The sequence below is a fragment of the Rhizobium sp. BK376 genome (assembly GCF_004341625.1).
Lineage (GTDB): Bacteria > Pseudomonadota > Alphaproteobacteria > Rhizobiales > Rhizobiaceae > Rhizobium.
The window spans coordinates 1-57181 of record NZ_SLZG01000011.1 but is presented as its reverse complement, the minus strand read 5'-3'; the positions used below and the strand labels follow the sequence as shown (position 1 = coordinate 57181).

57 protein-coding genes and 1 pseudogene (1 of these 58 cut by a window edge) are annotated in these 57181 nt (G+C 59.4%); 28 read left to right on the top strand and 30 right to left on the bottom strand.

Annotation, left to right across the window (positions count from 1 at the left end):
* The 9 genes from EV561_RS22855 to EV561_RS22815 all read right to left on the bottom strand — a co-directional run.
* Nucleotides 1-320, bottom strand: partial view of a LysE family transporter gene (locus EV561_RS22855; protein WP_132524739.1) — the 5' portion only. 301 nt of this gene lie to the left of the window's left edge; the window shows 320 of its 621 coding nt (coding positions 1-320); its start codon is at nucleotides 318-320; its stop codon lies beyond the left edge, outside the window.
* 214 nt (nucleotides 321-534) lie between these two features.
* Nucleotides 535-930: a Fe-S cluster assembly scaffold SufA gene (gene sufA, locus EV561_RS22850; protein ID WP_132524737.1), complete on the bottom strand. Its 396-nt coding sequence runs from the start codon at nucleotides 928-930 to the stop codon at nucleotides 535-537.
* Between the two features lie 77 nt (nucleotides 931-1007).
* Nucleotides 1008-1388, bottom strand: a complete 381-nt coding sequence (locus EV561_RS22845; protein ID WP_132524735.1) for an SUF system Fe-S cluster assembly protein — start codon at nucleotides 1386-1388, stop codon at nucleotides 1008-1010.
* 10 nt (nucleotides 1389-1398) lie between these two features.
* The gene (locus tag EV561_RS22840; protein ID WP_132524733.1) at nucleotides 1399-2640 is read right to left on the bottom strand and encodes a cysteine desulfurase; all 1242 of its coding nucleotides are present in this window, start codon (nucleotides 2638-2640) and stop codon (nucleotides 1399-1401) included.
* Nucleotides 2641-2653: 13 nt separating this feature from the next.
* Nucleotides 2654-3922, bottom strand: a complete 1269-nt coding sequence (gene sufD / locus EV561_RS22835; RefSeq protein WP_132524731.1) for a Fe-S cluster assembly protein SufD — start codon at nucleotides 3920-3922, stop codon at nucleotides 2654-2656.
* 23 nt (nucleotides 3923-3945) lie between these two features.
* Complete coding sequence (gene sufC, locus EV561_RS22830; protein WP_132524729.1) at nucleotides 3946-4701, bottom strand: Fe-S cluster assembly ATPase SufC; 756 nt, start codon at nucleotides 4699-4701, stop codon at nucleotides 3946-3948.
* A gap of 67 nt (nucleotides 4702-4768) precedes the next feature.
* Nucleotides 4769-5071, bottom strand: coding sequence for a hypothetical protein (locus EV561_RS22825; RefSeq protein WP_348633750.1), 303 nt, complete (start codon nucleotides 5069-5071; stop codon nucleotides 4769-4771).
* A gap of 59 nt (nucleotides 5072-5130) precedes the next feature.
* Nucleotides 5131-6600, bottom strand: coding sequence for a Fe-S cluster assembly protein SufB (gene sufB, locus EV561_RS22820; protein ID WP_132524725.1), 1470 nt, complete (start codon nucleotides 6598-6600; stop codon nucleotides 5131-5133).
* Nucleotides 6601-6746: 146 nt separating this feature from the next.
* Nucleotides 6747-7916 carry a cysteine desulfurase family protein gene (locus EV561_RS22815; RefSeq protein ID WP_132524723.1) on the bottom strand — a complete coding sequence of 390 codons (1170 nt, stop codon included), beginning with the start codon at nucleotides 7914-7916 and terminating at the stop codon, nucleotides 6747-6749.
* A gap of 212 nt (nucleotides 7917-8128) precedes the next feature.
* Between EV561_RS22815 and EV561_RS22810 the strand changes: the two genes are divergently transcribed.
* Nucleotides 8129-8806 carry an alpha/beta hydrolase gene (locus EV561_RS22810; RefSeq protein ID WP_132524721.1) on the top strand — a complete coding sequence of 226 codons (678 nt, stop codon included), beginning with the start codon at nucleotides 8129-8131 and terminating at the stop codon, nucleotides 8804-8806.
* Between the two features lie 4 nt (nucleotides 8807-8810).
* Here EV561_RS22810 and EV561_RS22805 read toward each other — a convergent pair whose 3' ends face one another.
* Nucleotides 8811-9332, bottom strand: a complete 522-nt coding sequence (locus EV561_RS22805) for a GNAT family N-acetyltransferase (RefSeq protein WP_207910573.1) — start codon at nucleotides 9330-9332, stop codon at nucleotides 8811-8813.
* A 177-nt stretch (nucleotides 9333-9509) separates the two neighbouring features.
* Between EV561_RS22805 and tyrS the strand changes: the two genes are divergently transcribed.
* Nucleotides 9510-10766 (top strand): tyrosine--tRNA ligase, encoded by a 1257-nt coding sequence (tyrS, locus tag EV561_RS22800; RefSeq protein ID WP_132524719.1) that lies wholly within the window; start codon nucleotides 9510-9512, stop codon nucleotides 10764-10766.
* Nucleotides 10767-10818: 52 nt separating this feature from the next.
* On the opposite strand, the gene EV561_RS22795 is transcribed toward tyrS, so the two are convergent.
* A complete protein-coding gene (locus tag EV561_RS22795) occupies nucleotides 10819-14232 on the bottom strand; it encodes an AsmA-like C-terminal domain-containing protein (RefSeq protein ID WP_132524717.1) in 3414 nt (1137 codons plus the stop codon).
* 127 nt (nucleotides 14233-14359) lie between these two features.
* Between EV561_RS22795 and EV561_RS22790 the strand changes: the two genes are divergently transcribed.
* The 5 genes from EV561_RS22790 (at nucleotide 14360) to EV561_RS22770 (ending at nucleotide 19296) form a co-directional block, all read left to right on the top strand.
* Entirely contained in the window at nucleotides 14360-14827 is a 468-nt protein-coding gene (locus EV561_RS22790) for a peroxiredoxin (RefSeq protein ID WP_132524715.1), read from the top strand.
* Nucleotides 14824-15678, top strand: a complete 855-nt coding sequence (locus tag EV561_RS22785; RefSeq protein ID WP_245512848.1) for a ferritin-like domain-containing protein — start codon at nucleotides 14824-14826, stop codon at nucleotides 15676-15678. Before EV561_RS22790 ends, EV561_RS22785 begins: the two co-directional genes overlap by 4 nt.
* Nucleotides 15679-15788: 110 nt before the next feature.
* Nucleotides 15789-17096, top strand: a complete 1308-nt coding sequence (locus tag EV561_RS22780; protein ID WP_132524713.1) for a M23 family metallopeptidase — start codon at nucleotides 15789-15791, stop codon at nucleotides 17094-17096.
* A gap of 246 nt (nucleotides 17097-17342) precedes the next feature.
* The gene (locus EV561_RS22775; RefSeq protein ID WP_132524711.1) at nucleotides 17343-18860 is read left to right on the top strand and encodes a DEAD/DEAH box helicase; all 1518 of its coding nucleotides are present in this window, start codon (nucleotides 17343-17345) and stop codon (nucleotides 18858-18860) included.
* Nucleotides 18861-18870: 10 nt separating this feature from the next.
* Nucleotides 18871-19296: an NUDIX domain-containing protein gene (locus EV561_RS22770; RefSeq protein ID WP_132524709.1), complete on the top strand. Its 426-nt coding sequence runs from the start codon at nucleotides 18871-18873 to the stop codon at nucleotides 19294-19296.
* A 3-nt stretch (nucleotides 19297-19299) separates the two neighbouring features.
* Here EV561_RS22770 and EV561_RS22765 read toward each other — a convergent pair whose 3' ends face one another.
* Complete coding sequence (locus EV561_RS22765) at nucleotides 19300-19617, bottom strand: TfoX/Sxy family protein (protein ID WP_132524707.1); 318 nt, start codon at nucleotides 19615-19617, stop codon at nucleotides 19300-19302.
* Between the two features lie 25 nt (nucleotides 19618-19642).
* Entirely contained in the window at nucleotides 19643-20137 is a 495-nt protein-coding gene (locus EV561_RS22760) for a flavin reductase (protein WP_132524705.1), read from the bottom strand.
* A 167-nt stretch (nucleotides 20138-20304) separates the two neighbouring features.
* On the opposite strand from EV561_RS22760, the gene EV561_RS22755 reads away from it, so the two are divergent.
* The 4 genes from EV561_RS22755 (at nucleotide 20305) to purB (ending at nucleotide 24039) form a co-directional block, all read left to right on the top strand.
* Nucleotides 20305-21387 carry a branched-chain amino acid ABC transporter substrate-binding protein gene (locus tag EV561_RS22755; RefSeq protein WP_132524703.1) on the top strand — a complete coding sequence of 361 codons (1083 nt, stop codon included), beginning with the start codon at nucleotides 20305-20307 and terminating at the stop codon, nucleotides 21385-21387.
* Between the two features lie 88 nt (nucleotides 21388-21475).
* A complete protein-coding gene (gene rpe, locus EV561_RS22750) occupies nucleotides 21476-22162 on the top strand; it encodes a ribulose-phosphate 3-epimerase (RefSeq protein ID WP_132524701.1) in 687 nt (228 codons plus the stop codon).
* The gene (locus EV561_RS22745) at nucleotides 22116-22667 is read left to right on the top strand and encodes a hypothetical protein (RefSeq protein WP_245512846.1); all 552 of its coding nucleotides are present in this window, start codon (nucleotides 22116-22118) and stop codon (nucleotides 22665-22667) included. The genes rpe and EV561_RS22745 overlap by 47 nt, the downstream gene beginning before the upstream one ends.
* Before the next feature lie 70 nt (nucleotides 22668-22737).
* On the top strand, nucleotides 22738-24039 hold the full coding sequence (gene purB / locus EV561_RS22740) for an adenylosuccinate lyase (RefSeq protein ID WP_132524697.1): 1302 nt from the start codon (nucleotides 22738-22740) through the stop codon (nucleotides 24037-24039).
* A gap of 76 nt (nucleotides 24040-24115) precedes the next feature.
* Here purB and EV561_RS22735 read toward each other — a convergent pair whose 3' ends face one another.
* Nucleotides 24116-24916 (bottom strand): DUF2189 domain-containing protein, encoded by an 801-nt coding sequence (locus EV561_RS22735; protein ID WP_132524695.1) that lies wholly within the window; start codon nucleotides 24914-24916, stop codon nucleotides 24116-24118.
* A gap of 252 nt (nucleotides 24917-25168) precedes the next feature.
* Here EV561_RS22735 and EV561_RS22730 point away from each other — a divergent pair, with 252 nt between their 5' ends.
* The 7 genes from EV561_RS22730 (at nucleotide 25169) to EV561_RS22700 (ending at nucleotide 31152) form a co-directional block, all read left to right on the top strand.
* On the top strand, nucleotides 25169-25744 hold the full coding sequence (locus EV561_RS22730) for an alpha/beta hydrolase (RefSeq protein WP_132524693.1): 576 nt from the start codon (nucleotides 25169-25171) through the stop codon (nucleotides 25742-25744).
* 456 nt (nucleotides 25745-26200) lie between these two features.
* Nucleotides 26201-28435, top strand: coding sequence for an EAL domain-containing protein (locus EV561_RS22725; RefSeq protein WP_245512860.1), 2235 nt, complete (start codon nucleotides 26201-26203; stop codon nucleotides 28433-28435).
* A 292-nt stretch (nucleotides 28436-28727) separates the two neighbouring features.
* A complete protein-coding gene (gene purC / locus EV561_RS22720) occupies nucleotides 28728-29492 on the top strand; it encodes a phosphoribosylaminoimidazolesuccinocarboxamide synthase (RefSeq protein WP_132524689.1) in 765 nt (254 codons plus the stop codon).
* Between the two features lie 21 nt (nucleotides 29493-29513).
* A complete protein-coding gene (purS, locus tag EV561_RS22715; RefSeq protein WP_132524687.1) occupies nucleotides 29514-29756 on the top strand; it encodes a phosphoribosylformylglycinamidine synthase subunit PurS in 243 nt (80 codons plus the stop codon).
* A gap of 16 nt (nucleotides 29757-29772) precedes the next feature.
* Nucleotides 29773-30027 carry a hypothetical protein gene (locus tag EV561_RS22710; RefSeq protein ID WP_132524686.1) on the top strand — a complete coding sequence of 85 codons (255 nt, stop codon included), beginning with the start codon at nucleotides 29773-29775 and terminating at the stop codon, nucleotides 30025-30027.
* A complete protein-coding gene (purQ, locus tag EV561_RS22705) occupies nucleotides 30024-30695 on the top strand; it encodes a phosphoribosylformylglycinamidine synthase subunit PurQ (RefSeq protein ID WP_132524684.1) in 672 nt (223 codons plus the stop codon). The genes EV561_RS22710 and purQ overlap by 4 nt, the downstream gene beginning before the upstream one ends.
* A 58-nt stretch (nucleotides 30696-30753) precedes the next feature.
* The gene (locus tag EV561_RS22700) at nucleotides 30754-31152 is read left to right on the top strand and encodes a hypothetical protein (RefSeq protein ID WP_132524682.1); all 399 of its coding nucleotides are present in this window, start codon (nucleotides 30754-30756) and stop codon (nucleotides 31150-31152) included.
* Nucleotides 31153-31181: 29 nt separating this feature from the next.
* Here EV561_RS22700 and EV561_RS22695 read toward each other — a convergent pair whose 3' ends face one another.
* Complete coding sequence (locus EV561_RS22695; protein ID WP_245512844.1) at nucleotides 31182-31418, bottom strand: DUF1127 domain-containing protein; 237 nt, start codon at nucleotides 31416-31418, stop codon at nucleotides 31182-31184.
* Between the two features lie 88 nt (nucleotides 31419-31506).
* On the opposite strand from EV561_RS22695, the gene EV561_RS22690 reads away from it, so the two are divergent.
* The 4 genes from EV561_RS22690 to EV561_RS22675 all read left to right on the top strand — a co-directional run bounded on the left by EV561_RS22690 (nucleotide 31507) and on the right by EV561_RS22675 (nucleotide 36327).
* Complete coding sequence (locus EV561_RS22690; protein WP_132524680.1) at nucleotides 31507-32925, top strand: PLP-dependent aminotransferase family protein; 1419 nt, start codon at nucleotides 31507-31509, stop codon at nucleotides 32923-32925.
* A gap of 148 nt (nucleotides 32926-33073) precedes the next feature.
* Nucleotides 33074-33712, top strand: a complete 639-nt coding sequence (locus tag EV561_RS22685; protein WP_132524678.1) for an acyloxyacyl hydrolase — start codon at nucleotides 33074-33076, stop codon at nucleotides 33710-33712.
* A gap of 130 nt (nucleotides 33713-33842) precedes the next feature.
* Complete coding sequence (gene purL, locus EV561_RS22680; RefSeq protein WP_132524676.1) at nucleotides 33843-36074, top strand: phosphoribosylformylglycinamidine synthase subunit PurL; 2232 nt, start codon at nucleotides 33843-33845, stop codon at nucleotides 36072-36074.
* Between the two features lie 19 nt (nucleotides 36075-36093).
* Nucleotides 36094-36327: a BolA family transcriptional regulator gene (locus tag EV561_RS22675; protein ID WP_132524674.1), complete on the top strand. Its 234-nt coding sequence runs from the start codon at nucleotides 36094-36096 to the stop codon at nucleotides 36325-36327.
* Here EV561_RS22675 and EV561_RS22670 read toward each other — a convergent pair.
* The gene (locus EV561_RS22670) at nucleotides 36313-37512 is read right to left on the bottom strand and encodes a hypothetical protein (RefSeq protein WP_132524672.1); all 1200 of its coding nucleotides are present in this window, start codon (nucleotides 37510-37512) and stop codon (nucleotides 36313-36315) included. The genes EV561_RS22675 and EV561_RS22670 overlap by 15 nt on opposite strands.
* 325 nt (nucleotides 37513-37837) lie before the next feature.
* On the opposite strand from EV561_RS22670, the gene grxD reads away from it, so the two are divergent.
* The 3 genes from grxD (at nucleotide 37838) to EV561_RS22655 (ending at nucleotide 40839) form a co-directional block, all read left to right on the top strand.
* The gene (gene grxD, locus EV561_RS22665) at nucleotides 37838-38173 is read left to right on the top strand and encodes a Grx4 family monothiol glutaredoxin (RefSeq protein WP_132524670.1); all 336 of its coding nucleotides are present in this window, start codon (nucleotides 37838-37840) and stop codon (nucleotides 38171-38173) included.
* A 140-nt stretch (nucleotides 38174-38313) separates the two neighbouring features.
* Nucleotides 38314-39546, top strand: a complete 1233-nt coding sequence (locus tag EV561_RS22660; protein ID WP_132524984.1) for a multidrug effflux MFS transporter — start codon at nucleotides 38314-38316, stop codon at nucleotides 39544-39546.
* A gap of 12 nt (nucleotides 39547-39558) precedes the next feature.
* On the top strand, nucleotides 39559-40839 hold the full coding sequence (locus EV561_RS22655; protein ID WP_132524668.1) for a multidrug effflux MFS transporter: 1281 nt from the start codon (nucleotides 39559-39561) through the stop codon (nucleotides 40837-40839).
* 58 nt (nucleotides 40840-40897) lie between these two features.
* On the opposite strand, the gene EV561_RS22650 is transcribed toward EV561_RS22655, so the two are convergent.
* From EV561_RS22650 to EV561_RS22590, 13 genes are all read right to left on the bottom strand, one after another.
* The gene (locus EV561_RS22650; RefSeq protein ID WP_132524666.1) at nucleotides 40898-41722 is read right to left on the bottom strand and encodes an inositol monophosphatase family protein; all 825 of its coding nucleotides are present in this window, start codon (nucleotides 41720-41722) and stop codon (nucleotides 40898-40900) included.
* A 27-nt stretch (nucleotides 41723-41749) separates the two neighbouring features.
* Complete coding sequence (locus tag EV561_RS22645; RefSeq protein ID WP_132524664.1) at nucleotides 41750-42577, bottom strand: inositol monophosphatase; 828 nt, start codon at nucleotides 42575-42577, stop codon at nucleotides 41750-41752.
* A gap of 48 nt (nucleotides 42578-42625) precedes the next feature.
* Nucleotides 42626-43498 carry a tRNA 2-thiocytidine(32) synthetase TtcA gene (ttcA, locus tag EV561_RS22640; RefSeq protein WP_132524662.1) on the bottom strand — a complete coding sequence of 291 codons (873 nt, stop codon included), beginning with the start codon at nucleotides 43496-43498 and terminating at the stop codon, nucleotides 42626-42628.
* Between the two features lie 71 nt (nucleotides 43499-43569).
* Nucleotides 43570-44496, bottom strand: a complete 927-nt coding sequence (locus EV561_RS22635) for a glutaminase (protein ID WP_132524660.1) — start codon at nucleotides 44494-44496, stop codon at nucleotides 43570-43572.
* Between the two features lie 71 nt (nucleotides 44497-44567).
* A complete protein-coding gene (gene rpsD, locus EV561_RS22630; protein WP_132524658.1) occupies nucleotides 44568-45185 on the bottom strand; it encodes a 30S ribosomal protein S4 in 618 nt (205 codons plus the stop codon).
* Nucleotides 45186-45438: 253 nt separating this feature from the next.
* Nucleotides 45439-46860: an alkaline phosphatase gene (gene phoA / locus EV561_RS22625; RefSeq protein WP_207910575.1), complete on the bottom strand. Its 1422-nt coding sequence runs from the start codon at nucleotides 46858-46860 to the stop codon at nucleotides 45439-45441.
* Between the two features lie 167 nt (nucleotides 46861-47027).
* Nucleotides 47028-48545 (bottom strand): ATP-binding protein, encoded by a 1518-nt coding sequence (locus EV561_RS22620; protein WP_132524654.1) that lies wholly within the window; start codon nucleotides 48543-48545, stop codon nucleotides 47028-47030.
* Between the two features lie 121 nt (nucleotides 48546-48666).
* Complete coding sequence (locus tag EV561_RS38550; protein ID WP_348633749.1) at nucleotides 48667-49662, bottom strand: GNAT family N-acetyltransferase; 996 nt, start codon at nucleotides 49660-49662, stop codon at nucleotides 48667-48669.
* On the bottom strand, nucleotides 49659-50105 hold the full coding sequence (locus tag EV561_RS22610; RefSeq protein ID WP_245512842.1) for a GNAT family N-acetyltransferase: 447 nt from the start codon (nucleotides 50103-50105) through the stop codon (nucleotides 49659-49661). The genes EV561_RS38550 and EV561_RS22610 overlap by 4 nt, the downstream gene beginning before the upstream one ends.
* Before the next feature lie 27 nt (nucleotides 50106-50132).
* Nucleotides 50133-50933 (bottom strand): glutamate racemase, encoded by an 801-nt coding sequence (murI, locus tag EV561_RS22605; RefSeq protein WP_132524650.1) that lies wholly within the window; start codon nucleotides 50931-50933, stop codon nucleotides 50133-50135.
* Complete coding sequence (locus EV561_RS22600) at nucleotides 50914-51744, bottom strand: RNA methyltransferase (RefSeq protein ID WP_132524648.1); 831 nt, start codon at nucleotides 51742-51744, stop codon at nucleotides 50914-50916. Before EV561_RS22600 ends, murI begins: the two co-directional genes overlap by 20 nt.
* Before the next feature lie 87 nt (nucleotides 51745-51831).
* A complete protein-coding gene (locus EV561_RS22595; protein ID WP_132524646.1) occupies nucleotides 51832-53817 on the bottom strand; it encodes an FUSC family protein in 1986 nt (661 codons plus the stop codon).
* Nucleotides 53818-53847: 30 nt separating this feature from the next.
* Entirely contained in the window at nucleotides 53848-54387 is a 540-nt protein-coding gene (locus EV561_RS22590) for a hypothetical protein (protein ID WP_132524644.1), read from the bottom strand.
* Between the two features lie 233 nt (nucleotides 54388-54620).
* Here EV561_RS22590 and EV561_RS22585 point away from each other — a divergent pair, with 233 nt between their 5' ends.
* Nucleotides 54621-55832: an NADP-dependent isocitrate dehydrogenase gene (locus EV561_RS22585; protein WP_132524642.1), complete on the top strand. Its 1212-nt coding sequence runs from the start codon at nucleotides 54621-54623 to the stop codon at nucleotides 55830-55832.
* Nucleotides 55833-55927: 95 nt separating this feature from the next.
* On the top strand, nucleotides 55928-56374 hold the full coding sequence (locus EV561_RS22580) for a GNAT family N-acetyltransferase (protein WP_132524640.1): 447 nt from the start codon (nucleotides 55928-55930) through the stop codon (nucleotides 56372-56374).
* On the opposite strand, the pseudogene EV561_RS22575 reads toward EV561_RS22580, so the two are convergent.
* Nucleotides 56349-56537: pseudogene (locus tag EV561_RS22575) on the bottom strand (transposase); the annotation flags it as partial. The gene EV561_RS22580 and the pseudogene EV561_RS22575 overlap by 26 nt on opposite strands.
* Before the next feature lie 135 nt (nucleotides 56538-56672).
* On the opposite strand from EV561_RS22575, the gene EV561_RS22570 reads away from it, so the two are divergent.
* The gene (locus tag EV561_RS22570; protein ID WP_132524638.1) at nucleotides 56673-57074 is read left to right on the top strand and encodes a hypothetical protein; all 402 of its coding nucleotides are present in this window, start codon (nucleotides 56673-56675) and stop codon (nucleotides 57072-57074) included.
* Nucleotides 57075-57181 lie beyond the last annotated feature (107 nt).

Below are 57181 nucleotides of genomic sequence, written 5' to 3'. Positions count from 1 at the left end.
CGCAGGAAATCCCTTGCCCTGATATCGGCAGCCTGGACCGGCTGCGCGGAGAGACGTTGCCAGCCCAGCCAAAGAAGGAGCAGACCGCCGCTGATCGCCAGGGGAATCGTTACCGTGGCAAGTGCCTTTGCGAACATCGCGAGCCCCGCGACCGCAACGAGAGCGTAGGTTGAGTCTCCCAACGCAGTTCCGAGCCCGACAGAAAAGCCGGCCCAGAATCCTCGGTCAAGCGCTCGGTTGATGCAGAGTGTACCGATCGGACCCGGCGGCGCAGTAATGATTGCGCCGAGCAAAGCCCCCTTCAAAAGCAACAGAATCATTGCCCAGCCAATTCCCTTCCCCAGGGTTCCCCATGGGTTTTGAACAGGCCTTGTAACGTTGTCATGAAAACAGAACCGGCCGACCGAATTTTGCTCATTGATGTCGAATGAGCAACTTGTGCAGTTATTTAGCGGAGCAATAATTTCCGGTCCAGCGACAAGATTGACGCAACTGGAATAAATCCGTCCGCGACGCCGCCACAGCCAATGCTGACTAGTGGCTTGCCGCGGTTTCAGCTTGGCGCTGCGCAGCCAGCGCTGCGAGATCGGCAGGTTTCAGTTCAACCGATTCACCGCAGCCGCAAGCAGACGTCTGATTCGGATTGGTGAAGGTAAAGCCCGACCGCAGCGTAGTCGTCTCGAAACCCATCTGGGTGCCAAGCAGGTAAAGAACAGCGGATGGTTCGACCCAGACCTTTGCGCCGTCGAGCTCGATCAGGTCGTCCTTGGCATTGGGCTCCGTCACCAGGTCGATGGTATATTCCATCCCGGCGCAGCCACCCTTCTTGATGCCGACGCGAACCCCCTTGGCATCAGGCCCGGAATTCTCGACGATCGCCTTTACGCGGGTGGCAGCCGTGTCGGTCATTGTCATTACTGCAAAGCCCATGGGCTTGGTCTCCTTCGGCAACCGGGGTCAAGATCCGGTGCTTCATGAATCAAATTTAGTGCCAGCCGGTAAACGGATCAATACCAGCCGACAGCCACCTGCGCCTCTTCCGACATGCGGTCGGGCGTCCACGGCGGATCGAAGGTCATTTCGACCTCGACACCGGAGACACCTTCAACGGCGCCGACGGCGTTCTCTACCCAACCCGGCATTTCGCCGGCAACGGGGCAACCGGGCGCCGTCAGGGTCATCATGATCTTCACCATGCGGTCGTCTTCGATGTCGATCTTGTAGACCAGACCGAGTTCGAAAATGTCAGCCGGAATTTCCGGATCATAGACTGTCTTCAGCGCCGAAATGACGTCGTCGCTCAAGCGCGCCAGTTCCTCTGCCGGGATGCTGGAATGCACGATCCCTTCGCGCACGTCGATTTTCTGTTCGCTTTCATCAAGACTCATTGCGAATTCCTCAAGCAAAGAACTTGCGCGCATGTTCCAGCGCATCAGCCAAGGCGTCGACTTCGGCACGCGTATTATACATCCCGAACGATGCACGGCATGTGGAGGTGACACCGAAGCGTTTCAAGAGCGGCTGCGCGCAATGCGTACCCGCGCGAACCGCAACACCCTGACGATCGATGACCATCGACACGTCATGAGCGTGGATACCGGCCAGTTCGAACGAAAAGATGCCGCCCTTGCCGGGCGCATCCCCGAAGACGCGCAGCGAGTTGACAGCACGCAGACGCTCGCGGGCATAGTTGGTCAGATCGGCCTCGTGGGCAGCGATCCGTTCCCGTCCGACCGCATCCATGTAGTCGAGCGCGAAACCGAGCCCGATCGCCTGGACGATCGGCGGCGTGCCGGCCTCGAAGCGATGCGGCGGATCATTGTAAGTGACGATGTCTTCCGTTACGTCGAAGATCATCTCACCGCCACCCTGGAAGGGCCGCATCGCCTTCAGGCGATCCTTCTTGCCGTAAAGGACGCCGATGCCCGACGGACCGTAGAGCTTGTGGCCGGTCATGACGTACCAATCGCAGTCGATATCCTGCACGTCGACCGGCAGATGCACGGCACCTTGCGAACCGTCGATCAGGACGGGAATGCCGCGCTCATGGGCTATGCGGCAGACTTCCTTGACCGGAACGATAGTGCCGAGCGCATTCGACATGTGGGTGATGGCGACGAGCTTGGTGCGTTCCGTCAGGCTCTTCTCGAAATCCTCGATGTGGAACGCACCTTCGTCATCCACCGGCACCCAGACCAGCTTGGCGCCCTGCCGCTCGCGGATGAAGTGCCACGGCACGATATTGGAGTGATGCTCCATGATCGAGACGACGATCTCGTCGCCCTCGCCGATATTGGGCATGCCCCAGCCATAAGCGACGGTGTTGATCGCTTCCGTGGAGTTCTTGGTGAAGATGATATCGTCGACGGAAGGCGCATTCAGGAAGCGGCGAACCTTTTCGCGCGCCGCTTCATAGGCCTCGGTAGCGGTGTTCGAGAGATAGTGAAGGCCGCGATGGACGTTGGCATATTCATGTGAATAAGCGTTCGAGATCGCGTCGATCACCACCTGCGGCTTCTGGGCCGATGCGCCGTTGTCGAGATAGACCAGCGGCTTGCCATGGACCTTGGTCGCAAGGATCGGAAAATCCTTGCGAATGGCTTCGACGTCGTAGGCCGTCGCTGAAACTATCTTGTCCATCAGATCAATCCTATCAGGCGTGCTTTTCGAGCCAGGTCGAGATGATGCCTTCCAGCGCCTCGACCAGGGACTCGTCATCGAGTTCTTCGACGATCTCGGCAACGAAGGCGTTGACCAGCATCGCTCGCGCCTTGTTCTTGGGGATACCGCGCGCCATCAGATAGTAGAGATGGTTTTCGTCGATATCGGCAACTGTCGCGCCATGGCCACACTGAACGTCGTCGGCGAAGATCTCGAGCTCCGGCTTGGCCGAGAACTCGGCGTCGTCGGACATCAGCAGCGTATTGCATGACATCTTGGCATCGGTCTTCTGCGCGTCCGGGGCAACCCGGATCATGCCCTGGAAAACACCGCGGGCGCGATCGAAGACAACATTGCGGAACACTTCCGTCGAGGTCGTATTCGGCACATTGTGGCCAAGAACCATCGTGACATCGGTGTGCGTATCGCCGCCGAGCAGATTGACGCCGCGGATGACAAGCTCCGAGCCCTCGCCGCTTGCCTTTATATGCAGTTCCTGACGCACCAGCTTGCCGCCGGCGTTGATCACGAACAGCTTCAGCTTCACGTCCGCACCGAGATCGAGCCGGATCTGGCCGAGATGCGTATCGTCGCTGCCCTGCTGCTGCAGGATAATCCATGTCACCTCGGCGCCATCGCCGATCGTAACGTCGCTCACCGCAGACACGAGCGCAGCGTCGCCCGTCACCGCCTGGTGACGCTCAACGATGGTCGCTTTGACGCTGCCACCGATCATGACCGGCAGGCGCGTATGGAGCTGCCCGCCCGCATGGGCGAACTGGATTTCGAGAGGAGACTCGAGTTCCGCGCCTTCCGGAATCTCGATAATGTAACCGTCGCGCACGAAGCTGCCGTTGATGCGGCCGATGGCATCGTCGTTGCCAAGCGCTTCGAGAGCCCCTGCAGCAGCGCCGTCCACGAGATCCTCTGCATATTGACGAACAGTCAGACCCTTCACGGAAGCCCGCGACGTCTGCCCCTGAATAACTGCCAGGAGATCGGAACCTTCGACCACAGGCGGAAGCTCCTTGCTGCCGTCGCGCTTTTCAGGCGGTACGCTGCGCAGAAGGTTTTTCAGGTCGGTATAGTGCCAAGCCTCGACGCGACGCGTCGGCAGGCCCGAAGTCTTGAGATCGTCGAGAAGACGGTCGCGCACGGCGACCACGTCGCCATTGCCCGGCAGTTCGCCGAACTGGTTATTGAAAGCTTCAATCAGCGCCGTCTCAGCAGCGGTCAAACGGCTCGTCGTTTGCATATTCATGAGCCCATTCCTTTCCGCCTCGATCAGGCTGCCGCACCGATGATGTCGGCATAGCCGTTGGCTTCCAGCTCATGCGCCAGCGTCTTGTCGCCTGACTTGATGATCTGGCCCTTGTAGAGGACGTGAACGGTATCAGGGACGATGTAGTCGAGAAGGCGCTGGTAGTGGGTGATGACGACGACGGCGCGGTCGGGCGAACGCAGCGCGTTGACGCCATCGGCCACGATCTTCAGTGCATCGATGTCGAGGCCGGAATCGGTTTCGTCGAGCACGCAAAGCTGCGGCTCCAGCAGCGCCATCTGCAGGATTTCGGCACGCTTCTTTTCACCGCCGGAAAAGCCGACATTCAGCGGACGCTTCAACATCTCGGTATTGATGTGCAGCTTGCCCGCTGCATCCTTCACGCGACGCATGAAATCAGGCGTGGTCAACTCGGCCTCGCCGCGCGCCTTGCGCTGCTCGTTCATGGCAACTTTCAGGAACTGCATGGTGGCAACGCCGGGAATTTCGACCGGATACTGGAAGGCAAGGAAGATGCCCTTGGCGGCACGCTGTGCAGCGTCGAGTTCAAGAATGCTCTCGCCATTGTAAAGGATATCGCCGTCCGTCACTTCGTAGTCTTCGCGGCCGGAGAGGATGTAGGAGAGCGTCGACTTGCCGGAGCCGTTCGGACCCATGATCGCAGCCACTTCGCCGGCCTTCACGGTGAGGTTCAGACCACGGATGATCTCGGTGCCATCTTCGGCGATGCGGGCATGCAGGTTCTTGATTTCAAGCATCTTGTTACTTCCTAGCGTATTGGCTCGCGTGTCGCGTAAGCCATTAAAGCGTGCCTACCGGCTTCGTTCAGTCTACTGGCAGGAATTTTTGGGTAACCTCTATCGATCCAACGATATGGCGATTGAACTCATCGAGTTCTTCCGCCGGCACCCAAAGTTCCTCATGTTCCCGTCCGCCAACGATCTTCCGATCAAAACGGGCGGCATAGTCCGCATCCACTTCAAAGCGCGTTACATAGCCGTGCCGCGATCCGGTCTTCGTATTCCAATCCCGGGCGATTTGAGCGGCATAGCCCTCATTCGTCACGGGGTAAAAGATCGGCTGATCCGGCAAGCGGGGCGGAAAGGCCTTCCAGCCACTTGCCTTCACGAGCTCCAATTCCTCCAGGCCCACAGGCCGAAAGAGGATTATCGTTCGGGCCGGCGTCATTACCCCACTGAGCCTTCCAGCGAGATGCTGATCAGCTTCTGCGCCTCGACGGCAAACTCCATCGGCAGTTCCTGAAGGACTTCCTTGACGAAGCCGTTGACGATCAGCGCGATCGCCGCTTCCGTCGGGATGCCGCGCTGCAGGCAGTAGAACAGCTGGTCTTCCGAGATCTTCGACGTTGTCGCCTCGTGCTCGAATTGTGCGGTCGAGTTCTTCGCCTCGATGTAGGGCACGGTATGCGCGCCGCACTTGTCACCGATCAGCAGCGAGTCGCACTGGGTGAAATTGCGGGCGTTCGTTGCCTTGCGGTGGGTCGAGACCTGGCCGCGATAGGTGTTCTGCGAAACGCCGGCAGCGATGCCCTTGGAGACGATACGGCTCGACGTATTCTTGCCGAGATGGATCATCTTGGTGCCGCTATCGATCTGCTGATGGCCGTTGGAAACGGCGATCGAGTAGAACTCGCCCCTGGAGTCGTCACCGCGCAGGATGCAGGACGGATACTTCCAGGTGATCGCCGAACCGGTTTCGACCTGCGTCCAGGAAATCTTCGAACGGTCGCCGCGGCAATCGCCGCGCTTGGTCACGAAGTTGTAGATGCCGCCCTTGCCCTGTGCATCGCCCGGATACCAGTTCTGAACGGTCGAATACTTGATTTCGGCGTCATCAAGGGCAACGAGTTCGACGACCGCAGCGTGAAGCTGGTTCTCGTCGCGCTGCGGTGCTGTGCAGCCTTCGAGGTAGGAGACATAGGCGCCCTCTTCCGCGATGATCAGCGTACGCTCGAACTGGCCGGTGTTCTTCTCGTTGATGCGAAAATAGGTCGACAATTCCATCGGGCAGCGAACGCCCTTCGGCACAAAGACGAAGGAGCCGTCGGTGAAGACAGCGGAATTCAGCGTTGCATAGTAGTTGTCGGTCGTCGGAACGACGGAACCGAGATACTTCCGGACCAGCTCAGGATGCTCGCGGATGGCTTCCGAAATCGACATGAAGATCACGCCGGCCTTCTTCAACTCTTCCTTGAAGGTCGTGACGACGGATACGCTGTCGAACACGGCATCGACCGCAATCTTCGGCTTATCGACGCCGGCGAGAATTTCCTGCTCCTTGAGCGGGATACCGAGCTTCTCGTAAACCTTGAGGATTTCCGGATCGACTTCGTCGAGCGACTTGGGGCCTGGCGTACTCTTCGGCGCGGCATAGTAATATATGTCGTTGAAGTCGATCTTGGGATAGTCGACGCGCGCCCAGGTCGGCTCGTCCATGGTCAGCCAGCGGCGATAGGCGCCCAGACGCCATTCCAGCATCCAGTCCGGCTCCTGCTTCTTGGCGGAAATGAAGCGGATGATATCTTCGGACAGGCCCTTGGGTGCCTTGTCCATTTCGATGACGGTTTCAAAACCATACTTGTATTGGTCCACGTCGATCTGCTTGACGCGATCGACCGTTTCCTGGACGGCAGGCATGTCGTTCTCCAATCTCGCCGGATACAAGGTCCGGCAGCTTGTCAACGTTTAGGCAAACTTGTGTTTGCCCTTATGTAGTGGGCCAAAGGGGACTTTTCAGCCCGCTTGGCAAGCGGAAAGTTGCCTTTCCGCAAATTTCCAAAGCATTACGCCGCCTGCCCCGCCGCTTTGCGGCGGCCGGCAATCCTGGCGAAAGCCGATATGGCGCGGTCGATGTCCTCTTCCGTCGTCGCAAAACCGAGCGAAATGCGCAGCGCTCCCAGCTTGGGATCGCAGCCCATGGCCACAAGCACGTGGCTTTCACCGACCTTGCCGGACGAACAGGCGGAGCCCGCCGACAGAGCGACGCCCTCAAGATCGAAAGCGATCTGCCCGGTCTCCGCCTTCAGCCCCGGCAATGTGAAAAAGCAGGTGTTCGGCACGCGTGAGCCGTCGGCACCATGGATGATGACATCGGGCGCTACTTGGTGCATCCCGGCTTCGAGACGCTCCCTGAGACCGGTAATGGTCGTATTGCGCGACTCGAATTCCGCAACGGCAGCCGCAGCGGCAGCGCCGAATCCGATGACGGCCAGCGAATTTTCCGTCCCCGACCGGTGACCTTTTTCCTGGCCACCGCCATGGATGAGCGGCTTCGGCATCAGGATCTCGCCGCGCGACACAAGCGCGCCCGCCCCCTTGGGGCCGCCGATCTTATGCGACGAGACGATCATGAAATCCGCACCGATCTCATTGATATCAAGCGGAACACGTCCGGCAGCCTGCACGGCGTCGACAACGAAAAGTCCGCCATGCGCCTGAGTAACCTTCGCAGCCGCTGAAACCGGCTGGATGATGCCCGTCTCGTTATTGGCAAGCATGACGGCGACCATCGGCAGACCGTTTGCCTTGTCATGGGCCGACAGCAGCCTTTCCAGGGCGCCGAGATCGACGATTCCTTCCGAGGTAACCGGGATTTCGCTGACGCGGTCCTTGGCGAAGCGACCGCCTTCCCGTAGTGCAGGATGCTCGATCGCGGAAATATAGAGATGGCCGACAGCAAGCGGCGTGCGACCCATCCGGAATTCCGGCGTCAGCACCATATTGGCCGCCTCAGTAGCGCCGCTGGTAAAGGTCACATGGGCAGGCTCTGCGCCCGTCAGGGCGGCGACTTGCCGGCGCGCTGCTTCGATCGCGGCACGCACTGCCCGGCCTTCGCCATGCACCGAGTTGGGATTCCCGAAAAGATCCATGGCGCGCAACATCGCCTCCCGCGCCGCCGGATGGAGCGGTGCGGTCGCATTCCAGTCAAGATAAAGGCGATTTGAGCCCGTCATCTTCTTCCTGTTGCGATGCCTTCTTCAGCCTCGGCTCATTTTTCTTGAAATTTCAGCCGGGCTTGCCTTATGACACGTTCCACGACGCGTGAAAGACTATGCCAAGTTTCGAATTGTTCTAAACTGCGTTCTAGAAAAGATGAGCGCATTCGTCAAGTCAACTTGCTGCGTTGTGCGTGGTAAGAACGCAAAAAATAAGAGCCGGAGTACCGATGCCCGAAGTCATTTTCAACGGCCCCGCTGGTCGTCTTGAAGGCCGCTATCAGCCATCCAAGGAAAAAAGCGCACCGATCGCCATCATCCTGCACCCGCACCCTCAGTTCGGCGGCACGATGAACAACCAGGTCGTCTACCAGCTCTTCTATATGTTCCAGAAGCGCGGCTTTACCACCCTGCGCTTTAATTTCCGCGGCATCGGCCGCAGCCAGGGTGAATTCGACCACGGCGCCGGCGAATTGTCGGATGCGGCTTCGGCGCTCGACTGGGTGCAGAGCCTGCATCCCGATTCCAAGAGCTGCTGGGTCGCCGGCTATTCCTTCGGCGCCTGGATCGGCATGCAGCTGCTGATGCGCCGTCCGGAGATCGAAGGCTTCATGTCGATCGCGCCGCAGCCTAATACCTACGACTTCTCGTTCCTGGCACCCTGCCCGTCCTCCGGACTGATCATCAACGGCGAAGCCGATAAGGTCGCACCGGAAAAGGACGTCAACGGCCTCGTCGAGAAGCTGAAGACCCAGAAGGGCATCCTGATTACCCACAGGACCGTTCCCGGCGCCAACCACTTCTTCAACGGCCAAGTCGAAACGCTGATGGGCGAATGCGAGGATTATCTCGACCGCCGTCTCAACGGCGAACTGGTGCCGGAGCCGGCTGCCAAGCGCATCCGCTAACCGCTCACCGCATACCGGCGGTGAACTCGAAAGTCGCACAGGTAATTCCATCAATCGTAATCGGCATGCGGTCCCGCATGCCGATTTTCGTCAGCACACGTTGCGAGGCAAGGTTTTCCGGGTGCGTGAAGGCGATGAAGTGGTTGGCAATACCCTTGCGGAAGAACCAATCGCGCAAGCCTTCGGCGATTTCGCTCGCATAGCCCTTGCCCCAAGCATCTCGCCTGATCGCATAACCCAGCTCGAATTCCACAGGTTCGCCGAAGGGCGAAAAGCCGGCACGGCCGAGGAAGCGGCCGTCGTGGCGGTCGAGCAACTTGTATTTCGCCACACCGAAACGAGCCTCCTCGTCGAACCAGGAATTAATCCGCTCCGCCGCCTTTTCGCGGGTCCATGGCGTCGGGTCGGAATAGTAGCGCACCATCTCGGTGGCAGCGTGCAGCTCGTGGACGAGCGACACGTCCTCCGCATTCCACCGGACCAGCGCCAGACGGGGCGTTTCCAGAATGATGTTCTCTGCTGACATATTCCCTCCCGCAAAAATCATTCGCTTGGCCGCCTTGCCGTGCAAGGCAGCGTCAAAAGCATCGCAACCAACTGGTGACTGATTTTCAAAACAGTGCTAAACGCGCCGCGACGGTTCAACAAGCGGTAAATAAACCGCCCAGTCCTCCGACCGAGACGAAGCTCAAGAGAAAAAGCTATGGCCGAATTCAAATCCGATTTCCTTCGCACCCTCCAGGAGCGCGGCTTCATCCATCAGATTTCCGATGAAGCCGGGCTGGACGACCTCTTCGCCAAGGAAACCGTGACAGCCTATATCGGCTTTGATCCGACCGCGCCGAGCCTGCATGCCGGCTCGCTGATCCAGATCATGATGCTGCACTGGATGCAGGCGACCGGCCACCGTGCGGTCTCCCTGATGGGCGGCGGCACCGGCATGGTCGGCGACCCCTCCTTCAAGGAGGAATCCCGCCAGCTGATGACGGTCGATACGATCGAAAGCAACATCGCCTCGATCAAGCGCGTCTTCTCCAATTACCTGACCTATGGCGAAGGCCCCAAGGACGCGTTGATGATCAACAACGCCGAATGGCTGCGCTCGCTGAACTACCTCGAATTCCTGCGCGATGTCGGCCGTCATTTCTCGGTCAACCGCATGCTGTCCTTCGATAGCGTCAAGACGCGCCTGGATCGCGAGCAGTCGCTCTCCTTCCTGGAATTCAACTACATGATCCTGCAGGCCTACGACTTCGTCGAACTGGCCAAGCGCTACGACTGCCGCCTTCAGATGGGTGGTTCGGACCAGTGGGGCAACATCGTCAACGGCATCGACCTCGGTCACCGTATGGGGACGAAGCAGCTTTTCGCGCTGACCTCACCGCTGCTGACGACGTCGTCGGGGGCCAAGATGGGCAAGTCGGCGTCAGGCGCGGTCTGGCTGAACGCCGACATGCTCTCTGCCTATGACTTCTGGCAGTACTGGCGCAACACCGAGGATGCCGATGTTTCGCGCTTCCTCAAACTCTACACGACGCTTCCGATGGATGAGGTCGCGCGCCTTTCTGCGCTTGGCGGTTCGGAAATCAACGAGGTCAAGAAGATCCTGGCGACGGAAGTCACCGCGATCCTGCATGGCCGCGAGGCAGCCGAACAGGCCGCCGAGACCGCACGCAAGACCTTCGAGGAAGGCGGTCTTTCCGACAACCTTCCCTCGGTCGACGTGCCCGCCTCGGAGCTCAACTCCGGCATCGGCCTGCTGTCCCTGATCGTCCGCGCCGGCCTTGCCGGTTCGAACGGCGAGGCCCGCCGTCATGTTCAGGGTGGTGCCGTCCGCATCAACGATCAGGCCGTCAGCGACGAACGCAGGCTGATCGGCAATGACGAACTGACCGCCGATGGCGTCATCAAGCTTTCGCTAGGCAAGAAGAAGCACATTCTGATCCGCCCTGAGGCATGAGAACGAAACAACGCTGAACCTTTGCAAAAGCCGGCTATCTCAGCCGGCTTTTTTATTGGAACTGGAATATCTGGCGGAATACGCCCGGCGCGATGATCGACAGAGGGTTGATCTGCAGGTTTGGCGAATCGAAATTGCCGGTCAGCTTGAAGGTGATGCCGATCAGACCGCGATCGTTGCCGTTGCCAAGCAGGAAACCGACGATCGGAACCTCGGCAAAGAGCCGGTTGAGACCGTAGGCCGGCATGAAGGTGCCGGTCATGTCGATATTGCCCTTCTGGTCCTTGATCGTTCCCTGGAATGCCGCGCCAAGCTGGTCTCCGCGAACGATACCGTCCTCGACAGATACGATCCCATCGCGAATGATCAGCCGGGCAGAGCTGCGCTGGAAGCTCTGCGAGCTGGTATCGATGTTCTGCTTGACGGCGGTATTGAGGCTTCGGCCGTCTTTGCCGGTTGGTGTCGAGACGATCGACTGCAGTTTCTTTTCATTGACGATCGAGAAATGGCGAATGTCGATCGTGCCGTCCCAGTCATTCCTTCCGGCCGCCTGAAGTTTCAGGTTCAGGAGGCCACCTCTCATATGCTGGTAGAGATCGACAAACCTTGCGACGGCGCCGGCATCGCCGCTGGTGACATGGATGACCCCGCCGTTCGCGCCGCCTTTGCTCATTTCGCTGACCACGGCTTCGCCGCTGCGTGTCACGCCCGAAATATCGGCGGCCGTCGTCTTGCCGCCCGACGTCGAATAGGTCGCCGTAAAATTGCCGATCGATTCATCGTTGAAGCCGACGATCTTGTCGAGCTTGGCATGAACGGTCGCGTCAACGGATCCGCCGTCTTCATCGCGTTTACCATTTGCGGACGCCTTCAGCTTGGCGAGAATCGGACGCGCATCCGCGGAATCGCCAGCGACTGTGATGTCGTAATTCCCCCTGCTGCGCCGGATCGAAAGGGCAAAATCGTCGATGGCGGACAATTTCACGCTGGAGAAATCGGCCGAGGAAAGGCCGCTCTTTCCGACGACTAAGTCGCCTTTGACGCCAAAGCCGTCACCATGCAGGTCGAAACCTTTGAGCGATGTCTGATCGCCCGGTCCGGAAGCCTCGAACGCTGCTGTCGCGCCAATGCCGCTGCCCTTCGACCAGCCGATCCACGGCACGGTAAGCGCAGCCTTGGTCAGGTCGATCTTCACACCTTGCCTGTTGTCGTCGATCCGCGTCAGTTCGACCGAAATCGGACCGTCCACGATATCGGAGAGGCCGGGAATCAGCTTCTCGCGCTGCTGGTTGTCCAGCGAGGCGGTGATGACGCGCGCTTTTTTGACGGTGGACGATTTATCCGTCGGCTCGACCATATCGATCTGTGCCGGTACGCCGTCGATCTGTGCCTTCGCATTCAGATGAACCTGTTGCGGGTCGGCGTTGATCGTGCCGTCGAGATCAAGGATCTTGCGCCCGTCCACCGGTTTAAGCACGTCGACCTTCTGAAGCTGCAGCGTTGCCTTCCAGACCGGCGGCGGTGGATTCTGGTCCTTGATGATCCCGATCGTCGCGTCCACATGCGCATCGATCTTGCCGTTGAAGTCCTCGGGCTTGAATTCCGTTCGCTGAAGGACGCGCAGTGGCTCGTAGGTCAGCAATTCCCCGATCGCATCGCCAGCGCCAGATATGGCGAGCTTGAGCTGCGCCATCAGAGGTTTGTCGTAGGTCGCGGGAATGGAAAACGTGCTGGGCCCCAGGGTAACGGAGCGTCCTGACGCAAAATAGGATGTGCCGCTGGCAATATCGACCTGCATGGCAGGTCCCGTCAGGTCGAAATGCGCCTTCGTATCGCGGATGGGCGGTATTTCCCCGGGCACATCCATGCGCGTTTCGGCGATATCGAAAGCGATATGCAGTTCATTCGCGCCGAGTTGCAGCTTGCCGGTCGCCGCAGCAGCGGCCAATCGTCCCTCGGGGATAAAGACCGAAATCACGGCGTTGGATACCATTCCGCCGAAGAGATTGGTCTCGACCCAGTCACGCGGCTTGGAGGCCATCCAGAACGGCCAGAGCTGCTTGATCATGGCCGTCTGCATGGTCGTCGACTGGGCGGCGAAGCTGATCTCCGGCGATCCCGGCCTGATGCGCATGTGCAGGGTCCCGAACAGGGAGCCGAGCTGACTGCTGATGCCGATCTTGTCGAGCACAAGTTCCTTGCTGTCAGACAGGAAACGCCCGTTCGCCTGTCCGTTGAAGGAAAGCGGCGCTTCGCCCGATTTCGCTGCAGCGGCCGTCGCGTCGCTGATGAGGAAATCGATGCCATACCCCTTCGGAGCGTTCGGGTCGATCCGGTCAAGATCGATCAGCGCGCCCGAGAACGGGATCGTGGTTGCCTCGAAACGGGCCTCAGACCGATTGATCTCCAGCGTATGGTGATCCGAATTATAGGCAAGGTTGATGTTGGCGCCGCTTATGTTCTGCTGGTCGCGGTCCATATAGAGCAGACCGGGCTGAACGCTGACAGATGCTGTCAAGATCGGCGCTACGTCCCTTGTCCCGCGTACGGCAGAAAGCGTGACGTCGGCAAAGCTGTTGATCCCCTGTCGAGGCTGGTTGAGGGAATCGCGCGCCAAGGTCAGTGGCGTCAGGTCGAGATGACGGAGAGTGGCCGTCAGCGAGGACGGCTTATCTCCCTCTTGCTGCGCCATGACATGGAGCGTTGCGACGGCGCCATCGACGGAAACCTTGCCATCAAGTTGAAGCGCATCGGGTGACGGACGGGAAAATGTAAGGCTGTTGATCACGAGCGAAAGTGGCGGACTTCCATCCTCCCGCGCAAGCTGAAGCGCCATGTCCGAGATCTGTACCCCCTCGGTGCCGCCCCGCTCGACGAAATGGCGTAGGAAATCGAGATCAGCAAAGGCCGTCTCGACCGCCTCGGGAATGGAGTCTACCCGCAGTTTCGTTAGATCGACCGGGTCGCTGGACGGCAAAAGCGCCGTGTCGAGCGCAATACCCTTTGCTTCGACATCGGCGATCACAACGCGCCCCTGAACGAGGGCAAGCGGATCGAGCACGAGGCGGAGATCGCCCATCGTCGAAAGATGCTTGCCGCTCTCCTGATCGATCATGTTGACGTCGCTTGCTACAAGCGCAAGCCGAAGCCCCGACGTAAACCGAACCACGGTGGAGCCGACTTCGGCCTTGTATCGCGGGCCGATCGCCGCATCGAGCGCCGCCTGCGCCTTCTGCGACAGAGGTTCGTCAAAGGCGCCGCTTTCGATAGTGCCGATGATCGCGGCAAGGATAATGCCGATGAAAATGATGAAGACGCAGGTGATCCTGGTGGCGTGACCCGCATGCGAACGGCGACGACGGCGAGGCGCATGGACAATAAGGGGGTCATCGACCTGCGAAGAAGGAAGCTGGTCGAGAGAGACGAGATCCTTCTTTCGGAAAATTACCTTTTCGCCCCGGATCACTCCCTGCGCCCCTTTGTCTTTTCGAATTTTGCGGGTGACGCTACGTCTCGATGGACAACGCACAGGCACACTATATATCGACGGCCCATATAGTCACCTACAAACCTGGCAAAAGAAAGGTTTTCCCATGGCCGAACTTGGAGTTGGCGCCCACGCACCGGATTTCGATCTTCCCCGCGACGGTGGCGGACGCGTCAGCCTCTCTCAATTCGAGGGAAAGGCCGTAGTCCTCTTTTTCTACCCCAAGGATGACACGACGGGCTGCACGGCAGAATCGATTGCCTTCACGCAATTGGAGCCGGAGTTTGCAGCCGCGGACACTGTCGTCATCGGCATGTCGCCGGATTCCGTCAAGAGCCACGACAAGTTCGTCAAGAAGCACAATCTCTCGGTGCTGCTCGTCTCCGATGAGGAAAAGACCACGCTGGAGGCCTATGGCGTCTGGAAGGAAAAGAGCATGTACGGCAGGAAGTACATGGGCGTCGAGCGCACGACGTTCCTGCTCGACAAGGATGGTCGAATTGAGAAGATCTGGCCGAAGGTAAAGGTCGACGGCCATGCGGAAGACGTGCTGAACGCGGTCAGGGCGCTGTGAAGACTAACGAGCAGAGCATATCGACCGCAGCCGAACGCATCATCATCTCCCTGCGCGGTGGCGCCATAGAGGCGATCGGTTCTGCGGATCTCGATCGCAAGACCACAATCGCGCAGGAATCGGCAACGCGCTGGTTCGAGAGGAGGCTTTCGCTTCGCTCGCCACTCGACCCAGCGCTGCCGGATCGGCCCGGAAGGCCGGAGAGGCCCGACCTCATTCCGCCGAAGCTGGTGGAGAAGCGTTCACTGCATACGCTCAAGGGCCGCATCGCGCTGCTGCATGCGATTGCCCATATCGAACTCAACGCCGTCGATCTTGCGCTCGACATCGTCGCGCGATTCGCAACGGAACCCGTGCCGCATTCCTTCTTCGACGGCTGGATGCAGGTTGCCTTCGAGGAGGCCAAGCATTTTCGGATGGTGCGCAACAGATTGCGGGATCTCGGCGCCGACTATGGCGATATGCCCGCGCATGACGGGCTCTGGCAGGCTGCCCACGCCACCCGCAACGACCTGACCGCCCGCCTCGCCGTTGTACCGCTGATCCTCGAGGCTCGCGGGCTCGACGTCACGCCGGCGCTGCAAGCCAAGATGCGCGAAACCGGAGACATGGAAAGTGCCGCGGTGCTCGACGTCATCTATAACGACGAGAAGGGTCATGTGGCGGTTGGTGCGAAATGGTTTCGCTTCCTCTGCGCCCGGGAGAAGCGTGATCCCGTAAGGGCGTTCCAGGAACTCGTAAGGGCGAATTTCAGAGGACCGCTCAAGGCGCCTTTCAACGATATTGCACGTGCCGAAGCCGGACTGACACCCTCCTTCTACCGCGCCCTGACGGCAACCAGCAGTGCTTGACGTCGTCGTAGCAGACGGCGGCCTCACGTTACGTCACGGAAAGCAATTGTTAACCTTAATAATGTGTAATTCTCCAAACGAGCTGAGACGCATCGATTGGGAGATTCTCCGTGAGCGGCGGACATCAAAGCCGGATATTCGGCAAGCGGGCACAGCATCACGTTCTCATTCTTGCGAGTGGCGACAAGGTGCGCCACATGACCATCCGCCCCTGGATGGCAGCGCTTGGCGTTTCCGTCATCGGTCTCTTTTCTATCGGTTATCTGCTGGCCACATCCTACCTCGTTTTGCGTGATGACCTGATCGGCGCCACGATGGCGCGCCAGGCGCGCATGCAATACGACTATGAGGATCGCATAGCTGCGCTCCGTGCGCAGGTGGATCGCGTGACGTCCCGTCAATTGCTGGACCAACAAGTCGTCGAAGACAAGGTCGACAAGCTGATGGAGCAGCAGCAGGCCCTGTCGCAGCGGCACGGCAAACTCGACGCCCTCCTCGACCGCGCTGAAAGCTCCGGCTTGATGGGCAAGGATCAGCCGAGCGATCCGACTGCACCTTCCGTAAAGGACCAGCATGCCGAACTCGGCGGTAGCCCGCAGACGATCGAAGCTGCCCTTTCCAAGGGCGATCCGGCCGATGCGACGCCCGACAACTCCACCCTCGCCTACGTTCCCGCCCCGGAGACCGTGGCCGACCGGGCGGATCGCGTATTCTCGAAGGTCACGCTGTCGCTGAAACGCATCGAGCAGGATCAGTTGAGCCGCGTTCAGAAGCTGACGGCAGACGCTTCGCAGACAGCGGATGCGATCCAAACCATCGTCAAGCACGTTGGCGTCAGTCTTCCGGTAGAAACGGCAAGCGCCGAGGTCGCGAGCGATGCCGATGAAGGCATCGGCGGTCCCTATGTCCCGCCGCAGAGCGAAGATGCCTTCGACCATTCGCTGGATAATCTCGATACGGCCCTGACGCGCCTCGACACTATGCGAACCACGGTCGAGGACCTACCCTTTCGCAATCCGGCGCCCGGCAAGCTGATCACCAGCCCCTTCGGCAATCGCAAGGACCCCTTCTTCGGCAAGCTGGCGCTGCACACCGGAACCGATTTCCATTTCAGCCCCGGCGAAAAGGTCAAGGCGACGGCTCCTGGCAAGGTCGTGTCCGCCGGCTGGGCCAACGGCTACGGCAATATGGTGGAGATCGACCACGGGGACGGAATATCCACTCGCTACGGCCATATGGAGCAACTTCTCGTGCAAGCTGGCGATACAGTGAAAGCCGGCGACCCCATCGGCCTTGCCGGCAGCACCGGCCGATCGACGGGAACCCATCTCCATTACGAAGTGCGCGAAAACGGTCGCCCAATCGATCCGATGTATTTCGTCAACGCCGGCGCAAGACTGGCCAGCTACATCAATTAGGATCGCTGCCGGCTAAACATTGCCTCAATTTCATGAAAGCATTTACCCTCGTTCCAGTATGTTGCAAACGAGCAACAGCCGCAAAATGAGCTAAAAAATTGCAGTGTCCTTAACCCAGGAAGACCGCTGGGCGCCCGCTTTCCTTGACTCACCGGGTGTTTGGGACTATGTCGCGCTGCATCGCGGCATGCATTGCGTGTCGACTCATCAGTGTTCGACCGAACCGGAACGGAAACAGTTCTCCCTTTGACCACATTTGCTGACCTTGGCTTGAGCCAAAAAGTCTTATCCGCGGTGACAGACGCGGGCTATACTATTCCAACGCCTATTCAGGCTGGGGCCATCCCGTTTGCCCTGCAGCGCCGCGATATTTGCGGTATCGCGCAGACGGGAACCGGCAAGACGGCATCTTTCGTCCTGCCGATGTTGACGCTACTGGAAAAGGGACGCGCCCGTGCGCGGATGCCGCGCACGCTAATTCTCGAGCCGACGCGCGAACTCGCGGCCCAGGTCGCGGAAAACTTTGAGAAATACGGCAAGAACCACCGCCTGAACATCGCTCTTCTGATCGGCGGCGTTTCCTTCGAAGACCAGGACCGCAAGCTGGAGCGCGGCGCCGACGTCCTGATCTGCACGCCCGGCCGCCTGCTCGACCATTTTGAGCGCGGCAAGCTTTTGATGAGCGGCGTCGAAATCTTGGTCATCGATGAAGCCGACCGTATGCTCGACATGGGCTTCATCCCAGATATCGAGCGCATCGCCAAGCTTATTCCATTTACGCGCCAGACACTGTTCTTCTCCGCCACGATGCCTGGTGAAATCCAGAAGCTGGCCGACCGCTTCCTGCAGAATCCGGAACGCATCGAGGTCGCCAAGCCTTCTTCGACCGCAAAGACGGTGACGCAGCGTTTCGTTGCCTCGCATGGCAAGGACTACGAAAAGCGCGCAACGCTTCGTGACCTGATTCGTGCTCAGACAGACCTCAAGAACGCGATCATCTTCTGCAATCGCAAGAAGGACGTCGCCGACCTGTTCCGCTCGCTCGAGCGCCACGGTTTCTCGGTCGGCGCACTTCATGGCGACATGGATCAGCGCTCGCGTACGACGATGTTGCAGAATTTCCGCGACGGCAACATTCAGTTGCTGGTCGCCTCCGACGTTGCTGCCCGCGGCCTCGACCTGCCGGATGTGGGCCACGTCTTCAACTTCGACGTTCCGATCCATTCGGAAGATTATGTCCACCGCATTGGCCGTACCGGCCGTGCAGGTCGTTCCGGTGCGGCTTTCACGCTCGTCACCAAGCGCGACACCAAGCATGTGGATGCGATCGAAAAGCTGATCGGCGAGAAGGTCGAGTGGCTGAACGGCGATCTCAGCGCCCTGCCTCCACCCGAAGAGAGCCAGGAAACCGACCGTCCGCGCCGTAATGGTCGCGAGAGGGATCGAGACCGGGGCCGCGGCAAGGGTCGCGCCTCCACGGGTCATAAATCTGATATCGATGCCGAGGATACTCGGGTTGAAACGATCGAAGCAGCACCAGCAAGGGCCGAAAGCTTGAAGAACGAACGCAAGTCAGAGAACAATAAGTCGGACAATAACAAGTCCCACAACGGCTCTCGCGGCAATCGGCCCTATCCCGCAAACGACGACAATCGCGATCGTCGCAGCCGTTACCACCGTGATCAGGACGACGGCCCGACCCCGGTCGGCTTCGGCGACGACATTCCTGCCTTCATGCTGATCGTTGCCAGCGCAAAGGCCTGATGGGCCGCGCGTGACGGGTAATCCCGGAATAGACTTTCCCGGTGTCGGAACAGGACTTGCCATTCTTCGCAATGGCAAGCTGCTTCTCTATAAGCGCATTAAGGCGCCCGAAGCCGGCTTCTGGAGCATTCCGGGCGGCAAGGTCGATCACATGGAAACGGCTGCAGCCGCGGCATCACGCGAAGCAACCGAAGAGACCGGCTTGCTCATCGGCGCGACCGAATTTCTGTGCACCACCGAACTAATCTCCACCGAAGACCACCATCACTGGATATCGCTGCTCTACGTGACGCAGGATATATCCGGCGAGCCGCAGTTGGTGGAGCCGGATAAGCTTTCCGATTTCGGCTGGTTTGGTCGCGATGACTTGCCGAGCAAGCTCTCCGCTTTCGCGCAGGCAGCAATCGCCAATCTTAACGAAGACGAGTTTCGCTGACGTCTATTCGGCCCGCAGCGCCGCCTGATAGGCGAGCCGCACCCAATGGGCCATGATATCGGGATCGTCGAAAGCATCTTCAGGGATGGACCAATAGGGCATGTTCACCGGCTTGCCCTTCTTGCCTTCATAAAACCACCGTCTGGCGCCTGCGGCCTCGAATTCGGGGGCGCTGACGTCATCGGCCTTCAGAAGCATCTCGTCGCGGACTTCGACCGCAATGATGCGGCCCATGTGATAAACGCCCTTGCCGCCAAACATGCGCTTGATCGTCACCGGCCCGAGCGACTGAAACATTTCCTCGATATCGGTATTGTCCATCTGTGCCTCGGCATCCGCTCGTTGCTTAAAGCGTGTGATAGCCGCGGTTCATGTAGAGGAGAGCAGGCTTGCTCTCGCTGAACCTGACGGCAACGACCTCGCCGAAGATGATGTTGTGCGTTGCGCCACGCATGACCTCGGTCACACGGCAATCGAAGGTCGCGAGCGCATCCGCGAGTGCCGGCGCGCCTGTGACCAGCGTATCGAAGGTTCCCGAAGCAAAGCGCTCATCGGCCGTCATTTGAGTCTTGCCGGAAAAAGCGTCGGCAAGGACCTGATTGTGCGCGCCGAGCGCATTGAGCGCGAAGATGCCGCTGTGAATAAATATATCGTTCTTCGCGTTACTGTTGTTCAGGCATATCAGCACGGACGCAGGATTGTCGGAAACCGAACAGGCGGCCGTGATCGTCACCCCTCGCCGCTCCTTGCCCAGGATGGTCGTTACCAGCTGTACATGTCCTGCATAGCGGCTCATGGCATCGCGATAGTGCACGGGATCCATATGCTGCTTGTCCAACAATGCCGTTCTCCAGTCTGTTTCGTTATTATCGTTTTCCCTAGATATGAGCCCCATCCGTTAGCTTTTCTACAATACCATCCGGAAAACTGACGGATTTTGCCGCTTTTTCTTTGACGCCCGCCTCTGGACGGATAAAAGAACAGGGAATTTTCCGGGATATCCATTCGATGAACCGCCTGTGCCGCATTTTGTCGTCCTTTCCGCTGCTGTTGACCGCTGGAAGTGCCTATGCCGCCGGTGTCAACATCGGAGTGGTCGCGCCTCAGGGCGGCAATTACACAGTTTTAGGCGCGCAGATTGCTGCCGGTGCCGGCTTTGAAGCCAAGGCATCAAAGAATACCGTCACATCTGTCAACGAGCCCTGCACGGACGGAACCGGTGCGGCAGTCGCAGATGCATTGATCAATGCCAAGGTCCAGGTCGCCGTTGGTTTTCTCTGCAGCGAAACCCTGGAAGGCGCGCTTCCGAAACTGAAAGACGCCGGCATCCCCGTGATTACGGTGTCCGTCCGCGCCCGGATCCTCATGGAGGATGCGCTGAAGAACGGATGGCCGCTCTTCCGATTGGCCCCCGTCGATGGTGCCGAGGCCGCAAAAGTGGTCGACATTATCCTGAGGGACTGGACGGCGGACCCGATCGCGCTGATCGACGACGGCACGATCCATGGGCGGGAACTCGTCGATGCGGTGCGCAGCGCTCTCGACGAGCGAGGCTTGAAGCCTGTCTTCAACGACACCTATCGCCCCGGTCAGGAGCAGCAGATTGCTCTCGTGCGCAGGCTGAAGAAAACCGGTGCGACCCATGTCTTCGTCGGCGGCGACCGCAGCGACGTCGCAATCATCGCCCGCGATGCTCAGTCTGAAAAAATTCCGCTCGTCGTCATGGGCGGGGACAGCATGCGGGCGGCCGACCAGCCCGTGCCACTGGCGTCAGGCTCGCTGGCGGTGGCGATTCCCGATTATGAAAGCCTTCCGCCGGCAATGGCGACGGTTCAGGCCATGCGAGCCGCCGGTATCGAACCGGAGGGCTATGTCTTGCCCTCGGCCGCCGCGGCAGCCATTGCCAGCCAGGCAGTCGAGGCGGCAATCTCCGAGAACAAGCCGCTGGCCGCCAAACTCATCGGCACGACCTTCCAGACCGTGCTTGGGCCGGTAACCTTCGGCCAGAACCACGAACTCGCTGACAATCCTTATCGGCTTCAGGAATGGCGAGGCAAGGCCTTTGCTCCGCCGCAATCTCCCACGAACTGAGATTGTGCGACATGACCTTGGCCGGTTGTTTAGCTGACGATCGAATGCTAAGCCATCTCGCAAAAGCCCTCGACGGAGTCTTGACGCCATGACCTTACCTATCCGCATCGCTCCTTCCATTCTTGCGGCTGATTTCGCCAAGCTCGGCCAGGAAGTCCGCGACGTCACCGCGGCTGGCGCCGACTGGATCCATCTCGACGTCATGGATGGTCATTTCGTACCGAACATCTCGTTCGGTCCTGATGTCATCAAGTCGCTCCGCTCCTATACGGACGCGACCTTCGACTGCCATCTGATGATCTCTCCGGCCGATCCATACCTCGAGGCCTTCGCCAAGGCCGGCTGCGATCGCATCACCGTGCATGCCGAAGCCGGCGTCCATCTGCATCGCTCCCTGCAGGCGATCCGTCACCTCGGCAAGAAGGTCGGCGTGACGCTCAATCCGGCGACGCCGCTCAGCATTCTCGAAAACGTGCTCGACGATGTCGACATGATCCTCATCATGTCGGTCAACCCCGGATTTGGCGGCCAGAAATTCATCCCCGCCATGGCCGAGAAGATCAGGATGGCCAAGTCACTCATCGGCGACAGGCCGATCGAGCTGGAAGTCGATGGCGGCGTCACCGCCGAGACCGCGGGAACGATCGCCGCGGCAGGTGGCAACGTGTTCGTGGCCGGCTCGGCAATCTTCAAGGGCGGCTCCCTTGAAGCCTACCGCCAGGCCATCGATGCCCTGCGTTCCGCTGCCGAACAGGGTCGCAGTGGAGCAAACTAAGCCGGCGAAAGATCGACGCCGTCAACGTCTGGGGGCGGCAATTCCGCCCTTCAGAGAATTCATCTTCGGCGCCGTGGGGTGGGGCGCCATGATGGCGCTGTCTGCGCTTCTCGCCATCGCCCTCCGCAACGGCCTCCTGACAGACCGTCTCATGGAACTGCTGGTCGTCTATTTTTTTGGCGGCGCCTTTGCCTGGCCGTTCATGATCCCGCTTGCCCGCGTCCTTGCCTTCCGCAAGTCGGTGGAAACGCGGTTCGCTGCTTTCTTCCTGACGCTTTCGGTCGGCACGATGGCAATGACTGCGTTTCTGTTCGCGATGGACTACCGCTTGTTCTATTCGCGCTGGCATGCGCCTTTCGGTTCCATCGTCTGGATGTTCCAGTTCGTTTTTACCAGCGCCAGCGCCGTCTACCAGTTCGCAGTCCTCGGCAGCCGTCTCTTTCTGCCGCTCGGCCTGCTGTTCCTTGTTGCCACAAGCCTGTATCTTGCAAAACGCATGCGTTGAGATTGTGCCGCGTCTTTGCTACAGGGGCGCCAAGTACTTATTATCTGCCGTTCACGAAAGTTGAGAGCCCATGATCCCGCGCTACTCCCGACCGGAAATGGTCGCCATCTGGTCGCCCGAAACCAAATTCCGCATCTGGTTCGAGATCGAGGCCTATGCATGTGACGCGCTGGCCGAGCTTGGCGTCATACCGAAGTCGGCGGCTGCGACGATCTGGGAAAAAGGCGGCAAGGCAACCTTCGACGTCGCACGCATCGACGAAATCGAAGCTGTGACCAAGCACGATGTCATCGCCTTCCTGACGCACCTCGCCGAATTCGTCGGTCCCGACAGTCGTTTCGTGCATCAGGGCATGACGTCTTCCGACGTGCTCGACACCACGCTGAACATCCAGCTCGTGCGTGCTTCCGACATCCTGCTTGCCGATCTCGACCGCGTTCTTGCAGCTCTCAAAACTCGCGCCTTCGAGCACAAAGACACCGTCCGGATCGGCAGAAGCCACGGCATTCACGCCGAACCGACGACGATGGGCCTGACACTTGCCCGCTTTTATGCCGAAATGGACCGTAATCGTGCCCGTCTCGTCGCCGCCCGCGCCGAAATCGCTACCGGTGCGATCTCGGGCGCCGTCGGCACCTTCGCCAATATCGATCCACGCGTCGAAGAGCACGTCTGCGCCAAGCTCGGGCTGACCCCGGAGCCGGTATCGACACAGGTCATCCCGCGTGACCGCCACGCCATGTTCTTCGCAACACTCGGCGTCATTGCCTCTTCCATCGAGAATGTCGCCATCGAAATACGACACATGCAGCGCACGGAAGTGCTGGAAGCCGAAGAATTCTTCTCGCCCGGCCAGAAGGGCTCGTCTGCCATGCCGCACAAGCGCAATCCGGTTTTGACCGAAAACCTGACTGGCCTCGCACGTCTTGTGCGCATGTCGGTCGTCCCGGCCATGGAAAACGTCGCACTCTGGCACGAGCGCGATATCAGCCATTCGAGCGTGGAGCGCGCAATTGGCCCGGACACCACGATCACCCTCGACTTCGCGCTGAACCGCCTCGCCGGTGTCATTGAGAAGCTGGTAATCTATCCCGGTAACATGGAGAAGAATCTCAACAAGTTCCGCGGACTTGTTCACTCACAGCGTGTTTTGCTTGCCCTTACGCAAGCTGGTGTCTCCCGTGAAGATGCCTATCGCCTCGTGCAGCGCAATGCCATGAAGGTCTGGGAAGAAGGCAAGGACTTCCTCGAAGAGCTGCTGGCCGACACCGAAGTCCGGGCGGCGCTGTCGGAAGCGGACATTCGCGAGAAGTTCGATCTTGGCTATCACACCAAGCATGTTGACACGATCTTCAAGCGCGTCTTCGGCTAAACGCATTCTTCCAGATCAAAACGTCCCAAGCCGCCGGATGAACCGGCGGCTTTTCTGTACCAGCTTGCAATATCCCTTATGCCGCAGGGGCGATGAGTTTGCGATAGAGGTGCCAGGTCGAATGACCGAGGATCGGCATGACGACGGCGAGACCGGCAAAGATCGGTATCGTTCCGATCAGCAACAGTGCTGCGACGATCAGGCCCCATAGGGCTACCGGACCGGGATTGGCCAATGTCGCGCGCATGCTGGCATCGATCGCTGCAACTGCTCCGACATCCCGGTCGAGCAACAGCGGGAAAGTCACGACCGTCGTTGCAAGCACGATAACCGCAAACACGAAGCCGGCGAGATTACCCCAGAAAATCAATCCCATCCCTGCCCGCGTTGTCAGCACTTCCGAGATAAAAGATGAGATTGAAGCCGGCATGGCGTCGCCAAAGTAGGCCGTGTAGATCATCTGCGCGACTATCAGCCATCCGATGAAAAGCGCCAGCAGCAGAATGCCGACGGCTATGATCGACGGCAGCGCCGGCGAATAGCGGACATCGAAGGCATGCGACCAGGAGCTGTCGAGACCCATTTCCCGGCGACGGCTGATCTCATAAAGGCCTATGGCGGCAATCGGCCCCAGCAGCGCGAAGCCCGACATCAACGGAAAAAGCAACGGCAGGAGATTTGCACCGGAACTCCAGACGATCAGAACGATGCCGGCGATCGGGTACATGAGACAGAGGAAGACGTAGTGGGATGGCTTCTCGCTGAAATCTGTCAGTCCCGACTTCAGTGCGTCGCCGATATCGCTAAAGCCTATCTTGCGAACGACCGGGCGCACGAAGTTGTTGTCTGCACCGGCCATAACATGGAATGCCGTCATGGGTTTCCTCCTCCGCAGCCTGCTAGACAGCACGTTCTCCCAACGTAAAGTCGTAGCGGCAGTTTCAACGCACCATCCCCTTAGACCCCTTGGGTCAGAAAGGGCGCAAGCTTGCAGGTGGCTTAAAACTTTCGGCAAATGAGAAGGCCGACACGTTCATCGCAACCGGCATTTCACAACTCTAGCAAATTTTGCCGCATTTGTCGCCTTTTCACTTGACTTCGAACCTCTCGCTTCTCACATCGGGCCATCATGAAAGTCTCAGACGCAGATATCCTCATCATTCCCGGCTATACCAATTCCGGGCCTGATCACTGGCAAAGCCGCTGGGAGCAGAAGCTCAGCACGGCAAGGCGCGTGGAGCAGGCCGAATGGTCGAAGCCGGTCCGTGATGATTGGATGGCCCGCATCGCAGAAGAAGTGAACGCCTCGACACGTCCTGTGGTTCTGGTGGCGCACTCGCTTGGCATACCGTCTCTCGTCCACGCTATTCCGCTGTTCAAGAAGCCGGTCGCCGGTGCATTCCTGGTGGCACCGCCTGACGTCGCCAACCCGAAGATCCGGCCGAAGCATCTGATGACCTTCGGCCCCTATCCGCGTGATCCCCTGCCGTTTCCGTCAGTCACGATCGCCAGCCGCAACGATCCATTCGGAACCTACGAACACGCCGGCGACATCGCCAATAGCTGGGGTTCCCTGCTGATTGACGCAGGAGAGGCAGGCCACATCAATGCCGATTCCGGCCATGGTCCATGGCCCGAGGGGACGATGGTCTTTGCTCAATTCCTTAGCCGCCTCCGGCCGGATGCCGCTGAACTTAGCAAGTGAGTTCAGCACCTTATCGGTGGGAATAGATATAACAGCGACCACTTCTTTAAGGGAAGTTTAATGTAATAAGGGCATCGTTACGCAGGTTCTGCATGGGTGTGCCCTTTGACGTCGCTGCCGAAAGATCGACTGACCTTCCCAGATTTGAATCTCGACTTCGCAGGCATGCTCGATTTGGCGCCATTGCCAAGCATTGTCGTGCAGCGGGCCGATAATCGCGTCGTCTATGCAAACACCGCGTTTCGCCGGCTCTTCCCCAATTCGGCAAGCCTTGGCGACGCCAGGATCGATGATTTTATTCAATCGGATGAGATCGACACGCTGAACGGTCTGCTGAAGGCGGCAGCCCCAACGTCGACCCTGCTCTCCATCCATCTGGCTTCATCGGGGCAGACTATTTCCGCGCAACTATTCCTGTCGCGCATCGGCGCTGATGCTCCAGACGGCACGCAATATGTGCTTCTCCAGTTCCTGGAGGTCGGCGATCGACCGGACCGGCTTGCAGAGATAGCCGAACGCGAGGCCCGCTGGAATTCCGCTCTTATCAGTTCCGATCTCGGCGTTTGGGATCACGATTTCAAAAGCGGCCGAATGTTCTATTCGGACACCTGGCGGAAGATGCGCGGACTGAAAACGGACGAGGAATTCGAGGCCGCCCTCGGCGACTGGATCCAGGGCGTGCATCCTGATGACCGCGAACATGTCCTGCATGCGATCGAAAGACAAAATAGCGGCGATCCGGCCTATCGCATCTTCGAATATCGCGAGCGCCACAAGGACGGCCATTGGGTCTGGATCGAATGCCGCGGCGCGTCCGTGGAATGGGATGAGAATGGCGTTCCGACGCATATCATCGGCACCGATACCGATATTTCGCTGCGCAAGGCTGCGGAAGAGATGCTGGCCCATGTGTCGCGCCGTCTGGATCTTGCGCTCGAAATCTCAAGAATCGGCGTCTTCGAAGCCGACATCAACAAGGATGAGGTCGAGTGGGACGACCGCCTGCTTGCGATCTATGGCATCGATGGCACACCGAATCTGAAGCCAAGCAACTTCTGGGAAGAGACGCTCCATCCGGACGACAGGGAACGGGTGCTGAAGCGAGTGAACGACAATCTCATGGGCGACGACGGCTTTCTGCACGAATACAGGATCGTGCGCCCCGATGGCGTCGTGCGCGTCATCCGGGCCCGCGCAGCCCCCTTCGTCGACGAGCGCGGCAATCCGAAGATGATCGGCGCCAACTGGGACGTGACAGAGGAAGCGACCCTTCGCAATGAACTGCATCGCGCAAAGACGCTGGCGGAAGCCCGCAACGGCGAGTTGGAAGCGGCCAAGGAGCAGATTGAGCACATCGCCTTCCACGATCACCTGACCAGCCTCCCCAACCGTCGCTATCTCGACCACATGCTGGACCGCCGATCCCAGGAATGCCGGGCCGACGGCTCGCTTCTGGCGATCCTCCATATCGATCTTGACCGCTTCAAGCAGATCAACGACACGCTCGGGCATCGGGCCGGTGATATGATGCTGAAGCACGCAGCCGGCATACTGGTATCGGTCGCCGGCAAGGATGATTTCGTCGCCCGCATCGGCGGCGACGAGTTCGTCGTCGTCTGCAAGCGCAAGGGTTTTTCAAAGCGCATCGCAAGCATGGCCTCCCAGATCATTCGCGAGCTGTGCAAGCCTGTGCGTTACGACGGTCACGATTGCCGGTTCGGCGCCAGTATCGGTATCGCCTGCGATAGCGGCCCTCGCCTCGATGCCCACCAGCTTCTGCTGAACGCCGATATTGCTCTTTACCGAGCAAAGGCCGGCGGACGAAACCGTCATGAGTTCTTCTCGCACGACATGCAGCGCCACATCATTGCGACAAAGCAATTGTCTGACGAAATCTTGCGAGGTCTGGAGCGGCACGAATTCGTTCCCTTTTACCAGCCGCAGTTCTGCGCCCGCTCGCTCGATGTGGTCGGTATCGAAACATTGGCGCGGTGGCAGCATCCGGTTTTCGGCCTGATGACGCCGGACAAGTTCCTTTCGATTGCCGAGGATCTCGATGTTGTCTCGACCATTGACGGCCTCATCCTGGAGCAGGCCCTCCGTGACCATGCCGAATGGCGCGATGCCGGCATCGATATCGCAAAGATTTCGGTCAATGTTTCGTCGCGGCGGCTGGCTGATCCGGGCTTGGGTAAAAGCCTCCGCGCGCTGAAGGTAAAGCCGGGAATTCTTGCCTTCGAATTGCTGGAATCCATCTCGCTCGACGACTGTGACGAGGCCTCGACGGCCAATCTTGCGCTTCTGCGCAGGCTGGGCATCGATATCGAGATCGATGACTTCGGAACGGGCCACGCCTCCATTGTCAGTCTGCTTCGGCTGAGCCCTGCATCCCTGAAGATCGATCGAGAGTTGGTCAAGCCCCTGCCCCATTCCGCCGAGCAGCGAAAGCTCGTCGGATCGATCATCGATATCGGCCATTCGCTGAATATCAGGGTCACCGCCGAAGGGGTGGAAACCCCGGAACATGTCCACATCCTGGGCGACCTTGGCTGCGACCAACTCCAGGGTTTTGCGCTGGCCCGCCCGATGAAGGCGGCGGATATGCCGAATTTCATACGCAGCGAAAGCTGGCGCGGCAACGAGCGTGGTGCAAGGGCTACCCAGAAGAAGCTCGAGCAATCCCTTCGCTGAGCCGGCAAACTCCGTCGTCCTGCGATCTTCCCACACAAAACCAGGTAAAAGTGGCGATTGCGCTTCCTATATATTGTGCAGCAACGGGTGCATTCATTTCTTCGTCAAAGAAAAGCCTGTAGAACATGAGATGAAAATACCCGATTCTCGCAGCGGTATATGGCCGCTCGGCGAAATCCCGAGGAAGGAGGCGCTGGCCGATTGTGAATTTCCTTCTTTTCCTTTAAGGGGACGCCCAAAGATCGATCCACTTGCGCTGTTCGAAGAGCGCCAACTACAGAGAAAAGTGAAGATGAACCGTCGCCGCCGTATTTACGAAGGCAAGGCTAAGATCCTTTACGAGGGTCCCGAACCGGGCACGCTGATCCAGTTTTTCAAGGATGACGCTACCGCTTTCAACAAGAAGAAACACGAAGTCATCGATGGCAAGGGTGTCCTGAACAACCGGATCTCCGAGTATATATTCAGCCATCTGAACAAGATCGGCATCCCCACGCACTTCATCCGCCGCCTGAACATGCGCGAGCAGTTGATCAAGGAAGTGGAAATGATTCCGCTTGAGATCGTCGTGCGCAACGTTGCCGCCGGCTCGCTCGCTGAACGCCTGGGCATCGAGGAAGGCGTGGTGCTTCCGCGCTCGATCATCGAGTTCTACTACAAGTCGGATGCCCTCAACGACCCGATGGTCTCGGAGGAGCACATCACAGCTTTCGGCTGGGCCAATCCGGCTGAGCTTGACGACATCATGGCGCTCGCCATCCGCGTCAACGACTTCATGACCGGCCTCTTCCTTGGCGTTGGCATCCAGCTCGTCGATTTCAAGATCGAGTGCGGTCGCCTGTTCGAAGGCGACATGATGCGCATTATCCTCGCCGATGAAATCTCGCCGGATAGCTGCCGCCTCTGGGACATCGAGACGCACGAAAAGATGGACAAGGACCGTTTCCGCCGTGATATGGGCGGGCTTCTGGAAGCCTATTCGGAAGTGGCTCGTCGTCTCGGCATCATCAACGAGAACGAGCCCGTGCGCGGCACGGGACCGGTTCTGGTCAAGTAAAAGGCATATGGAAGGACAATCGTGATCAAGGCTCGTGTTACCGTTACGCTGAAGAACGGCGTTCTCGATCCGCAGGGCAAGGCAATCGAAGGCGCGCTCGGCGCCCTCGGCTTTGAAGGCGTTGACCAGGTCCGTCAGGGAAAGGTCTTCGACCTCGAACTTGCCGGCGTCGACAAGGCGAAGGCCGAGGCTGATCTCAAGGCCATGTGCGATAAACTCCTCGCCAACACGGTGATCGAGAACTATAGTATTTCTCTCGACTGATGGTTGCGGGGATGCGATGACTGAACAACAGGAATTGATGTTCGAGATTCTGAGGAAAATTCAGACTGACATCGCTTTCCTGAGAGATGGGCAGCGCGACATGCGTCATGACATCAACAGTCTCCGCAACCATATGCATGTCATGCAAGGCGATATCAACAATTTGCATTCTGTTCAGACGCAGGTGCTGGACCGCCTTGAACGCATCGAAAACCGCCTCGAATTGCGTGAACTCGCAGAAGCACAAGCAAGGTTTGAACCTCACCCATGAAGTCAGCAGTCGTACAGCTTCCCGGCCTCAATCGTGATCGCGACATGATCGCCGCCCTTACCAAGATCTCGGGAGTAGCCCCTGTTACGGTCTGGCAGACGGAGACCGAGATTCCGGATGTAGATCTCATCGTCATTCCGGGCGGCTTCTCCTATGGAGACTATCTCCGCTGCGGCGCGATCGCAGCCCGCATGCCTGTCATGCAGGCGATCAAGGAGAAGGCGAACAAAGGCGTGAAGGTGCTTGGCGTCTGCAACGGTTTCCAGATCCTGGTCGAAGCCGGCATGCTGCCCGGCGCTCTGATGCGCAATGCCTCCCTGAAATTCGTCTGCAAGCAGATCAAGCTCGAAGTCGTCAACGCCGAGACCGACTTCACCCGCGCCTATGCGAAGGGTCAGATCATCCGCTGCCCGATCGCCCACCACGACGGCAATTATTTCGCCGACGCCGAGACCCTGGCCCGGATCGAAGGGGAAGGTCAGGTTGTGTTCCGCTATGCAGAAGGAACCAATCCGAACGGCTCCATCAACGATATCGCCGCCGTTATGAATGCGCAGGGCAATGTGCTCGGCATGATGCCGCATCCCGAAAATCTCATTGAAGCCGCCCATGGCGGTGCTGACGGGCGCGGGCTTTTCGCTTCCGCGCTGGATGTCATCGCAGCCTGATCAAACAGGCTGCATTCCCCCGCATGCTCCCTCAAAGCCGATCCCGAAAGAGAGATTGATGCGTCATCCTTCCGTCGCCCTCCGCATGTCCGTCCTCCTTGCCGTTCTCGGCGCTCTGGTGGCGTCCTGCCAGTCGCATGCGCCGGTCGTGACAACCGATAAGGACGCGCTGTCGACGATGGAACGCATCATGCTGAGCGCGAACGCCTGCTGGTTCAAGTCGGCCAATCCGACCTTTGCAAAATATCAACTGGCGCCGGAGCTCAATTCGTATACCGGCCGGCCGCGTATCCTGATCGTCGATCGCGGCCACCCGACCGGCCGGCCCTCACTGGTCGTTCAGGCGGAAGGCAATCCGGCCAAGCTCGAGGCCTTCGGTCCGATGATGAGCGGCGCTTCTGCCGCCCAGATCACCGGCGACGTCAACCGCTGGGCCAACGGCAACAAGGGCTGCTGAGCAGCCGTCGCATCCAGCTCCATCGTGGATCAATCCCAGAAGAATGATTTACTGACCTCGGTCCTCGCCTCGCGACGTGTGATCCCGATGTCATTGAGCTGATCGTCGGTCAGATCGCGCAGCGTCCGCCTGCTTTCACGCTTTTCGTACCAAGTCCAAAGTAGATGGCAAAAACGGTGAAATACGCCCTTCAAGGAAAGTGAAGCTGCGCGCGGACGCGATTGGTGCGCCGCTCTCTCAATTGTATTTATTGTATCCATTGCCATCGTCGATTCGATATTGGACTCGCTACATTCGCGTCGAATTGACCCTATTCTTGACAATGGGTAGGGATCAATCTATCAAATTGTCCCCATGACAAACTGGCTACCAGACCTATCGAGCGGCGTTGGCCCCGTTTATATCCGAGTTGCGGACAGTATCGAATCCGCGATCAGCCATGGCGTTTTGCCGCCCGGCACCAAGCTCCCGCCTCAGCGCAATCTTGCCTATGACATAGGGGTGACAATCGGGACAATCAGCCGGGCCTATGCGCTGGTTCACGAACGAGGACTGGTCGCAGGCGAGGTCGGGCGTGGCACCTACGTGTTGGATCGCGCCAACAGCAAACCCATCGAGCAAGCCGATCCCATTACCCAGGCACTCGCCGGCACCCGAGGCTTCGATGCGCCGGGCGACAAGATTCGCTTCGACACAACGGCGGCGCCCGACATCGGTCAGGGCGAAATCATCGGTCGGCTCTTCACGGAAATCAGCCGGGACCATCAGCTTGAGATTTCGTCCTATTCGCGGAACTTCCCAGCGAGTTGGTTTGCGGCGGGACGCGCCTGGCTTGGCCGCAATGGCTGGTATCCCGACGTGGAGAATGTCGTGCCGACACTCGGCGCCCATGCCGCTGCAATCGCAGTCATCTCCGCCGTCACCTCCCCCGGCGACAAGATCGTCTTTGAAAATCTGACCTATACCCAGGTCAGCCGCGGCGCTCGGCTTCTCGGGCGAAGATCGATCCTTGTCGATTCCGACGAGCAGGGCATCATCCCGGATGATTTTGAGCGCGTCTGCCAGCAGCAGCACCCGCGTCTGGCCTTCCTGATGCCGACCGCGCACAATCCGACGGTCGCCACCATGCCCGAAGCGAGACGCAGGGCAATCATTGCAATCGCTCGCCGCCACAGCGTCTGGCTGATCGAGGACGACCTCTACGGCGGCATGACGCAGGACCAGAACCCGCTGATCGCAAGCCTTGCGCCGGAACGCACCTTCCTGGTCAGTGGCCTATCGAAGGCGGTAACGGCGGGCGTGCGAGGCGGCTGGGTCGCCTGCCCGCAGCATTTTGCCCAGCGCATCAGGATCACGCACAAGATGACGACGGGCGGCCTGCCCTTCATCCTGGCTGAGACCGGTGCCCGGCTGGTGCTCGAGGGCCACGCGGAAGCGCTGCGCCGCAAAAGCGCGGAGGAGATCCGTGCCCGCGAAGCGCTGGCGCGCGAAATCCTGGCCGGTTCCGATTTCAATTCTCATCCGCATGTACCGTTTCTCTGGCTGAAGCTGCCCGAGCCCTGGCTATCCGGCACGTTCAAGAATGCAGCCCTGGCCGACGGCGTTCTGGTGGATGACGAAGACGAATTCAAAGCGGGGCGCACCGACAAAGTCTACCATCGCGTTCGCGTTGCATTCTCCTCTCCGCAAGGTCGCGAGGAGGTTGCTGCCGGTCTGATGACCCTTCGCCGGCTATTGGACAATGGCTCTGCAAGCTACGATAGCTATAGCTGATTTTGCTAGCGCAACAGCTGCTGTTGCGGTTTTACATCAGCAATTTCAAATACCTCATCGAAATACCAAGCCTCCTTTACCATCTCGCTCGCGATGCTAGGAATTGCGTAGCCTGCCCGCGAGTCGCGGGTTTCTTGAGGATTCTTGCATGAGCCTGCACGTCGATCTCGTTAGACGTTTTTCGAGAAACGCATTGTCCGCTTTTGTGCTTTTGAGTTCAGTTGCTATTGCCTATCAGCCAGCTTCTGGTGCCGATCTTCAGCCTGCATCGGCCCCTCCCGCAGCCCCCGCGGCTGCTCCCGCCCCAAAGATTTTTGATGAATTGCGCTTTGGCTTGAGCGGTTCGATTGAGGACGGTCACGATCGCGAAGACGGCGTCATGCCCGACGTGATGGTCCTGTTCAATCCGTTTGGCTATAATCCGGCCGACGACTGGAAAGGCCAGCTCCTCCATCCGCGCATCCATATCGGCACGTCGATCGGCACGACCCATACCGCAGCGCAGCAGCTTTATGGTGGCCTGAGCTGGACACTGACAAATCCCAACGGCTTCTTCACCGAAGCGGGCTTTGGCGGCGTCGTCCACAACGGCAACCTGACGGACGAAAACGATGGTCCGAAGCTCGGCTGTCATCTGCTCTTCCACGAATATCTCGGCGCCGGCTATAATTTCGACAGCCACTGGAGCCTGATGGCCCAGGTTGCCCACTCCTCGCACGCCAATCTTTGCGACGGCCCGAATGGCGGCATGACCCGCGCCGGTCTCATGGTTGGCTACAAGTTCTAAGCCTCAGCTGAATTCATGATCTATTCTGCATGGCCGTCCTGTGAAGGGCGGCCATTTTCCTGTCGCATGACCTCTTCACTTGCGCTAAAGAGACGCCAATCCCGTCACCGGCAAGGACTCTCTCGCGCTCATGACAATTTCCAATACGATCCAGATCACCCCGGAACTCATTGCTTCGCACGGCCTAAAGCCGGATGAGTACCAGCGCATATTGGATCTGATCGGTCGCGAGCCGACGTTCACCGAGCTCGGTATCTTCTCGGCCATGTGGAACGAGCACTGCTCCTACAAATCCTCTAAGAAGTGGCTGCGCACCCTGCCGACCAAGGGGCCGCGCGTTATCCAGGGCCCGGGTGAAAATGCCGGCGTCGTCGATATCGATGATGGCGACTGCGTGGTCTTCAAGATGGAGAGCCACAACCACCCCTCCTATATCGAGCCCTATCAGGGTGCGGCGACCGGCGTCGGCGGCATCCTGCGCGACGTCTTCACCATGGGCGCCCGCCCGATTGCAGCCATGAACGCGCTCCGCTTCGGCGAGCCAGATCATCCGAAGACCCGCCACCTCGTCTCCGGCGTCGTCTCCGGCGTCGGCGGCTACGGCAATTCCTTCGGCGTGCCGACCGTCGGCGGTGAAGTCGAATTCGACGCGCGCTACAACGGCAATATCCTGGTCAACGCTTTCGCGGCAGGCCTTGCAAAGTCCAATGCCATCTTCCTGTCGGAAGCCAAGGGCGTCGGCCTCCCCGTCGTTTATCTCGGCGCCAAGACCGGCCGCGACGGCGTCGGCGGCGCGACCATGGCATCGGCGGAATTCGACGAATCGATCGAGGAGAAGCGCCCGACCGTCCAGGTCGGCGACCCCTTTACCGAAAAGTGCCTGCTGGAAGCCTGCCTGGAACTGATGCAGACGGGCGCCGTTATCGCCATCCAGGACATGGGTGCGGCCGGCCTCACCTGCTCTGCCGTCGAAATGGGCGCCAAGGGCGATCTCGGCATCGAGCTGCAGCTCGACAAGGTTCCAGTCCGCGAAGAGCGGATGACCGCCTATGAAATGATGCTGTCGGAAAGCCAGGAGCGCATGCTCATGGTTCTGCAGCCGGAGAAGGAAGACGAGGCCAAGGCGATCTTCGTCAAATGGGGCCTCGATTTTGCGATCGTCGGCAAGACGACGGACGACCTGCGTTTCCGCGTCATCCATCAGGGCGAGGAAGTCGCCAACCTGCCGATCAAGGACCTCGGCGATCAGGCGCCGGAATATGACCGTCCGTGGCGTGAAGCGGACAAGCGCGCCGCCCTGCCCGCAAATCTCGTTGCCGCTCCCAAGGATTATGGCCAGGCCTTGCTGACGCTGGTCGGCTCGGCCAATCAGTCCAGCCGCCGTTGGGTCTACGAGCAATATGACACGCTGATCCAGGGCAACTCGCTGCAACTTCCAGGTGGCGATGCCGGTGTCGTTCGCGTCGAAGGCCATGCCACCAAGGCGCTTGCGTTCTCGTCGGACGTCACGCCGCGCTACGTCGAGGCGGATCCCTTCGAAGGCGGCAAGCAGGCTGTTGCCGAATGCTGGAGAAACATCACGGCAACCGGGGCCGAGCCTTTGGCTGCAACGGATAACCTCAATTTCGGCAATCCGGAAAAGCCTGAGATCATGGGCCAATTCGTCGGCGCCATCAGAGGCATCGGCGAAGCCTGCCGCGCGCTCGATTTCCCGATCGTTTCGGGTAACGTCTCGCTCTATAACGAGACCAATGGCGTCGGGATCCTGCCGACCCCAACGATTGCCGGCGTCGGCTTGCTGCCGGACTGGAGCAAGATGGCCCGTATCGGCAGCGCATCCGATGGCGACAGCGTCCTGCTGATCGGCGTAGACGGCAACCACCTCGGCTCGTCGATCTACTTGCGCGATATAATCGGTCAGTCGGATGGTCCCGCTCCGGAGGTCGATCTTTTCGCCGAACGCCGTAACGGCGACTTCGTTCGCTCCGCGATCCGCAACGGCCAGGTCACCGCCTGCCACGACCTGTCCTCAGGCGGGCTCGCGCTGGCACTCGCCGAGATGGCCATAGCGTCGAACAAGGGATTGCAGCTCAGCCTCAGCGAATGCAAGGGAGCACCTCACGCTCTCCTTTTCGGCGAGGACCAGGCGCGCTACGTCATCACAGTACCGGCAGACCTTGCGAACTTCGTCTGCCTCAACGCCGAGGGCGCCGGTATTCCTTTCCGACGACTGGGTACCGTTGGCGGCGATGCGCTGGTGATCGACGATCTGATGTCGGTACCGGTTCAGCAGTTGCGCGAGGCACATGAATCGTGGTTTCCTGCATTCATGGCCGGCGAAACGCTCGTCGCGGCCGAATGAGAATAAGGAATAGCCCCGCATGCCGATGAATCCCGGCGATATCGAAGACATGATCAAGGCGGGCATACCCGGCGCTAAGGTGACGATTCGTGACCTGGCCGGGGATGGTGACCACTATGCTGCGGAAGTCGTGGCAGAAGCTTTTCGCGGCAAGAGCCGCGTGCAGCAGCACCAGATGGTCTACAATGCGCTGCAGGGCAATATGGGCGGCGTGCTGCACGCCCTTGCCCTGCAGACATCAGCCCCCGATTGAGGCAACGCGCTCTGCCGGCCCCTCGCCGGCAAGCGCCAGGCTCGGCATGTTTGCCCGCGTGAACGTTGCAAATGCCGAGGCAGGCAATGGCCCCGCCGTCATCAGGGTGAAATCGAAAGCCGCCCGCTCATCGGGACCCAATACATATTGGCGATGAACGCGCAGTAGATCCCGCTTGATCTTGCGATAATGCTCTTCGGTGAGCATGGTCTTGAAACGTACTGTGGTGATAGCCGCCTGCGGCGCAGCCTTGTGACCGCAAACCGCCACGACTGGCACCTTGTAGAAGTGGATCGCATCGGTCAGGCAATGAACGTCGATCCAGTGTATGTTCTGGCAGCGGGCGAGCAACCCGACACGTGAACGCAAGACGTGGGCCGACCGCAGCAGCGCACATTGCAATATGGCGCTGCCAAGCGATGTGAACACGACGCGCTTGTCGGCGAAAAGCTCGGGCTCCTGCTCGAGAAGCAGTCCGATCACATGCACGGCAATGCTGGACCCCATACTATGTGACGAGATGACATATTCATCCGCCGGCTCTTCCAGCGCGCGCCGTGCGCTTGTCGCGCAGGCTTCGATCCACTGCTGAGCGCTCAGCCGATTCAGCCCGGCCATGGCCACCGCCAGCTCCCAATCCGCAAACAGATGCAGCGTATGAAAACGCGCTGCAAAAGGCAGGAAGGCGAAAATCATGAACGCTGCCGCAAGCGGTGCGCTCCAGAGAAAATGCCAGACTGAAAGCTCGGCTGCATAAGGCGCCGCAACGATTGCTGCGGCGATGGCCAGACCAACAAACATCAGAAGAAACGGAAAGATGAAGAACAGGCCGAATCGCCAAGCATGACGAAAATAGCCGAAAAGCCCGCCACCGACCGCAACACGCGCAGCTGCCAGATAGCCCTGGACAACCCGGGAGAAGAAATTGCGGCCGTTCAAACGACCGACGAACTCATCGTGATCCAGGATGTGAACTCGGCTAAGCGTCTGCCATGCCGCGCCGCTGGTCTTCACATCAAAATAAGGCGCCATCCCGAAAGGCTGAAGCTGGCCGACATCGGCCGAATAGTCCCATGCCTTGGCACTTTGCTTCGCAGAGCGGTCGTAGCGGGCACGATGGGCAGAAGCGTCGAGGGGCTCAAAACCAGGGAAGTGAAGGACCACCCTCTTTTTAATGGGATTCATTATAATTTACATGTCCAAACAGAGAGATGCGGAATGCAGACGGAACCTTCGCACATCATTGCCTTCCGGCTTTTTAATGGCAGGCTGGAATCGAAACGGTGCTGCGTTAAGGTGACCGCAACGCCTGAGACGGGAGACATCCCATATCAAGTCAGGCGGCCGGGTTCAAACATCGAGACATTGCTGAACTGTTGCCTACACGCATCGGTTTACCGATTAAAAAAACCTGCCATGCATTATTGCGACTGGAAAACAAACTCCCACATGCTATCTAAAATGCACGAACGAACTGCGGGCCTTGAACCCGTATGTGAAAGGAAAAGAAATGAGCGGAATTAACGAATTCATCGACAACGAGGTCAAGAGCAACGACGTTGTTCTCTTCATGAAGGGCACCCCGCAGTTCCCGCAGTGCGGTTTCTCGGGTCAGGTCGTGCAGATTCTTGACTACATCGGCGTCGGCTACAAGGGCATCAACGTTCTTGCTGATTCGGAAATCCGCCAGGGCATCAAGGATTACTCCAACTGGCCCACCATTCCGCAGCTCTACGTAAAGGGCGAATTTATTGGCGGTTGCGACATCATCCGGGAAATGTTCCAGGCCGGTGAATTGCAGCAGCACTTCGAGGAAAACGGCATCAGCGTTCGCGGCGCCGCTTGACCGGTTACCGGACCTTTTCGTCCGGTTTCCATAGCTACTGATTTGATAAGGCGCTGCCTTTTCCGGCAGCGCCTTGGCATGTTTATGGGAATACTACCGTGGCGAATTCTTCACAGGCCATGTCCGCTGGGCAACTGCCCATGGGCAAGCGCGAGTTCATTGCACTCGCAGCCTTTCTGATGGCGGTCAACTCTCTCGCGATCGACATCATGCTTCCAGCGCTGCAGCAGATCGGCGCCAGTCTTCAGGTCGATAACGAAAATCATCGGCAATATGTCGTAACCGCCTATCTCATCGGTTTCGGCTCGGCGCAGCTCTTTTATGGACCACTGTCGGACCGCTTCGGCAGGCGCATTCCGCTGCTGATCGGCCTTTTCATCTATGTCGTGTCCGCTTTCGGCATCGCTCTCATCCCCTCCTTTGCAGGACTTCTTATCCTGCGGCTGATCCAGGGGCTCGGCTCGGCGGCAACACGCGTCATCACGATTTCCATTGTTCGAGATGTTTTCGGCGGCCGTCAGATGGCCGAGGTCATGTCGCTAATCATGATGGTCTTCATGGTCGTCCCCGTCATCGCGCCTGGTACGGGCCAGGTCATCATGCTGTTCAGCACCTGGCACATGATTTTCGCCTTCATCGGCACCATGGCGACGCTGGTCGGCATCTGGATGTTCTTCCGCCTTCCCGAGACGCTGCGACCGGAAAACGTGCGCCCCTTCACCGCAAAATCGGTGCTGTCAGGCTTTGCTATCTTCCTGACGAACCGCGTCGCCCTCTGTTATACCATCGCTAGCACGTTCCTCTTCGGAGCGCTGTTCGGCTTCATCAACTCGGCGCAGCAGATCTACAACACCATCTATGGCCTCGGCGTCTATACACCGCTCGCCTTTGGTGGCGTCGCGCTGTTCATGGCCTTCTCATCCTTCATCAATTCACAGTTCGTCGGCCGCTTCGGCATGCGCAAGCTGTCACACTTCTCGCTGCTGGCCTTCATGGCGCTATCCTTCATCTGGCTGATGGTCCAGCTCTTCGGGCCACAGCCAATGCCCTTCCCTATCTTCATGGGGCTTTTCGCGCTGACCATGTTCCAGTTCGGCTGGATCGGCTCGAACTTCAATTCGCTGGCCATGGAGCCGCTCGGCCATGTCGCAGGAACGGCATCGTCAGTCCTCGGCTTCATGAGCACGGTCGGCGGCGCCCTTATTGGCGCTGTCATCGGCCAGTTCTATAATGGCACCGCAACGCCTATGGTGGCCGCTTATTTCTGTGTTTCGGTCGTCGGTCTGATCTTCGTGCTCATCGCGGAGCGCGGCAAGCTCTTCCGCCCGCAGAATGCACCACCGTCCTCCGATCCCTCTCTGGCAATGCACTGACTGGGGAAAGACATGAACCCGACGCAACTACATCAAGCGGAGCCCGCTGGCTCCGCTCGTATCGGTCTTGGCACCGTGGAATTCATCTTCACGATCGCCCTGATGACCGCAAGCATTGCAATCGCGATCGACAGCATGCTGCCGGCGCTGCCCAAGATCGGCCAGTCCCTGCATCTTGCGGATCCGAATGACGCACAGCTCGTCATCGGCGTCTATTTCCTCGGATTCGGGCTCTCGCAGCTGTTGTTCGGCAGCTTGTCCGACGCTTTTGGTCGACGTCCCATTCTTCTGGGCGGCCTCGCCTTCTACATGATCACGATGCTCGCTGCCGGATGGTCGACAAGCTTCACCATGCTATTGGTGCTGCGCTTTGCGCAGGGCTTCGGCGCGGCCGCCGTCCGCATCACCAGCATGGCGATCGTGCGGGACTGCTTCGGCGGCCGCGAGATGGCGCGCGTGATGTCCTTCGTTATGATCGTCTTCATGGTTTCGCCCATCCTCGCGCCAACCATCGGCCAGTTGGTCTCGAATTATGCCGGCTGGGAATGGATATTCATCCTGCTCGGCACGATCGGCGGTATCCTGTTCATCTGGGCGTTCGTGCGCATGCGGGAATCCCTGCCGAAGGAAGACAAGCTGCCCTTCTCGGTCGGATCGATCGCAAGCGGCTTCAAGACGGTCCTGACCAACCGCATCACCTGCGGCTACATGATGGGCATGACGCTCTATACCGGCGTCATCTGCGCCTATGTTGTGTCAGTGCAGCAGGTCTTCGGCGAGGTCTATGGCTTGGGTGAATGGATGCCGACCGCCTTTGCCGCAACGGCAGGCGGAATCGCCGTCGCGCAGTTCGCCAACGGCTTCCTGGTACGCGGCTTCGGCATGCGGCGCATGTCCCATGCAGCAATGCTCGTCTTCACAGCGCTTGCGATCGTTGGCTATGCGATTGCGCTCAGCGGCACACCGAGCTTCGTCTTCATCTATCTCCTAATAACGGTCATGCTGATGGCCTTTGCGATCGTCACCACGAATTTCATGGCGATCAGTCTCGAGCCTATGGGTCATCTGGCCGGAACGGCAACCGCCGTCACCGGCTTCGTCTCGACGACGGGCGGGGCACTGCTCGGCAGCGTGGTCGGCCGGATGTTTGATGGCACGGTCCTGCCGCTCTTCGGCGGCTTTGCCATTTTTGGAGCGCTCAGCGTCGCCTTCACGCTGTGGGCAGAGAACGGCAAGCTCTTCACCCATCCGGGAGACGATCCGCAGTTGGAAGCCGGCGCCGGTCATATATGAGAAAAGCCCGCCGAATTGCTTTCGGCGGGCTTTTTGCATGCTGCGATAACGCGTTTCGTCAGACCGTAAAGACTTCCCGCCGCAGAACGTCCCAGCTGGCCTTGTCAGGCGCGATCAGCAACCCGCCTTCGAGATGATGCGGGAGGTAAGCGCTTCCGTCGAAGCGTGCCGCATAGCCGCCAGCCTCCTGGGAGATCAACGTGCCTGCGAGATGATCCCAGGGCATCATCTTGTTGTACATCAGATAGTGCACGTGACCACCGGCGAAGGTACGGTATTCATGGGCCGCACAACGGTAGTTCGTGAGGAATCGCACCTTGGCGAGATTGCCAAGGATCTCGGCCTTCTTCTCCCCAGGCAGGTAGCCGGTTGAGGCCATGCCGACCATCTGGTCCAGAGCGACGGGGGCTGCAACGGAAAGACGCTCCGCCTCGCCGCTCGGCCGCTTCAGCCATGCACCACTGCCCTTTTCAGCCATGACCCAATCATCGCCCATGGGATCGAAGATGATGCCCGCGACTGTCTCGCCCTTGACGATAACGGATGCCATGACTCCGAAGGCTGGAATGCCCGAGGCAAAGTTGAATGTCCCGTCGACCGGATCGACGATGATGGCGAGATCGGAGCCTTCGATCCTTTTGAGAAGCGCCGGCTCGGCAGCAACGGATTCTTCCCCGACGAAGACTGCGTCAGGCCAGAGTCGTGCGACCTCGGCCTTGATCATCCGCTCGGCCTGCTCGTCGGCCTCCGTCACCAAATCGGTGGCCTCGGTCTTGGCACGGACGTCGCCGCCACCCAGCCGACGAAAACGCGGCAGGATCTCGGCCTGAGCCGCGCGGCGAAGAAGGTCTGCCAGGGCTGTTACGTCTACGGAAGCGGTCATTCCTTTATTCCCTTCAATAAGTCGAATTCAGATGCCGACGATTTCGCGCCGGATGATTTGCCAGCTCTCGCGATCCGGCGCTGAAATGATGCCGCCCAAGGTCTCGCCGGGCCGATAGGGAGAGCCGTCGAATTTCGCCGTATAGCCGCCCGCCTCCTGATGCGCGAGCACGCCGGCCAGATGATCCCAGGGCATCAGCTTGGAATGGCCGATGAAATGCATCTTGCCCGAGGCCACCATCCAATACTCGTATGCGGAGCAATTGAAGGAGAAGGTCATGCGCACCTTCGACATATTGGCGGCAATGCGCGAGCGGTCGGGTTCGTCCATATGCCCCCAGGATATGCCTCCGACCATTTGCGACAGATCGATCGCGTCCGCCACCTTCAACTTCGTCGACTGACCGTTCCTCCGATTGAGGTAGGTCCCCGCGCCCTTGATGGCGCTGAGCGTGTCGCCGAGAACAGGATCGTGGATGATGCCAGCGACGGTCTCGCCCTTCACGGCAACTGCAAGAATGGTCCCGAAAACAGGAAAGCCGCCCGCGAAGTTGAACGTGCCGTCTACGGGGTCGATCACAAAGGCAAGCTCGGCATCGGCCAGGGCCGGCACCACTGATTTATCGGCCTCATAGGCCTCTTCGCCAACGATCAGCGCGGAGGGAAAGCGCTCGCGCAGCATCGCCGTGATCCGCTTTTCGGCCAAGAGATCGGCCTCCGTCACGAGGTCGATTGCCGAGGTCTTTTCAGCGATATCCGCAACACCGAGATTGCGGAAACGCGGCATGATTTCAGCCTGCGCTGCTTCCTTGACGCAATCACCTAGAAATAGAATGTCCTTGTCCGAAATGCTCATGTGAAATCCAGCCCTTCATGCGAATAAAGACCGTGCATAGCCGGATTTTCATGAAGGATCGGTGACCGCAAGGCTCGAAAAATCAAAGAGTTTCGGATCGAGAAGATGCGACGGGTTAACATGCGCCAGAGCCCGCAGCATCGTGTCCTTGCGGCCCGGCATACGCCGCTCGATATCGGCGAGCATGTCCTTCATCGCGTTGCGCTGGAGGCCATCCTGTGAGCCGCAGAGATCGCAGGGAATGATCGGAAACTGCATGGCAACAGCGAACTTCGCCAGATCGTCCTCCGCCGCATAGGCAAGCGGCCGCAGCAGCATCAGATCGCCTTCGTCATTCAGGAGTTTCGCAGGCATGGAGGCCAGGCGACCGCCATGGAAGAAATTCATGAAGAAGGTCTCGAGGATATCTTCGCGATGGTGGCCAAGGACGAGCGCATCGCAGCCTTCCTCGCGGGCGATGCGATAGAGATTGCCGCGACGCAGGCGCGAACAGAGCGAGCAATAGGTCGCTCCTTCAGGCACCTTCTCCTTCACGATCGAATAGGTGTCGCGATACTCGATCCGATGCTTCACGCCGATCTTGGTGAGGTACTCTGGCAGGATGTGCTTGGGGAAATTCGGCTGGCCCTGATCCAGATTGCAGGCGACAAGCTCGACCGGCAGCAGACCGCGCCATTGCAGATCGAGCAGGATCGCAAGCAACCCGTAGGAATCCTTGCCACCTGAGAGGCCGACCAGCCAACGCTTCTGGCCCTTCAGCATGTCGAAATCGTCGAAGGCCTGGCGCACCTGCCGAAGCAAGCGCTTGCGCAGCTTGTTGAAGGAGACGGAGCGCGGTACGTCGGCAAAGAGCGGATGCAGCGCGGTTTCGCTCTCCTCGGAACCGAGATCGGTATCCCCAACATCAGCCGCAATGTTCATCTCGTCTTCCAATCAAACCGTCAGCAAAACCTGGCAAGCCCATAGCAGAAAGCGGCGCGCGAAGACACCACTCAATCGCCGAACACGGACCAGCCGGTACGCGCCGCAAGCAGCTCGAGCGCGACGGAGCCGAGTTGCGAATTTCCGACCTTGTTCAGCCCCGGCGACCAGACGCCGATGGAGGCGATTCCCGGCGCGACGGCCAGAATGCCGCCGCCGACGCCGCTCTTACCGGGCAGACCGACGCGATAGGCAAAATCGCCCGATCCGTCATAATGGCCGCACATCAACATCAGGGCATTGATACGACGCGCCCGCTTCGGCGAAACGACGGAATGGCCCGTCAGAGGATTGGTGCCCTGCGCGGCGAGATAGAGACCGGCGCGGGCAAGCTGAATGCAGCTCATCGATAGCGCGCACTGATGGAAATAGACGCCGAGCGTATGTTCGACGGGATGCTGGATATTGCCGTAGGCGCGCATGAAATTGGCAAGGGCGAAATTGCGAAATCCGGTCTCCGTCTCGGAGCGCGCAACCTTGTCGTCGATGACCACGGATTCGTCATCGGCGACATAGCGGACGAACCGCAGGAATTCGCCGATCGCCTCGCGCGGCGCATGGCCGGACAGCACGACATCGGTAACAGCAATGGCGCCGGCATTGATGAAAGGATTGCGCGGGATGCCTTCCTCGCGCTCGAGCTGGACGATGGAATTGAATGATGTGCCCGAGGGCTCCCGTCCGACCCGTTTCCACAGGCCTTCGCCGACCTTGCCGAGCGCCAGCGTCAGCATGAAGACCTTGGAGATGCTCTGGATCGAAAAACCCGTATCAGCGCTGCCGACGCTGTAGAGCTTACCGTCGGTCGTCGCGATCGCCATACCGAACTGATGGGGGTCGATCTTGGCGAGCTGTGGAATGTAATCCGCCACCTTGCCTTCACCAAGCCGTGGCGAAAGCTCTGCATAGATGCTGTCGAGAACTGCCTGCAAATCCATCCGTCACCCTCCGGATACGAAAAAGCCGCCCGAAATGAGCGGCTTTCCCATTTGCGAAACTGTATCCGCTATTAGCGCGAATAGAATTCGACGACCAGATGCGGTTCCATGACAACCGGATACGGAACGTCGCCGAGCGCCGGAACGCGAGCGAAGGTCGCAACCATCTTGTTGTGGTCGGCCTCGATATAGTCAGGAACGTCGCGTTCAGCGAGCGAAACGGCTTCGAGAACCGTAACGAGCTGCTTCGACTTCTGACGAACTTCGATAACGTCGCCGGCCTTGCAACGGTAGGAACCGATGTTGACGCGAACGCCGTTGACGGTGACGTGGCCATGGTTGACGAACTGACGGGCAGCAAAGACCGTCGGAACGAACTTGGCGCGATAGACGATTGCGTCGAGGCGCGATTCCAGAAGACCGATCAGGTTTTCCGAGGTATCGCCCTTGCGGCGGTCGGCTTCAGCGAAGATGGCGCGGAACTGCTTTTCGCGCAGGTCGCCGTAGTAACCCTTCAGCTTCTGCTTGGCGCGCAGCTGCACGCCGAAGTCCGAAAGCTTGCCCTTGCGGCGCTGGCCGTGCTGGCCCGGGCCGTATTCGCGACGGTTTACCGGGGACTTCGGACGGCCCCAGATGTTTTCGCCCATACGGCGGTCAATTTTGTACTTGGACGATTCGCGCTTGCTCATCGCATTTCCTTTCATAGTGTTGCACCGGTCTGTTGCCAAACCGGTTAAGGAAACACGCCCTCCTCTGAACTCTATTTCAGGAGTTCTGACAGGTCTCTCACGAAAGCGTTCGGAAAGGCCACGGGACATGTCAAATGAAACACCGGACATTTCTGCCCGGTGCTGGCGCGGTGTTTAGTTGCCCGTCATGAAAATGTCAACAGCAATAGCGGGCCATTCGCGAAGAGATCGGAAACGGCCCGCCGGGCTGTTCCTACTTCAGCTCGAGCGCATCCCGGATCGTATAGAACAGATCGGTCTGGTCGGTCAGGCCGGTCACGTTGGCTGCTCTCGGACCATAGGCGGCGATGCGCAGCTGCGAGCCCGTATGTCCCTGGTCGTCGACATCGTCGGAATTGCCGTAGCTGACGGCCATGACCGCACCATCCTTCGTCATCAGCGCTTCGGTCAAGCCCGGGGCCTTGGCTTCGGCGTCGATGATCTGGCTGGCATGGGCGTGGTCGGCGGTGACCACAACGAGCGTATTGCCGTTCGCGCGCGCGAACTTCAAGGCTTCCTGAACGGCTTCGTCGAGATCGACGGTTTCGCCGATCTGGCCGCAGGGATTGGCGGCATGGTCCTGCTTGTCGATCGACGCGCCTTCGACCTGAAGGAAGAAGCCCTTCGGGTTGGCGCTGAGCAGTTCAATCGCCTTGGTCGTCATCTGGGCGAGCGTCGGGGTTTCAGCCGTGCGCTTGGAGTTCGGCTGGCAGACGACAGCTTCCTTCTCGACATTGCCGTAATGGCTCGCCTTCGGCCCTTCCCAGCGGACCGGCATATTGCCTGGCGCAAAGAGGCCGAGCAGGGGAGCCTTGTCGTCGGCCTGCTTCACGGCCTGCAGATCGGCAAGGTTTTCGACGATCTTGAAGCCGCGGGCTTCAGCCTGCTCACGCAGGGTCTTGTCCTTCCAGTCGCCTGCCTTTGCAGTCTCGCCGAAGCTCTTGGCGCCGCCGCCGAGCGTGACATCGGCGCGCGCGTTCAGCAGCTGCTCGCTGATCGAGCCCTTGCCGCCGTTTTCGAGTGCGTTGGAAGCGCACAGCTTCGTCGTTGCTTCCGGACCGTAGCATTTGCGGTTCGTCACATGCGCGATCTGAACGGCCGGAGTGGCATCCTGCAGTTCAGCCGTCGAAACGTCGCCGGTGGCAAGACCAGCGGCATTGGCCTTTTCGATCAGCGTCTCGTGGGCCGTTTCCTTTATATCGACGCCGATCGCGCCGTTATAGGATTTCACGCCCGTCGCCCACGCCGTCCCCGAAGCGGCGGAGTCGGTGACATAGGTCGGCTTGCCGGTCTTCTTGTCGAGCGAATAATGCGTGTACTGGCCGGTGATCGGCAGCGCGTCGATCCCGCGGAAAAACTGGCCGGCGCCACGCGCGTAGTTGCGCGCAATGGTGATTTCGGAATCGCCCATGCCATCGCCGATCAGCAGAATGACATTCTTCGGACGACCGTCCACGATGGAAGCGCGGAAGGCTTCAGTAATATCACCGGTCAGGCGACGAGCGCCGCCGGGCTCGCTGACGTCACCCTGAGCAGCGCGTTCCAGCAGCTTGTCTGCGGCCTCGTCGGCATGTGCCTGCGCGGCCATGAGCGTCAGAGCGGATGCGGCAAGAAAAAGCGAAAAATAGCGTCTGATGTCGTTCTGCATTGTTGAATATCCCCACCTGTTACAACGTGCACCGAACCCCCGGGGCACGCTAAAGTTATCCATGCGGGGTTTGAAGTGCATATGACAGATGAGTGAAATACTCCACTTTAATCCGTGACAGGCACATCGCGATTGGCGACGAGAGGGCTGACCGGTTACTCGGCCGCCGCCTGCTCAGCCACGCCGGCATCCGGCGCATTGGGGTCGCCGGGCGCGGTCTGGCAGTCCATATCCGGAAAGGCAACGATGCGCTTTCCCGAGAAATCGGTGTGGACCACAACACTGCCCTGCTCCTCGAAATAGCCGAGGAGACGGCGGGCGCGCCGAGCGGAATGCGTTCCATAGGCGCGTGCGATGCGGGCATCGGAGGGGCACGGCTCGCCGCAGACGGCCGCCTTTGCGAGCATCAGAAAGACGCCTTGCAGATCGTCCGTCACCCTGCTCGACAACGAAAGGGCAAGGTTCCAGACCTCTGTCTCCGCCGTTGCAGCATCGACGCCGGAACGGGAGACTGCCACCCTGCGCCGGAATTCCGGCAGCGACATCGGCGGGCCGGGAACGCGGCGCATGCGCAAGCGAACGAGGAATTCCTGGTAAAGCACAGAATCCGTTCTGAAAGCCGCACCTGGATCATCCAGAATTTCGGAGAGCACAGCGCCCAGCCGCTCCTCGCGTTCCTCTTCCGACAATTCGACCTGGCTTGCCCGCGTCTCGACAGGGGCAGCAGTCGCGGCCGGGGCCGATCGGGACAATTCGGCAAGGATATCGGTCGTCGGCCGTGGCGCGGGTGGCGCGCGCCGAACGACCGGCCTGGTGAATTCTTCCGGATCGGGTGTGAAGATCAGATCTTCCACATCCTGCGGCGCATCGGGCAAAGGCATCAGCTTGGGACTGGAGGAGCGCGCTGATGTCTCGACCGAGCCGATCTGGATCGGCAGCGGCCGGCGCGACAAGGCCGGCCCGAGCGCAACGAAATTGCCGCGCTTCAAGTCGCGGAACATCTCCGCCTGCCGACGATCCATGCCGAGCAGGTCGGCGGCACGGGCCATGTCGATATCGAGGAAGGTACGGCCCATCAGGAAGTTCGACGCTTCGGCCGCGACGTTCTTGGCAAGCTTTGCCAGGCGCTGCGTCGCGATGACGCCGGCCAATCCTCGCTTGCGGCCTCGGCACATCAGGTTGGTCATCGCGCCAAGCGACATCTTGCGTGCGTCTTCAGAAATGTCTCCGCCGACCGAGGGCGCAAACATCTGCGCTTCATCGACCACGACCAGCACCGGATACCAATATTCGCGATCGGCATCGAACATGCCGTTGAGGAATGCCGCGGCAGCGCGCATCTGCTGCTCAATATCAAGCCCCTCAAGCGTCAGGACGCAGGAGACACGGTGCTGGCGGATGCGGTTGGCAATGCCGGCAAGCTCTGCCTCAGTGCGTTCGCCATCGACGACAATATGCCCGAACTTGTCGGCCAAAGTGACGAAGTCGCCTTCGGGATCGATGATGACCTGCTGCACCCATTGGGCGGATTGTTCCAGCAGGCGGCGCAACAAATGCGATTTACCCGAACCGGAATTGCCCTGCACGAGCAGACGGGTGGCGAGCAGCTCCTCGATATCGAGCGTCGCCGGGCTGTTGCCGGACGCCAATCCCATATCGATACCTACCTGCAATGCCTGACCTCTTCCGAATTGGACTCAGATGCGCGAACGCTCATTTTCCAGAAATGTTACGCTGTCGTCTATCAGAGATTTTGCGGGCTTTCGCGGCTGGATTTGAGAAACCCACAAAGGATTATTCGTTGTCCGGCAGATGCTTGCTCATGTGCACGATGACGCCGCCTTTGAACGGCTCCTCGCCATCGACGGAATAGCCGAGCTTCCGGTAAAGCGCGATATTTTCGGCGAACAACTGGTTCGTATAGAGCTTGATCGCACAGAGATTCAGACCGGCGGCAATGTCCTCGGCGTGCTGCATCAGCCGACGTCCATATCCCCGCCCCTGAAACCGCGGCGAGACGGCGATGTTCTCGATCAGAAGATGTCCCTCGTCGGCGACCATCTCGATCAGCGCCGCAAGCCCGCTCCCTGCATAGAGCAGGTCGATCAGATGATGCCGGACCGCCTGCTCATAGTCCGCCGTCATTGGCAACGGCTCACGCCCGATCAGCGGCACCCATTTTGTGTAAGCGGCGCGCGTCAGCTCACGGATTGCAGCAGCATCAGCAACATCCGCCCGCCGGATTTCCGGCTCAAGCAAATTGTCACTCACTGGAGACCCAGGGCTCTGAAAGCGCTCCAGCAGGTAGGCCAAACAATCGTCCAGGTCGCGGTCAGACGTATCCAATATCTCGCAGCCGCTTTGCTGGGCTTCCGCTCGCAGATATGCCGCCCAGGTCATCATGTCGGGATTTGCCAGTTCCGGCTGTGCCCGATCCACCGAAAGCCGCCGCGTTCTCGTCGCATCGTCGCAATCGACGAGAATAGGCACATAAGGGAGCCCTCCAGCGGCTGCAGCACTTTCCGCAAGAAAGGACAGGCGCGTCTGCCCTTCGAACAATATGTGCAGCCCGTCCTTCGCCATGTCAGCGAGCCGGCGCATCCATTCGACGGTGGCCGCACGTTGCCATGCTTCGGGCGATCCATGCACGGCAGTCATTTCCTGGACGGACGGGACGCCGATCGAATCGAAATGGAGAACATCAACTTCATCTCGCCAACGCTCGCTGATAGCCTTGGCAAGTGTCGTCTTACCCGATCCGGAAGCGCCGATGAGAATGATAAGCGTCACAGCCGATGCCTCTCCGCATCCCAACGATAGAGCACGTCCGGCTCACGCTCCTCGTTCCCGGATCCATCCGTTTCCTCTATCGAAACAAATCCATGCCTCTCGTAGAAACGGCGTGCACCGACGTTCTTTTGGAAGGTCCACAGCAACAATTTCCGCTGTGCGGATTTGGCGATGTCAAGCAACATCGTGCCCACGCCTTTTGCCTGCGCGACCGGCAGGATATAGAGCTGCTCGATCCAGTCCTGGCGAAAAGCGATGACACCGACAAGTCCATTGCCGTCTTCGGCGCCCCATACCTCGCATTCAGCAAAGACGATATCGTTCCAGAAGGCACAATCCTCGTCGGGCGTATCCAGGCCGGCAAGCCAGGGAAGACGCTGGTCGAACGCTGCGCGATGCACGATCGCTGCCGCTGCCATCTCGGCGCGCGCAAGCCTCCGCATGGTGATTTGCTCCCTCGCAGCCATCGCCTACGCCCTGAGCCCGAAGCCCTGCATCAGCCGCCTGGTCGGAAAATCTGGCATGCCTGACGTGAACACCGAGAAATCGGAGTTTTCGGCATGCACCGCATCGGCAACCAGCGGCACGAGGCTGCGAGCGCGGCGGGCGATCGCCTCGGCGGGATCGAGCCAATCCACTGGCCAGGGCGCCAGTCGTCGAAACAGATTGGCCATGAAGGGATAATGCGTGCAGGCAAGCACGACGATGTCGGTCTTGCCGCCATCCTTCTCGACAAAACATTGGTCGATTTCAGCAAGAACGGCCTCGTCGGAGACGGTCTCGCCGCGAATGTAAGCCTCGGCCATCCGCGCAAGATTTTCCGATCCGACGAGGCGCACATGGCATTGCGTCGCAAAGGACTGGATCAGGTCGCGAGTATAGGCGCGCTTCACGGTTCCAGGCGTCGCAAGAACCGAGACGAGGCCCGACCGCGTCCGCTCCGCCGCCGGCTTGATCGCCGGCACCGTGCCGACGAAGGTCATCTGCGGAAAGGCTGCCCGCAGATCTGCTCCGACAAGCGTGAAGGCCGTGTTGCAGGCGATGATGCATATCTCCGGATCATAGTCTTGCAGCAGCTTGCCGAAGAGCCCGATGATGCGCTCCTTCAGCGCCTGCTCCTCCCAGCTTCCGTACGGAAAGCCGGCATCGTCAGCGACATAGATGAAACTGCGCTCCGGCATCAGCACGCGCGCTTCGCGCAGCACGGTCAGGCCGCCGATACCGGAATCGAAGACCAGAACGGGTTTCAGCTCATTCGCTGCTGCTGTCATCGCCTTTGGCTTCCTTGCGCTTTGCCGGTGAGCCGCTGCCGCGCGGAGCTTTGCGCGAGAAACGGTCGAGTGAGGAGATGACGCCGCGCATCACGCTGATTTCCTGCTCCGTGAAAGCCCGGCGGGAGAGAACGGCCCTGAGATTGTCCACCATTTTTGGCTTTTTCCCGGCAGGGTGGAAATAATTGCGGGCGTCGAGCGCCTCTTCCAGCTGGTCGAAAAGACCGAACAGTTGGTCCTTGGTTGAAGGTCGCTGCTCGACCGCCTGAAACGGCACAGCGGAGAGATCCTCCATCCCGGATTTCATCCACTCATAGGACATCAGCAACACCGCCTGGGCGATGTTCAGCGAGGCGAAAGCGGGATTGACGGGGAAAGTGACGATCTCGTCGGCGAGCGCCACTTCTTCGTTGTTCAGTCCCCAGCGCTCGCGGCCAAAAAGGATGCCGGTCCCCTCGCCCGCCGCAAATTTCGCACGCAGGGTCTGTGCAGCAACAACCGGCGAGCGCACCGGCTTGTAGCCGTCACGCGAGCGTGCGGTCGTGGCATAGACGAAGTTAAGGTCGGCAATCGCCTGCTCGACCGTGTCGAACACGCGGGTGGCCTCGATCACATGGTCTGCCTTGGAGGCAGCGGCCTGCGCCTTCTCGTTTGGCCAGCCGTCGCGCGGATTGACGAGACGCAGGTCCGCCAGTCCGAAATTCGCCATGGCGCGCGCCACCATCCCGATATTCTCGCCCATTTGGGGTTCCACCAGAATGATCGCCGGCCCTTCGGCCAAAAGTTGAAGCTCGCTGTTCGTGCCTGCCATGAAGTCCGTCCTTTGCCGCCATCAAGGCGCATTCGCCCCGGAAATAACGGCGCTTAGCGCAATCGGCAAGGCCCGATCACGGCCAGATCACGGATAGAGGCGATCCAGCATGGAGCCGACCATCTCCACCCCGAGACGTTTTCCATGACGCGACAGCGGCAGATTTTGACCGGCCGTCCGTGGTGTCTTGCGCTGCACGAAGAAACAGTCCGACCCCTTCGGCGCGATCGCATCAATACGTTTCAGGTTCTCCTCGAGGCTTTTCCTGATCTCGCCGTCCGGATCATCGCGGGAGTCGACGATGTTTCGGGCGAAAATCCGGCCCCAATAGGTACAGGCCATGAAGATCGCCAGGGTCTGGCGGATATGGCCGGGTCGCTTGACCACATACCAGGAGGCGCCAAGCGGTCGCGCGGCCGTGGCAACATCGCGATAGGCAGCATCGAGCTTCTGCGAGAGCTGAATGATTTCCATTCCCGATCCGTTGCCGAAGGCTGCGTTCAAAAGCGCCCGCAATGCGTCGAACCATTTGAGCAGGGCAGTATCGAGAATGCTCCTCGTCTTGGCCGGGAAGACGAAAAAGGCAACGAGCGTTCCTGTCACTGCGCCGAGGATGGTCTCCTCCACCCGCAGATCCAGAAGGTGGAACGAGAGCGCCCCGGTCATCCCGTAGATCAGACAGAGGACGATGGTGATGAAGAAAGTCATCGCCCCGTAGGAGATTTGCAGGAAATAAAAGGCAAGGAAGATGGAGATCACCGACAGGACAATGGCGGCGGCCATATGTCCTTCCACCAGAGCCGCCAGAAGCATCCCGATCACAATGCCAAGCACAGTCCCCACGGACCGCTGCATCGCCCGCACGGCGGTATCGCCCCGCGAGCTGGTATTGTTGAAAACGAGGAAGGCCGTAAGCACGGCCCAGAACCAGCGTTCGCGCGACAGCATCAGACCCAGGATCATCGCAATGCTGGTCGCAAGCGTAATCTGCAGGGAGGACCGCGTCGCCGGGTCGTCGAGTGAGAATTTCGGCCATGTCACGGGCGTGCTGCTTGCCGCCTGCGAAGCCTCCAGAGCGCGAAAACCGGTGCCGCGGCCGCGCTGGATCAATTCGCCAAGCGCATTGCGCGCCTCATCAAGCCAGATCAGCGCTCGCGCCGTCTCCGCCCCGTCCTTGTCCTCCATGCTCTCGCAACTATCGATCTCGCGTCGCAGCAAGGCCTCGTCATGATCGATCACGGAATGAACAAGTGCGAAGGATGGCGGAGCGTGCTGGCTAAGAACGATGACGCTCTCGGCGGCGAGGTGAATGTCGAACAGCCGCATTGCGACCTCGGCATCGGGCGAGTCGACGCTGGACGCGCTGTCCGCAGGCTTGGGCACAAAGCTCTCCGCCATGAGAACGGCTTCCTTCAACCGCTCTTCCGATTGCGTCAATGCCCTGCGCTCACCGTCGGAAAGTTTCCCATCGGAGACTGCGGCCGCAAGCTCGACAAGAATCTGGTTCACCCTTCCGCGCACGCTCTCCAGCGCCCGCAGCAGATCACGCCGCCAGTCATCGGGCAGGAGCCATATGCGCACGGCGTGGGCTACGAGGACAGCGACGACGGAACCGAAGGCAACAAGCGGTATCTCCGCAAGTTTCGGCTGAAAATACGCGCCCATGAAATAGGACATGAAGGCAAACATGCCGACGGCATTCCAGCGCACGCCGATCGCCCGCCCCCAGCTGGCAGCAAAAATTATGAGAAGAAATACGAAATCGGAAATATAGCGGTGATCGACAAACAGGGCGGCGAGGATCACCACCACAATGCTGGCGACACAGCCGAGCAGCCTCGTGACCAATTGCTGTGAGGGCAGCGTATCCCGCACGGTCAGCCCGCCCTGGATCGAAAGCAATATGCCGAGCGCATAGGTGATCGTCGGAAGCGGCACGATAGCGATATGGATCGCAAACAGGATGACGAACGAAAAGGCGATCGTCAGCGTCACCCGCGTGGCCTGGCGAAGCCGCGAAAAGGCCGGGTCATTGGCGGCCAGCCAATCGCGAAGCTGATGACCGAGGTGCATACCCGTCCTTCATTGAGGGGGAGGAAAAGGCTATTGCTGTTGCTGCTTCACGATTGCCTGCATTGCATCCTTGAGTGAACTGACATTGCCGCTGTCATCCGTCGTCATGATATCGTCGATAACGGCCTTGCCACCCTCTTCGAGGACTTCGAAACGAACGCTCGTATAGGCCTGGTATTGCGGATCCGTTCCCATGCAGGTCGATTTCTTGAACTGGGCGACCACTTCCGTCTTGCCGTTAGATGGCGCTTGCGGCGAGATGGTCAAATCTTCCAGCGGGCAGGCATCCTCCCCGCCGACGATCACATCGTAATCGAAGGGCGAGATGCCGTCCTCGTCGACCGCCGGAAACTGCGCGGCCGCCTTGTATTTCTCAATGAAATCCTTGCTGTAAAGCTGGTTGAGCTTGGATTCCTCGAAAATGTCCTGCCAGTCGCTGTCACCGCCCGCCCAGTTGGCGACGGTCGCGTCCATGACGGCTTTGACAGGTGCCACAGCGTCTGCGGCAATCGCTCCGGAGGCCAGCGAGACGAATAGGCCAAGGGCGGCCGCGGACAGTAATTTGCGCATGACGGGTATCCGTGAATGGTCCAAGCACTTGCGCGCGAGATTATCCGCATCCGCCGCTTTGGCAATGGCGCCCAGTCGAAAAATGCCATGGCAGTTCGAGGGAATGTGAAGAGCAAAAAGGTCGATCCGACGCCTCTAGCGGCTTTGCGTTCCAGGCACACGGTGCTATAGCGCCATGGACTTCATTCCCACTCCCCGGGACATTGGTCCCATCAGCAGAACGAGGCAGATACATGAAGAAGATCAAGGTCGCTAACCCCGTAGCCGATCTCGACGGCGACGAAATGACTCGCATCATCTGGCAGCTTATCAAGGACAAGCTGATCCATCCCTATCTCGACCTCGATATCGACTACTACGACCTTTCCGTCGAGAATCGCGACGCCACCAACGACCAGGTAACGGTCGACGCCGCCAACGCCATCAAGAAGCACGGCGTCGGCATCAAGTGCGCGACGATCACCCCGGACGAAGACCGCGTCAAGGAATTCAACCTCAAGCAGATGTGGAAGAGCCCGAACGGCACGATCCGCAACATCCTCGGTGGCGTCATCTTCCGCGAACCGATCATCTGCCAGAACGTTCCGCGCCTCGTTCCCGGCTGGACCAAGCCGATCGTCGTCGGCCGTCATGCCTTCGGCGACCAGTATCGCGCCACCGACTTCAAATTCCCGGGCAAAGGCAAGCTGACGATCAAGTTCGTCGGTGAAGATGGTCAGGTCATCGAGAAGGAAGTGTTCGACGCTCCGGGCGCCGGCGTTGCAATGGCCATGTACAACCTCGACGAGTCGATCCGCGAATTCGCCCGCGCCTCGATGATGTACGGCCTGATGCGCAAGTGGCCGGTCTACCTGTCGACCAAGAACACCATCCTCAAGGCCTATGACGGCCGCTTCAAGGACATCTTCCAGGAAGTCTACGAAGCTGAATTCCAGGATCAGTTCAAGGAAATCGGCATCACCTACGAACACCGCCTGATCGACGACATGGTCGCTTCGGCGCTGAAGTGGTCCGGCGGCTACGTCTGGGCCTGCAAGAACTACGATGGCGACGTCCAGTCCGACACGGTAGCTCAGGGCTTCGGCTCGCTCGGCCTGATGACCTCGGTTCTCCTGACGCCTGATGGCAAGACGGTTGAAGCCGAAGCTGCTCACGGCACGGTTACCCGCCACTACCGCCAGCACCAGAAGGGCCAGGAAACCTCGACGAACTCGATCGCTTCGATTTTCGCCTGGACCCGCGGCCTCGCACACCGCGCCAAACTGGACGACAATGCCGAACTGGCCAAGTTCGCCTCCACGCTGGAAAAGGTCTGCGTCGACACCGTCGAATCCGGCTTCATGACGAAGGACCTGGCGCTGCTGATCGGCCCCGATCAGCCGTGGCTCTCCACGACAGCCTTCCTCGACAAGATCGACGAGAACCTCCAGAAGGCCATGGCCTGATTGGGGCTGGCCTGATTGGGCCGGCATCTCAGGAAACATCTGACGGCGGGGCTCTCCCGCCGTTTTCTTTTGGGCATCAGCCGCGAGGTATTTTCATGACCACGACGATTCGCCCGCTTCAGCCATCGGACCGCGCCGCCTGGCAGCCTCTCTGGGAAGGCTACCAGCGCTTCTACGAGGTCGAAATCCCGACTGAAACGACGGACCGGACCTGGGCACGCTTCCACGACGCATCCGAGCCGATGCACGCGCTGGGCGCATTCGACGACGAGAACCGACTTGTCGGCATTGTGCACGCGATCTTCCATCGCTCCACCTGGCTGCCCGATTGGACATGCTATCTGCAGGACCTCTATGTCGACGCAAGCCAGCGTGGCCGCGGCACGGGGGCAGCGCTGATCGAGGCGGTGGCAGATTTGGCGAGAGCCAACAAGGCAGGCCGCCTTTATTGGACGACGCATGAAACCAACGTCACCGCCCAGAGACTTTACGACCACATCGCCGCGCGCTCCGGATTCATTCAATATCGGAAGCCGCTCTGACTAGAGCTGTAAACTCATAAACTCGAAGCCACAGTCGCACTGAAGCAAGTTGGACCACAGCTAAGAAGTTTTCGGCCAGCTTGTCGTAGCGTGTGGCAATCCTGCGGAAGTGCTTGAGTTTGGAGAAGAAGCGCTCGATCAGGTCCCGTTTGCGGTAAAGCAATGTGCTGAAGAGAGGTCTGATCCCAAATTGGGCAGCAGCGGTTCGATTACGCGCCACTCGAAGTCAGTCAAATCATATCGGCTCATGCCACCGTTGAATCAGACTTTAAACATTTGTGTAAGAGGAGGCGCACATTTGACAGGCAACGGCCCCATGCATCACACTTCCGGCATGAGCAAGTCTTGGGATGATATTATTGTAAAACTTCGCGAGAAGCAGGGGCTCGAAGGGCGAGAATTTCAAACTGCGCTATCGGGGGTCGCTCAAGTCGCAAGCTTGATTGCGGAGGGGCCGCTCAACTCCGTACTGTTCGGATGGACCTCGATGCACGACCTGTGTGTCCAGCAAACTGATACAACTCCTTACAGCGGGCCATATCTTCGTATTTCGCCCTTGCCTTCCGGCTCCGTTGAATTTCGCTACGTCGATACCGGCATTGCCAAGAGACAATGGACGCGAGTGGAATCCGCCGGCCGAGCTGCCAGACGGTTTACCGCTTTTGTCGAGCAACTCCGTTGGGATGTATCGGGTTTATGAGTTCGCGACCTAGCACTACTTTGGCAGATTAACTCTCAGGTAACGATGATCGGCCATCCTTGGCATTCCAACGAGGGTGCATGGGATGGCAGAGCAGCATGTTGCAT

Bases quoted from the DNA above. Each gene is read 5' to 3' on its own strand.
- EV561_RS22590 (WP_132524644.1), bottom strand. From the start codon at position 54,387: ATGCGCAAATTACTGTCCGCGGCCGCCCTTGGCCTATTCGTCTCGCTG.
- grxD (WP_132524670.1), top strand. From the start codon at position 37,838: ATGAGCGGAATTAACGAATTCATCGACAACGAGGTCAAGAGCAACGAC.
- sufA (WP_132524737.1), bottom strand. From the start codon at position 930: ATGGGCTTTGCAGTAATGACAATGACCGACACGGCTGCCACCCGCGTA.
- EV561_RS22670 (WP_132524672.1), bottom strand. From the start codon at position 37,512: ATGAATCCCATTAAAAAGAGGGTGGTCCTTCACTTCCCTGGTTTTGAG.
- EV561_RS22710 (WP_132524686.1), top strand. From the start codon at position 29,773: ATGACTGAACAACAGGAATTGATGTTCGAGATTCTGAGGAAAATTCAG.
- rpsD (WP_132524658.1), bottom strand. From the start codon at position 45,185: ATGAGCAAGCGCGAATCGTCCAAGTACAAAATTGACCGCCGTATGGGC.
- EV561_RS22585 (WP_132524642.1), top strand. From the start codon at position 54,621: ATGAAGAAGATCAAGGTCGCTAACCCCGTAGCCGATCTCGACGGCGAC.
- EV561_RS22840 (WP_132524733.1), bottom strand. From the start codon at position 2,640: ATGGACAAGATAGTTTCAGCGACGGCCTACGACGTCGAAGCCATTCGC.
- EV561_RS22735 (WP_132524695.1), bottom strand. From the start codon at position 24,916: ATGACGGCATTCCATGTTATGGCCGGTGCAGACAACAACTTCGTGCGC.
- EV561_RS22815 (WP_132524723.1), bottom strand. From the start codon at position 7,916: ATGACGGGCTCAAATCGCCTTTATCTTGACTGGAATGCGACCGCACCG.
- EV561_RS22700 (WP_132524682.1), top strand. From the start codon at position 30,754: ATGCGTCATCCTTCCGTCGCCCTCCGCATGTCCGTCCTCCTTGCCGTT.
- EV561_RS22685 (WP_132524678.1), top strand. From the start codon at position 33,074: ATGAGCCTGCACGTCGATCTCGTTAGACGTTTTTCGAGAAACGCATTG.
- EV561_RS22595 (WP_132524646.1), bottom strand. From the start codon at position 53,817: ATGCACCTCGGTCATCAGCTTCGCGATTGGCTGGCCGCCAATGACCCG.
- EV561_RS22845 (WP_132524735.1), bottom strand. From the start codon at position 1,388: ATGAGTCTTGATGAAAGCGAACAGAAAATCGACGTGCGCGAAGGGATC.
- murI (WP_132524650.1), bottom strand. From the start codon at position 50,933: ATGACAGCAGCAGCGAATGAGCTGAAACCCGTTCTGGTCTTCGATTCC.
- EV561_RS22695 (WP_245512844.1), bottom strand. From the start codon at position 31,418: ATGGCAATGGATACAATAAATACAATTGAGAGAGCGGCGCACCAATCG.
- sufC (WP_132524729.1), bottom strand. From the start codon at position 4,701: ATGCTTGAAATCAAGAACCTGCATGCCCGCATCGCCGAAGATGGCACC.
- EV561_RS22690 (WP_132524680.1), top strand. From the start codon at position 31,507: ATGACAAACTGGCTACCAGACCTATCGAGCGGCGTTGGCCCCGTTTAT.
- purB (WP_132524697.1), top strand. From the start codon at position 22,738: ATGATCCCGCGCTACTCCCGACCGGAAATGGTCGCCATCTGGTCGCCC.
- EV561_RS22655 (WP_132524668.1), top strand. From the start codon at position 39,559: ATGAACCCGACGCAACTACATCAAGCGGAGCCCGCTGGCTCCGCTCGT.
- sufD (WP_132524731.1), bottom strand. From the start codon at position 3,922: ATGAATATGCAAACGACGAGCCGTTTGACCGCTGCTGAGACGGCGCTG.
- EV561_RS22755 (WP_132524703.1), top strand. From the start codon at position 20,305: ATGAACCGCCTGTGCCGCATTTTGTCGTCCTTTCCGCTGCTGTTGACC.
- EV561_RS22765 (WP_132524707.1), bottom strand. From the start codon at position 19,617: ATGGACAATACCGATATCGAGGAAATGTTTCAGTCGCTCGGGCCGGTG.
- EV561_RS22580 (WP_132524640.1), top strand. From the start codon at position 55,928: ATGACCACGACGATTCGCCCGCTTCAGCCATCGGACCGCGCCGCCTGG.
- purQ (WP_132524684.1), top strand. From the start codon at position 30,024: ATGAAGTCAGCAGTCGTACAGCTTCCCGGCCTCAATCGTGATCGCGAC.
- EV561_RS22610 (WP_245512842.1), bottom strand. From the start codon at position 50,105: ATGCGGAGGCTTGCGCGCGCCGAGATGGCAGCGGCAGCGATCGTGCAT.
- purL (WP_132524676.1), top strand. From the start codon at position 33,843: ATGACAATTTCCAATACGATCCAGATCACCCCGGAACTCATTGCTTCG.
- EV561_RS22635 (WP_132524660.1), bottom strand. From the start codon at position 44,496: ATGGATTTGCAGGCAGTTCTCGACAGCATCTATGCAGAGCTTTCGCCA.
- EV561_RS22650 (WP_132524666.1), bottom strand. From the start codon at position 41,722: ATGACCGCTTCCGTAGACGTAACAGCCCTGGCAGACCTTCTTCGCCGC.
- rpe (WP_132524701.1), top strand. From the start codon at position 21,476: ATGACCTTACCTATCCGCATCGCTCCTTCCATTCTTGCGGCTGATTTC.
- EV561_RS22675 (WP_132524674.1), top strand. From the start codon at position 36,094: ATGCCGATGAATCCCGGCGATATCGAAGACATGATCAAGGCGGGCATA.
- EV561_RS22730 (WP_132524693.1), top strand. From the start codon at position 25,169: ATGAAAGTCTCAGACGCAGATATCCTCATCATTCCCGGCTATACCAAT.
- EV561_RS22810 (WP_132524721.1), top strand. From the start codon at position 8,129: ATGCCCGAAGTCATTTTCAACGGCCCCGCTGGTCGTCTTGAAGGCCGC.
- EV561_RS22745 (WP_245512846.1), top strand. From the start codon at position 22,116: ATGCCCTGCGTTCCGCTGCCGAACAGGGTCGCAGTGGAGCAAACTAAG.
- EV561_RS22645 (WP_132524664.1), bottom strand. From the start codon at position 42,577: ATGAGCATTTCGGACAAGGACATTCTATTTCTAGGTGATTGCGTCAAG.
- ttcA (WP_132524662.1), bottom strand. From the start codon at position 43,498: ATGAACATTGCGGCTGATGTTGGGGATACCGATCTCGGTTCCGAGGAG.
- EV561_RS22790 (WP_132524715.1), top strand. From the start codon at position 14,360: ATGGCCGAACTTGGAGTTGGCGCCCACGCACCGGATTTCGATCTTCCC.
- EV561_RS22805 (WP_207910573.1), bottom strand. From the start codon at position 9,332: ATGTCAGCAGAGAACATCATTCTGGAAACGCCCCGTCTGGCGCTGGTC.
- sufB (WP_132524725.1), bottom strand. From the start codon at position 6,600: ATGCCTGCCGTCCAGGAAACGGTCGATCGCGTCAAGCAGATCGACGTG.
- purC (WP_132524689.1), top strand. From the start codon at position 28,728: ATGAACCGTCGCCGCCGTATTTACGAAGGCAAGGCTAAGATCCTTTAC.
- tyrS (WP_132524719.1), top strand. From the start codon at position 9,510: ATGGCCGAATTCAAATCCGATTTCCTTCGCACCCTCCAGGAGCGCGGC.
- EV561_RS22600 (WP_132524648.1), bottom strand. From the start codon at position 51,744: ATGGCAGGCACGAACAGCGAGCTTCAACTTTTGGCCGAAGGGCCGGCG.
- EV561_RS22660 (WP_132524984.1), top strand. From the start codon at position 38,314: ATGGGCAAGCGCGAGTTCATTGCACTCGCAGCCTTTCTGATGGCGGTC.